Here is a 56,198-nt window from a genome sequence, read left to right as displayed (position 1 = left end):
GCCTGAGGGCTGAGTTGTTCGTTGGCATACAGCGTGTCGAGATGCTCCCGGCCGACCTCGCTGGCGGCAAGGTCGAAGTGAATTCGCCCGTCGCGCACCCCGATGACCCGCGGAAAATGTGCCAGCGCCAGTTCCACCGCATGCAGGCTGGCGACCAGCGTCACGTTGTGCTCGATGGCGTGCTGACACAGCAGCGCCAGGGTGTGATCGGCGAGGCGCGGGTCCATCGCCGAAACCGGCTCGTCGGCCAGCAGCAGTTCGGGTTGTTGATACAGGGCGCGGGCAATGCCGACACGTTGCAGCTGTCCGCCGGACAACTGCTGGCAACGCTCGAACAATTTGTCTGCCAGGTCCAGACGTGCCAATACCTCGCGGGTGCCGCTGATGTCGAGGGGATGCAGCAGGTTCAGCAGGCTTTTGCCCAGCCCCCACTGACCAAGCCTGCCCGCCGACACCGCAGTGACCACCCGTTGGCGCGCTGGCAACGGCGGTGCCTGATGAATCAGCGCAATGCGGCTGCGCAGGCGCTGGTGTCGTGTGCTGGAGAGCTGCCAGGGATCAGTCCCCAGCACCTGCAGTTGCCCGGCACTGGGCGACAGAGCGCTGGCCAGCAGGTTGAGCAGCGTGGTCTTGCCCGCACCTGATGGCCCGATGATCGCCACCCGCTCGCCGCGATCAATGCTCAGGTCCAGGCCGCGCAACGCCAGTGTGCCGTCGCTGTGGCGCAGCTCGATGCCGGACAGACGCAAGGTCATTTCAGCAGGTCGGCAGCGCGTGCGGCTTCTTCGATGCCTTTGTAGTTCTCGGGCTTGGTCTCGATGAAGCGGCTGGCGGCCTGAAGGTCGAGGATCGCCTTCTGCTCCGGGTTGGTCGGGTCGAGATCAAGGAAGGCCTGTTTGATTTTCGCTGCGAGTGCCGGGTCGAGGCTGCCGCGCACGGTCCAGTTGTAGTCGAAATAAGCCGGTGTGGTCTGGAAGACATGAACCTTGTTGGTGTCGACCTTGCCGCTGGCGACCAGTTTGTCCCAGACGCTGGCATTGAGCACGCCTGCATCGACCTTGCCCGCCTGAACCCACGCTGCGGTTGCGTCATGCGCACCGGAATAGGCGACGCGGCTGAAAAACGTTTCCGGTTTGATGTTTTCCTTGAGCATGAAATAACGCGGCATCAGGCTTCCGGATGTCGAGGACACCGAGCCGAAAGCAAACGTCTTGCCCTTGAGGTCCGCCAGGGTTTTCACGTCCGGATCGGAGGTGATGAATTTGCTGGTGAATTTGGCGTCCTGCTCACGCTGTACCAGTGGCACCGCATTACCGGTCTTGAGGTTGACCTGAACGAAGGTGAAGCCGCCCAGCCAGGCCATGTCGAGCCGGTCAGTGGCCAGCGCTTCGACCACTGCCGGGTAATCCGCGACTGGAACGAACTCGACTTTCATGCCCAGCCGTTGCTCCAGATAAGCACCCAGCGGCTTGAACTTGCGCAGCAGTTCGGTGGGCGCTTCGTCGGGAATGGCCGAGACGCGCAGGGTGTCGGCAGCCTGGCTGGTCAGGGCGGAGAAGGACAGGGCAAGGCCGGCGGCGAGCGCCAGGGTACGCTTGAGCATGGAGGTTCTCCGGTTCAATAGCGGAAAAAGGATAACGTGACGCCCGCCAGCACGAGCAGGCGGCGCTTCACAGGATTCGGTGGTGATGCGCGGGGATTATAAGAGGCATGGCGAGAAAGGCCAGTTCGGCAGATTCATCGCCCGAATGCACGATCGGCGCACGACGCGGTTTGCGCTGATAAGGGAACAGCCCCTAGACTCCACAGCCTGTTTCCCGGTAACCGAGAGTGTCGCAATGAATGAGCCAATCCGCCTGACCCAGTACAGTCATGGAGCAGGGTGTGGCTGCAAGATTTCCCCCAAGGTGCTGGACGTGATCCTCGCTGGCAGCGGCGCTCAGAACCTCGACCCCAGACTCTGGGTTGGCAATGCCTCGCGTGATGACGCAGCGGTCTATGCGCTGGATGACGAGCGCGGCGTGGTCTCGACCACGGACTTCTTTATGCCCATCGTCGATGACCCGTTCGACTTCGGCCGTATCGCCGCGACCAATGCCATTAGTGATATCTATGCGATGGGCGGCGATCCGCTGATGGCCATCGCCATCCTCGGCTGGCCGGTCAATATCCTCCCGCCAGAAGTGGCGCGTGAAGTCATTCGCGGTGGTCGTGCCGTCTGCGACGCTGCCGGTATTCCGCTGGCGGGCGGGCACTCCATCGACGCGCCGGAGCCGATCTTCGGTCTGGCGGTGACCGGCGTGGTGCAGAAAAAGCACATGAAACGCAACGACACTGCCCTGGCGGGGAGCACCTTGTACCTGACCAAGCCCCTGGGCATCGGCATCCTCACTACCGCCGAGAAGAAATCCAGGTTGCGCGATGAAGACATCGGTCTGGCGCGTGACTGGATGTGTACTCTGAACAAGCCGGGCAGCCGTTTCGGCAAACTCGAAGGGGTGCAGGCCATGACCGATGTCACCGGCTTCGGCCTGCTCGGGCATCTGGTTGAAATGGCGGACGGCGCAGGTCTGACCGCGCGTCTGGACTACGCTGCTGTACCGCGTCTGCCCGGCGTCGAGCATTACATTGCCGAGGGCTGTGTGCCGGGCGGCACATTGCGCAATTTTGAAAGTTACGGCGACAGGGTCGGCACACTGACCGACGCCCAGCGTGACCTGTTGTGTGACCCGCAGACCAGCGGCGGTCTGCTGGTCGCGGTCAGCCCTGAAGGTGAAGCCGAGTTTCTGATCGTGGCCGCCGAACTGGGTCTGCTGCTCAACCCTATCGGCACCCTGCACGAGCGACAGACCCACGCCGTCGAGGTGTTCTGATGGCCGACAACAGCAGCGACTACCGCGCGTTGTTTCTCAACGACGTGCCGATGATGGACGCTCGTGCTCCGGTGGAGTTTTCCAAGGGGGCTTTTCCTGGTGTGATCAACCTGCCGCTGATGAATGACATCGAGCGGCAGAAGGTCGGCACCTGCTACAAGCAACACGGCCAGGACGCCGCTATCCAGCTTGGGCATCAATTGGTCTGTGGTCAGGTCAAGGATGAACGCGTCAATGCGTGGGTCGAGTTCGCCAAGGCCAACCCGGATGGCTACCTGTATTGCTTTCGCGGCGGGCTGCGCTCGCAGACGGTACAGCGCTGGCTGAAGGATGCCGGGGTCGACTACCCACGGGTTCTTGGCGGCTACAAGGCGATGCGCACGTTCCTGCTGGATACCCTGCACGAGGCGGTGAGCGAATGCGAGATCGTCGTGCTCGGCGGAATGACCGGCACGGGCAAGACCGAAGTGTTGACGCAACTGCGCAACAGCCTGGACCTGGAAGGCATCGCCAACCACCGCGGCTCCAGCTTCGGCAAGCGTGCCACCGGGCAACCGGCGCAGATCGACTTCGAGAACCGGCTGGCCATCGACCTGCTCAAGAAGCGCGCAGCCGGTATCGAACAATTCGTTGTGGAAGATGAAAGCCGTCTGGTCGGTAGTTGCAACGTGCCGCTGGAGCTGCACCAGGCGATGCAGGGCTGCGCGATGGTCTGGCTGGAAGACAGCTTCGAGAATCGCGTCGAGCGGATTCTCGATGATTACGTGATCAACCTCTGCGCAGAGTTCATCACCGTCAAGGGCGAAGAGCAAGGCTTTGGCCTGTTCGCCGAGCGTCTGTTGCAAAGCCTGAACAACATTCACAAACGCCTCGGCGGCGAGCGTCACCAGCGACTGTCGGGCCTTATGCAGGCGGCGCTGGAAGAACAGCAGCGCAGCGGGGCGGTTGATCTGCACCGTGGCTGGATCGAAGGGCTGCTCGGCGAGTACTACGACCCGATGTACGCTTACCAGCGCGAACACAAGGCGGCGCGTATCGAGTTCGCAGGTGATCAAGCGCAAGTGCTGGCCTACCTGCGCGAGCGCTCAGTAAAAGGTTAAGCCTCGACCTCTATCCATCTGGCAAGGGACGCCATGCACTCGATTCTCGATTTCTATCAAACGCTGGGCTGGGGCCTTTCGGCTCTGGTGATCGGCACCTTTCTGCTGGCCGGAACGGTCAAGGGTGTCATCGGCCTGGGCTTGCCCACGGTGGCAATGGGGTTGCTGGGACTGGCCATGCTGCCGGCGCAGGCTGCGGCGTTACTGATCATCCCGTCGACGTTCACCAATGTCTGGCAACTGGCGACGGGTGGCAATCTGCGGCCTTTGCTGAAGCGGCTATGGCCGATGCTGAGCATGATTTTCATCGGCACCCTGGCCGGGGCGTTCTGGCTGGGCATGAGTGGCGGTCATTCAATGACCCGCGCGTTGGGTGGCGCGTTGTTTCTCTACGCACTGAGCGGGCTGTTTTTGCCGACCTTCAGGGTTGCTGCCGCTGCCGAGCGCTGGCTGGGCCCGCTGTGCGGTTTGATCACCGGGGTTATCGCTTCGGCCACCGGGGTATTCGTGATTCCCGTGGTGCCTTATCTGCAGGCGCTGGGGCTTGAGCGCGACCAGTTGGTCCAGGCGCTGGGGTTGTCCTTCACCGTCTCGACGCTGGCGCTGGCGGCGGGTCTGTCGTGGAACGGCACGCTGGGCGGCGCGGAACTGGGCGCATCCACGCTGGCGCTGATTCCGGCCCTGTTGGGCATGCTGCTGGGGCAGTGGCTGCGTCAGCGAATCAGCGCGGTACTGTTCAAGCGTGTGTTCTTCATCGGTATGGGGCTGTTGGGGCTGCATCTGCTGATAAAGGGTTGAGCCTGATGGGGTAAACCCTTTAGCTGTTCACGCATTTCGGTCAATAGTCTTCCTGTCATTCGTGACTGTGAAGCAAGAGTATTTTGCCCTTTGCTGTCTTACTCATGGACGCACATCTCTTTACTCTCGGCTCATCCATTAATCACCTCCACCTCAGCCTCAAGACGGGCGGGGTCGGGTTGCGAGAGATCAGCCATGAAAAAAGTATTGTTCCTCAACGGCGGTAAACAGTTTGCGCACTCGGAAGGCCGCTATAACGCGACCCTGCACGAGGCGGGCGTAGCGTTCATGGACCGTGCCGGTTTCGATGTGAAGCAAACCTTCATTGACGGCGGCTACGACGTGGCCGAGGAAGTGCAGAAGTTTCTCTGGGCCGATGTCATCGTCTGGCAGATGCCTGGCTGGTGGATGGGGGCGCCCTGGACCGTCAAGAAATACATCGATGAAGTGTTCACCGAGGGCCACGGCAGCCTGTATGCCAATGACGGCCGTACGCGTTCGGATGCATCGCAGACATACGGCAGCGGCGGCTTGCTGCATGGCAAACAGTACATGATTTCGGCAACCTGGAATGCGCCACAGAAAGCCTTCGACGACCCGTCCGACTTCTTCGAAGCCAAAGGTGTCGATGCGGTCTACTTCCCGTTTCACAAGGCCAACGAGTTTTTGGGCATGACCGGCCTGCCGACGTTTCTGGCAGTGGACGTAATGAAAATGCCCAATGTCGAAGCAGACGTGCAGCGTTACCAGGCTCATCTGGCCAAGGTGTTTGCTGCGCAGTGAGCGCAACCTTTGCACTGAACAGCGTTAATATCCCCTGAGTGTTGAGCAGGGGACAACAATGAAAGCCCGATCCGATGAGTTACAGGTGTTTGTCTCGGTTATCGAAAGCGGGTCGATCTCCGCCGCAGCCGAGAAAATGGGCCAGACGCCCTCAGGCGTCAGCCGCACCCTGTCGCGTCTGGAAGCCAAGCTGGAAACCACGCTGATCAACCGCACTACGCGGCGCATGGACCTGACCGAGGAGGGCAAGTTCTTTCTGGAGCGTGCGCGTCACATCCTTGAGCAGATGGAAAGCCTCGAAGAACGGCTCTCCTCCTCCAGGCAGACGCCCGCCGGGCGCTTGCGTATCAACGCCGCGTCACCGTTCATGCTGCATTCCATCGTGCCGCACGTGGCAGAGTTTCGTCAGCGTTATCCGCATATCGAGCTGGAGCTCAACAGCGATGACTGGTTCATCGACCTGCTTGAGCAAAGCACGGATATCGCCATCCGCATCGGTGCGCTGTCCGACTCGACCCTGCATGCCCGCTCACTGGGCAGTTGCCCGCTGAATATCGTGGCCAGCCCGGCTTACCTGCAGCGCCACGGCAGTCCCAAAACTGCAGAAGAGCTGGCGCAGCACGTGCTGTTGGGGTTCACCCATGTAGAGGTCCTCAATCAGTGGCCGTTGCGCCATGCCGGGGGCGATCGCCTGCCGATCAAGCCCTCCATCTCGGCATCCAGCGGTGACACCTTGCGACATTTGGTGCTGGAGGGCGTGGGCATCGCCTGTCTTTCCGACTTTATGACCCGTGATGATTTGCGCGAGGGGCGGATGGTCTGTCTGTTGAAGGAGGCCAACAGCGGCTATCGTCAGCCGATCCATGCGGTGTATTACCGCAACTCTCGACTGGCACTGAGGATTCAGTGCTTTCTGGATTTCATGCAGGAGAAGCTTGAGGACTACGCGCGCTGAGGTCTTGAGTGCGTGTCCGGCGATTAATTGGCTTTCACCCGGGCAACAAAAAGCCCGTCACGCTGGACGGGCTTTTTACCGGGCGACTGTCAGTGCGTGCGGGCGACTGCAAACTCGCTCAGTTCGACCAGTGCGTCGCGGTACTCGCTGGGCGGCAGTGCGTCCAGGCAGGCAATGGCACGGGCCGCGTAGTCTCGGGCGAGCTGTGCGGTGTAATCGAGGGCGCCGGCGCTTTCCACTGCGTTGCGGATGCTTTCCAGATCTTCCAGACCACCTTTCTGGATCGCCTGACGAACCAGTGCGGCCTGTTCCGGGCTGCCTTCACGCATGGTGTAGATCAGCGGCAGGGTCGGCTTGCCTTCGGCGAGGTCGTCACCGACGTTCTTGCCCAGTGTCTCGGCATCGCCACGGTAGTCCAGCAGGTCATCCACCAACTGGAAGGCCACACCCAGATGATCGCCGAACGTGCGCAGTGCTTCGCTCTGTTCCTGGGGGGCGTTGCACAGGGCCGCGGCGCTGTGGGTCGAGGCTTCGAACAGCATGGCCGTCTTGCCGCGAATCACTTCCATGTAGGTTTCTTCGGTGGTGCTGGCGTCACGAATCTTCGAGAGCTGCAACACTTCGCCTTCGGCGATGATGCGGGTTGCCTTGGACAGAATCTTCATGACCTCCATCGAGCCCAGTTCGACCATCATTTCGAACGAGCGCGAATAAAGGAAGTCGCCCACCAATACGCTGGGCGCATTGCCCCAGAGCGCGTTGGCGGTGGAACGACCGCGACGCATGCCGGACATGTCGACAACGTCGTCATGCAGCAGGGTAGCGGTGTGCAGGAATTCGATGGTGGCGGCGAGCAGGCGAACGTCATCGCCTTCGCGACCCAGTGCCTTGCCACACAGCAGCACCAGCAACGGGCGCAGGCGCTTGCCACCTGCCGACGTGATGTAATCACCGATTTTCGAGACCAGCGGTACGCGCGACGTCAGTTGCTTTTTGATGATAAGGTCAACGGCACTAAAGTCGTCCGCCACCGCGCGGTAGAAGGCTTGGGGTTGCATCAGCGACACGTGCTCCGGATAGGTTGCGCCGCATGCTAGGTCGCGGGGTAGAGCGTGTCAAGGTATGACGAGGCGCCTCTTGCAACACGCGAATGCCTTGCGTACAATCGCGCACCCTAACTTTCCTGGGCAGCACCTGCCTTACGCAATGCAAACGGGCCGTTCCAGCCCCATGCAGCCATGCCAGCCGATACTCTTCTTATAAAGAGCTGGGTGAGCAGGATTTTCGGAGAAATACCATGTACGCAGTAATTGTTACCGGTGGCAAGCAGTACAAAGTCGCCCCAGGTGAATACCTGAAAATTGAAAAACTGGAAATCGCTACTGGCGAATCCGTCACGTTTGACCGCGTTCTGCTGGTTGGCAATGGCGACGACGTCAATATCGGTGCTCCAGTTGTTGCTGGCGCTACCGTTGTGGCTGAAGTGGTTTCGCAAGGTCGTCACGATAAGGTTCGTATCATCAAGTTCCGTCGTCGTAAGCACCACATGAAGCGTATGGGCCACCGCCAGTGGTACACCGAGATCAAAATTACAGGTATTCAGGCTTAATTCAGCCTAATCCTCAACTGGAGAATTGACTCATGGCTCACAAAAAAGCTGGTGGTAGTACCCGTAACGGGCGCGACTCAGAAGCCAAACGCCTTGGCGTGAAGAAGTATGGCGGCCAGGCTATCATCCCTGGCAACATCATCGTGCGTCAGCGCGGCACCCAATTCCACGCTGGCTACGGCGTTGGCATGGGTAAAGATCACACCCTGTTCGCGAAAGTGGAAGGCGTGATCAAGTTTCAAGTCAAGGGCGCCTTCGGTCGCCGCTACGTGAGCATCGTTCCGAAGACTGAAGTCTCCGCAGCGTAATCACGCAGTAGCTTAAGAGCCCTGTCTTGCGACGGGGCTTTTTTGTTTGTAGAGGTAGAGAGGCAGGTGAGTCTCTTGCAAAACTGTTTGTGCGGGCTGTTGTGATGTTGACCCGTGGGGTCGCTGGTTTCTGATCGGTATCGCAACGCTCATTTTTGCAAGAGTCTTATGTAATTTATGTGGTTCTGCTCGTCCCTGTGGCGGGAGGCGTGCGTTATGAAATTTGTAGATGAAGTTTCCATTCGAGTAAAAGCCGGTGACGGCGGCAACGGTTGCATGAGCTTCCGTCGCGAAAAATTCATTGAGAACGGTGGTCCCAACGGTGGTGATGGTGGTGATGGCGGCTCGATCTTCATGGTCGCCGACGTCAACCTGAACACGCTGGTCGACTACCGTTACACCCGTCACTTCGACGCCGAGCGCGGCTCCAACGGTGGCAGCGCCGACTGCACCGGTCGCAAGGGTGAAGAGCTGGTGCTGCGTGTGCCGGTCGGGACCACCATCATCGACGCTACTACTCAGGAAATCATCGGTGACCTGACCAAGGATGGTCAGCGCCTGATGGTTGCCCAGGGCGGCTGGCACGGTCTGGGTAATACCCGATTCAAGTCCAGTACCAACCGCGCTCCGCGCCAGACCACACCGGGCAAGCCGGGTGATCAGCGTGATCTCAAGCTCGAGCTGAAAGTGCTGGCCGACGTCGGTCTGCTGGGCCTGCCCAATGCGGGCAAGAGCACCTTCATCCGTTCGGTGTCTGCGGCCAAGCCAAAGGTTGCCGACTATCCGTTCACCACGCTGGTGCCGAACCTCGGCGTGGTCAGTGTCGATCGCTGGAAAAGCTTTGTGGTTGCTGACATTCCAGGTCTGATCGAGGGTGCATCCGACGGCGCAGGCCTTGGGATTCGCTTCCTCAAGCACCTGGCGCGTACTCGTCTGTTGCTGCACCTCGTCGATATGGCGCCGCTGGATGAAAGCAGTGCTCCGGATGCTGCAGAAGTGATCGTCAACGAACTGGAGAAATTCAGCCCGTCGCTGGCCGAGCGTGATCGCTGGCTGGTGCTGAACAAGTGCGATCAGATTCTTGAAGAAGAGCAGGAGGCGCGCAAGCAGGAAATCGTCGATCGTCTGGAGTGGACCGGCCCTGTTTACGTGATCTCGGCAATTGCCAAAGAAGGCACCGAGCAGCTGACTCGCGACATCATGCGTTACCTCGAAGAGCGCAGCCAGCGTATCGCCGAAGAGCCTGGTTACGCTGAAGAGCTGGCCGAGCTCGATCAGCGCATCGAAGATGAAGCCCGTGCCCAGTTGCAGGCACTGGACGATCAGCGTGCCCTGCGTCGCAGTGGCGTGAAGAGCGTTCATGACATCGGTGACGATGACTGGGATGAGGAAGACGTGGACGATGAAGACGGTCCGGAAATCATTTACGTCCGTGACTGATCGCTTGAAGTAAACTTGAACGCCGCTACGATTGTTAGCGGCGTTTTTGTATCCCGAATTTGAAAATCTCTGGCTAGGGTTGGAAGAAGATGCGCAGCAAAGTGACGGGCGCCCAGCGCTGGGTTGTGAAGATTGGCAGTGCCTTGCTGACGGCTGATGGCAAGGGCCTGGATCGCAACGCCATGGGTGTTTGGGTGGAGCAGATGGTGGCGCTGCACGAGGCGGGTGTCGAGCTGGTACTGGTGTCTTCCGGGGCGGTGGCTGCCGGCATGAGCCGTCTTGGCTGGACGGCCCGACCCAGTGCCATGCATGAGCTTCAGGCTGCTGCGGCCATCGGTCAGATGGGCTTGGTGCAGGCGTGGGAATCGAGCTTTGCCGAGCATGGCCGGCATACCGCGCAGATCCTTCTGACTCACGATGACCTGTCGGATCGCAAGCGCTACCTGAATGCCCGCAGCACCCTGCGCACGCTGGTCGAGCTTGGGGTTGTGCCGGTCATCAACGAAAACGACACGGTGGTTACCGACGAAATCCGTTTTGGCGATAACGACACGCTGGCTGCGCTGGTTGCCAATCTGGTCGAGGCTGATCTGTTGGTCATCCTGACCGACCGTGATGGCATGTTCGACGCCGATCCGCGCAACAACCCGGAGGCGCAGCTGATCTACGAAGCGCGTGCCGATGATCCGGCGCTGGATGCAGTGGCGGGTGGTACGGGCGGTGCGCTAGGTCGCGGCGGCATGCAGACCAAGCTGCGTGCAGCGCGTCTGGCGGCGCGTTCCGGTGCGCATACTGTCATCGTCGGTGGGCGCATCGAGCGTGTTCTGGCGCGACTCAAGGGTGGCGAGCGGTTGGGTACGCTGCTGTCCCCTGAGCGTGGCATGCTCGCAGCGCGCAAGCAGTGGCTGGCAGGGCATCTGCAGACCCGCGGTACGCTGGTGCTGGATGATGGCGCGGTTGCGGCGCTGGCCAAGGATCAGAAAAGCCTGCTGCCGGTGGGCGTCAAACTGGTCCAGGGCAGCTTCCGGCGTGGCGAGATGGTGGTATGCGTTGCCCCGGACGGTCGCGAGATCGCTCGCGGCCTGAGTAATTACAGTGCCATCGAAGCCCAGAAAATCATTGGTCACTCTTCCGAATCCATCGTGCGCGAGCTGGGCTATATGGCCGAGCCCGAGCTGATTCATCGGGATAACCTGATCCTCGTCTGACTCAAGGCTGCAAAAAGGACTATTTGATGCGTTTCATTAAAGGTTTATTAGCGGCCGCGTTGCTGATGCCGGTGCTGGTTTCGGCCGAAGAGATCGGTCAGGTGTCGACCGTGTTCAAGATGGTCGGGCCCAACGATCGAATTGTGGTCGAGGCGTTTGATGATCCCAAGGTGGACGGGGTGACGTGCTACCTGTCACGCGCCAAGACGGGTGGCGTGAGGGGCGGTCTGGGGTTGGCCGAGGACCGTGCCGAGGCGTCTATCGCCTGTCGTCAGGTCGGGCCGATCCGTTTCAAGGAAACCCTCAAGGACGGCGACGAGGTGTTCAAGGAGCGTACCTCGCTGGTCTTCAAGACCATGCAGGTGGTGCGTTTCTTCGACAAGAAGCGCAATGCGCTGGTGTACCTGGTCTATAGCGACCGTGTCATCGAAGGCAGCCCGCAGAATGCCGTGACCGCCATTCCTATCCTGCCATGGACAACCGCGCCCGCGCCTTGATGTGGCTCAGGGGTGGGCGCAGAGCGTCCAGAACGGCATGCCGATGCGGAGCGTCGCACGATAGTTGAATTATCGTTCCTCACGCTCCAGTGTGGGAATGCCTGTCGTGACGCTCTGCATCACAAGTTTCCGTTGCACCGGCTACTTTCCAGCAGGCAATAAAAAACCGACCCTGAGGTCGGTTTTTTAACAAGCGGGTCGCTTAGGCTGCAGCAGCAAGGCTCAGAGCCTTGATGTGACCGTTCAGACGACCTTTATGGCGAGCAGCCTTGTTCTTGTGGATGATGCCTTTATCGGCCATACGGTCGATAACAGGAACAGCCAGAACATAAGCGGCTTGCGCTTTTTCTGCGTCTTTTGCGTCGATGGCTTTAACTACATTCTTGATGTAGGTACGAACCATGGAACGCAGGCTGGCGTTGTGGCTGCGACGCTTCTCAGCCTGTTTTGCACGTTTTTTGGCGGAAGGTGTGTTGGCCACCGTCGAGCTCCTCGAAAGACTTTGTGAAATAGCAAACAAAATAGGCCGCGAATCATGCCGATGAGTTGAAGTCTTGTCAAGGGCAGTTAAGGTGTTCCGCTGAGTGGTTGCTACATTTGACTGGAGGATTTATTTCCGGCCTGTGACCTGTAAACTCGCGGCCTTTGCTTCGGGCATTTTTGCGGCGCGAAGTATTGCATAAATGGCTGGCTTTATCGCCCATCCTTTGCCGAGGCGCACAACTCTTTCAATGAATCTACTCAAGTCACTCGCCGCCGTCAGCTCTATCACCATGGTTTCCAGGGTTCTGGGCTTTGTTCGCGACACCATTATCGCGCGCACTTTCGGGGCCGGAATGGCCACGGATGCGTTCTTCATCGCCTTCAAACTGCCCAATCTGCTGCGCCGTATTTTCGCCGAGGGTGCCTTTTCCCAGGCATTCGTGCCGATCCTGGCCGAATACAAGAGCCAGCAGGGGGAGGAGGCGACGCGTACCTTCATTTCTTATGTCACCGGACTGCTGACCCTGGCGCTGGCCCTGGTGACGCTGCTCGGGGTGATCTTTGCACCCTGGGTGATCTGGGCCACCGCGCCCGGCTTTGTCGACACCCCGGAGAAATTCGCGCTCACCTCGGACCTGCTGCGCGTGACCTTTCCTTATATATTGCTGATCTCCCTGTCCTCGATGGCCGGCGCGATCCTCAATACCTGGAACCGCTTCTCGGTGCCGGCGTTCGTGCCTACGCTGCTCAACGTCAGCATGATTTTCTTCGCGCTGTTCCTGACGCCGTATTTCGATCCGCCGGTCATGGCGCTGGGCTGGGCGGTTCTGGTCGGTGGCCTGCTGCAACTGCTTTACCAACTGCCGCACCTGAAAAAGATCGGCATGCTGGTGCTGCCGCGTCTGAATCTGCGCGACACCGGAGTATGGCGGGTAATGAAACAGATGCTGCCTGCCATCCTTGGCGTTTCTGTCAGTCAGATTTCTCTGATCATCAACACGATCTTTGCCTCGTTCCTCGTCGCCGGCTCGGTGTCATGGATGTACTACGCCGACCGCCTGATGGAGCTGCCTTCCGGCGTGCTGGGTGTGGCGCTGGGGACGATTTTGCTGCCGATACTGTCCAAAACCTACGCGCAGCGGGATCGCCAGGAATACTCGCGGATTCTCGACTGGGGCCTGCGACTGTGTTTCGTGCTGGTTCTGCCTTGCACGCTGGCGCTGGGGCTGCTTGCCGAACCGTTGACCGTTTCGCTGTTTCAGTATGGTAAATTCGACTCGCTCGACGCGGCCATGACTCAGCGTGCGCTGGTCGCCTACTCGGTCGGGTTGCTGGGGATCATCCTGATCAAGGTGCTGGCCCCCGGTTTTTATGCTCAACAAAATATCCGCACCCCGGTGAAAATCGCGATCTTCACCCTCATAGTGACTCAATTGCTCAACCTGGCCTTCATCGTGCCCTTGCAGCATGCCGGTCTGGCGCTGGCGATCAGTGTGGGGGCGTGCATCAATGCCGGGTTGCTGTTCTGGCAGTTGCGCAAGCAGGATCTGTTTCAGCCGCAGCCTGGCTGGACGAAGTTCCTGTTCAAGCTGGTAATTGCCGTCGCGATGATGTCGGCGGTGCTGTTGGGGCTCATGCATGTCATGCCTGCATGGGACGAAGGTCATATGCTGGAGCGTTTTCTGCGTCTGGGTGCGCTGGTTGCAGCCGGCGTCGTGACCTATTTCGCCATGCTTCTTTTATTAGGCTTCCGCCTCAGGGATTTCGCCCGCAAAGCCATTATGTAGGGCGCGTCGCAGCGGTTGACCTTCGGTTTTTGTCGCCACACGCCGAGAACCTTCATCCGGTCTTGGTGTGTTGCCTGTCGTCCACGGCCGTGTGTGGTTATAATCGGCCACTTTATGAGCAAGAAGTGCGTTATGCAGCTGGTTAGAGGCCTTCACAACCTGCGCCCCGAACATCGGGGCTGCGTCGCCACGATTGGCAATTTCGACGGCGTTCATCGCGGCCACCAGGCTATCCTGGCGCGTCTGCGCGAGCGTGCAGTCGAACTGGGTGTGCCCAGTTGTGTAGTGATCTTCGAGCCGCAGCCGCGTGAGTTCTTTGCGCCCGAAACGGCGCCGGCCCGTCTGGCCCGTCTGCGTGACAAGCTCGAGCTGCTCAGTGCCGAAGGCGTTGACCGGGTACTTTGCCTGTCCTTCAATCAGCGTCTGTGCAAGCTCAGCGCGGCCAGTTTCGTCGAAACCGTACTGATCGACGGTCTGGGTGTTCAACACCTTGAAGTGGGCGACGATTTTCGTTTTGGCTTCGACCGGGTCGGTGACTTCGACTTCCTGCAACAGGCCGGCACGACGTATGGTTTTACCGTAGAAGCGGCGCAGACCGTTGAAATAGATGGCATCCGTGTCAGCAGTACCAAGGTGCGCAAGGCTTTGGCTGCGTCGGACTTTGCCCTGGCCGAGCGCATGCTCGGTCGTCCGTTCCAGATAGCCGGGCGGGTATTGCACGGCCAGAAGCTGGCACGTCAGCTGGGTACGCCCACCGCCAACGTGCAACTCAAGCGTCGTCGTGTACCGCTGAGCGGAGTCTATCTGGTCAGCACCGAGATCGATGGCAAAGCCTGGCCGGGGGTCGCCAACATCGGCGTACGCCCGACGGTAACGGGTGATGGCAGTGCCCACCTTGAAGTGCATCTTCTGGATTTTGCCGGCGATCTTTATGACCGGCGTTTGACGGTGGCTTTCCACCACAAGCTGCGTGATGAGCAGCGTTTCGCCTCACTGGAGGCGCTCAAGACGGCGATCAATGCGGACGTCGCCGCCGCCCGTGCCCATTGGCATGGCTAACCGCTAAACAAGAGCCTGAAATGACTGACTATAAAGCCACGCTAAACCTTCCGGACACCGCCTTCCCTATGAAGGCCGGCCTGCCCCAGCGCGAGCCGCAAACTCTGCAGCGCTGGGACAGCATTGGCCTGTACCAGAAGCTGCGCGAGATTGGCAAGGATCGTCCCAAGTTCGTTCTGCACGACGGTCCTCCGTACGCCAACGGCAATATTCACATCGGTCATGCGGTCAACAAGATTCTCAAGGACATGATCCTGCGTTCCAAGACCCTGGCGGGCTTCGATGCCCCGTATGTGCCGGGCTGGGACTGCCATGGTCTGCCGATCGAGCACAAGGTCGAAGTGACCCACGGCAAAAACCTCTCCGCCGACCGTACGCGTGAGCTGTGCCGTGCCTATGCGTCCGAGCAGATCGAAGGCCAGAAGTCCGAATTCATCCGTCTGGGCGTGCTGGGCGACTGGAGCAATCCGTACCTGACCATGAACTTCGCCAACGAAGCCGGAGAAATCCGTGCGCTGGCCGAGATGGTCAAGGGCGGTTTCGTCTTCAAGGGCCTCAAGCCGGTCAACTGGTGTTTCGATTGCGGCTCGGCACTGGCTGAAGCCGAAGTCGAGTATCAGGACAAGAAGTCCTCGACCATCGACGTGGCGTTCCCGATCGCCGACGAAGCAAAACTGGCAGCTGCATTCGGCGTGCCGTCGCTGGGCAAGCCTGCGTCCATCGTGATCTGGACCACCACACCGTGGACGATCCCGGCCAACCAGGCGCTGAACGTCCACCCTGAATTCGAATACGCGCTGGTCGATGTCGGCGACAAACTGCTGGTACTGGCCGCCGAACTGGTCGAGAGCTGTCTGGCCCGTTACAAGCTGGAAGGCACGGTCATTGCGACCACCACCGGTCAGGCGCTGGAACTGATCAATTTCCGCCATCCGTTCTACGACCGCCTGTCGCCAGTCTATCTGGCTGACTACGTCGAACTGGGTGCGGGCACGGGGATCGTTCACTGCTCGCCTGCCTATGGCGTAGACGACTTCACTATCTGCAAACAATATGGCCTGAGCAACGACGACATCATCAGCCCGGTGCAGAGCAACGGTGTGTATGTCGAGTCGCTGGAGTTCTTCGGTGGCCAATTCATCTTCAAGGCCAACCAGAACATCATCGACAAGCTGGTCGAAGTCGGCAGCCTGATGGACACCGAAACCATCAGCCACAGCTACATGCACTGCTGGCGCCACAAGTCGCCCTTGATCTATCGCGCCACTGCGCAGTGGTTCGTGGGCATGGACAAGCAGCCTGAAAGCGGCGAGACCCTGCGCAAGCGTGCGGTCAAGGCCATCGAAGACACCGAGTTCGTTCCGGCGTGGGGGCAGGCGCGCCTGCACTCGATGATTGCCAACCGTCCTGACTGGTGCATCTCGCGTCAGCGCAACTGGGGCGTGCCGATTCCGTTCTTCCTGCACAAGGAAAGCGGCGACCTGCACCCACGTACCGTCGAACTGATGGAAGAAGTGGCGCAGCGTGTCGAGAAAGAAGGCATCGAGGCCTGGTTCAAGCTCGACGCCAGCGAGTTGCTCGGTGACGAAGCCGGCAAGTACGACAAGATCTCCGACACCCTGGACGTCTGGTTCGACTCGGGCACCACGCACTGGCATGTGCTGCGCGGCTCGCACCCGATGGGCCATGAAAGCGGTCCGCGTGCCGACCTGTACCTGGAAGGCTCGGACCAGCATCGCGGCTGGTTCCACTCCTCACTGCTGACCGGCTGCATGCTGGACGATCACGCACCGTATCGCGAGCTGCTAACCCACGGGTTTGTGGTCGACGAGAACGGCCGCAAGATGTCCAAATCGCTGAACAACGTGGTAGCGCCACAGAAGGTCAACGACTCTCTGGGTGCCGACATCATGCGTCTGTGGGTATCGGCGACCGATTATTCCGGCGAGATGGCGGTTTCCGACCAGATCCTGCAGCGCAGCGCCGACGCCTATCGTCGTATCCGTAACACTGCACGCTTCCTGCTCTCCAACCTGACGGGCTTCAACCCGGCGACCGATATCCTGCCTGCCGAGGAAATGCTCGCGCTGGACCGTTGGGCCGTGGATCGCACCCTGCTGCTGCAACGCGAGCTGCAAGAGCATTACGGCGAATACCGCTTCTGGAACGTGTACTCGAAGATCCACAACTTCTGCGTGCAGGAGCTGGGTGGTTTCTACCTCGACATCATCAAGGATCGTCAGTACACCACGGCGGCCAACAGCACCGCGCGTCGTTCATGCCAGACGGCACTGTTCCACATCTCCGAAGCGCTGGTGCGCTGGATCGCGCCGATCCTGGCGTTCACCGCCGACGAGCTGTGGCAGTTCCTGCCCGGCGAGCGCAATGAATCGGTGATGCTCAACACCTGGTACGAAGGCCTGACCGAAATGCCTGCCGACTTTGACATGGACCGCGCCTACTGGGAGCGGATCATGGCGGTGAAGACCTCGGTCAACAAGGAAATGGAAAACCTGCGCGCTGCCAAGGCGATTGGCGGCAACCTGCAGGCTGAAGTGACCCTGTATGCCGAGGAGTCGCTGGTGGCTGACCTGTCGAAACTGAGCAACGAGCTGCGCTTCGTGCTGATCACCTCGACAGCCAGTGTGGCGCCGCTCGCGTCCGCGCCAGCCGATGCCGTGGTCACCGAAGTTGCCGGCCTGAAACTGAAAGTGCTCAAGTCCAGTCATGCCAAATGCGCCCGTTGCTGGCATCACCGCGAGGATGTAGGGGTAAACCCCGAGCATCCGGAAATCTGCGGTCGTTGCGTAGACAACATCAGCGGTGCAGGCGAGGTCCGTCACTATGCCTAACGCCTCGTTTGGCCGTCTGGCCTGGCTGTGGTTGAGCGTGCTGGTTCTGGTCATTGACCAGGCCAGCAAGTATTACTTCGAGAACGCATTGACCCTGTACCAGCAGATCATCGTGATTCCGGATCTGTTCAGCTGGACCCTGGCCTACAACACCGGTGCCGCCTTCAGTTTTCTGGCTGATGGTGCCGGCTGGCAGCGCTGGTTGTTCGCCCTGATCGCAGTGGTGGTCAGCGCTGTGCTGGTCGTCTGGCTCAAGCGTCTGGGGCGTGACGACACGTGGCTGGCCGTTGCACTGGCGCTGGTACTGGGCGGCGCACTGGGCAACCTCTACGACCGTATCGTGCTGGGCCACGTGATCGACTTCATTCTGGTCCACTGGCAGAACCGCTGGTACTTCCCGGCGTTCAACGTCGCGGACAGTGCCATCACCGTCGGGGCAATCATGCTGGCGCTGGACATGTTCAAGAGCAAGAAAACCGGAGAGACCGTCAATGACTGAGCAATCTTCGACTCAAGGCTCGTCCGACGAGCTGCGCATCGGTCAGAATACGCAGGTCACTCTGCACTTCGCCCTGCGTCTGGAAAACGGCGATACCGTCGACAGCACCTTCGAAAAGGCCCCGGCCACCTTCAAGGTCGGTGATGGCAACCTGCTGCCAGGCTTCGAAATGGCGATTTTCGGCTTCAAGGCGGGTGACCGAAAGACCGTCGAGATTCTGCCGGAAAACGCCTTTGGTCAGCCCAACCCACAAAACGTGCAGATCATGCCACGCTCGCAGTTCGTGGGCATGGAACTGTCCGAAGGGTTGCTGGTGATCTTCAATGACGCCGCCAATACCGAGTTGCCCGGCGTGGTGAAAGCATTCGATGATGATCAGGTCACCATTGACTTCAATCACCCGCTGGCAGGCAAGACTCTGAGCTTTGAAGTGGAAATCTTCGAAGTGAAGGCGATTCTGGCTTCCTGACCTTCGCCGTCAAGCCCGGCCCAGGCCGGGCTACCCCGTACCAACCATGAGGCACCGCATGCAAATCAAACTCGCCAACCCCCGCGGCTTTTGTGCCGGAGTGGACCGCGCGATCGAAATCGTCAATCGCGCTCTGGAAGTGTTTGGTCCGCCGATTTATGTGCGCCATGAAGTTGTTCACAACAAATTTGTCGTCGAAGACCTGCGCTCTCGCGGTGCGATCTTCGTCGAAGAGCTGGATCAGGTGCCGGACGACGTCATCGTTATCTTCAGCGCCCACGGTGTCTCCCAGGCTGTGCGTACCGAAGCTGCAGGCCGTGGTCTGAAAGTGTTCGATGCTACCTGTCCGCTGGTGACCAAGGTACATATCGAGGTCGCCCGTTACAGCCGCGACGGCCGCGAGTGCATCCTGATCGGCCACGCCGGTCACCCGGAAGTCGAAGGCACCATGGGTCAGTACGATGCTGCCAATGGCGGCGCGATCTATCTGGTCGAGGACGAAGAGGATGTTGCCAGCCTGCAGGTGCGCAACCCTGAAGCCCTGGCCTTCGTGACCCAGACCACCTTGTCCATGGATGACACCAGCCGGGTGATCGATGCCTTGCGCAAGCGCTTTCCGGCCATTGGCGGGCCGCGCAAGGACGACATCTGCTACGCCACGCAAAACCGTCAGGACGCGGTCAAGCAACTGGCCGATGAGTGCGATGTGGTGTTGGTGGTGGGCAGCCCGAACAGCTCCAACTCCAATCGCCTGCGCGAGCTGGCCGAGCGCATGGCGACTCCGGCCTACCTCATCGACGGCGCCGAAGACATGCAACAGGGCTGGTTCGACGGTGTAGAGCGTATTGGTATAACTGCGGGCGCTTCGGCCCCCGAAGTGCTGGTGCGCGGCGTGATCCAGCAATTGCAGGCCTGGGGCGCGACCGGTGCGGATGAGCTTGCCGGCCGCGAGGAGAACATCACCTTCTCCATGCCCAAGGAATTGCGCGTCAAGTCGCTGCTCTGAGGCTATTCAGCCACACAGCGCTGCATCGATTTTCGTGTCCTCGACCCTCACGCGGCCGGCCGGTGCGACTATCACTCGATAGTTGCTCACCGGCTGGTCTGCAGCGCAAACGTGCAACGTCCTGGCGGTTCTGCGCCGTAACGTCCCCAAACCGTTGAAACTGATTTCCTCTACACGCTTGCGGTTATCGACCACTCGCGTTGTGCCGCTATTGGCGCGTTCGATCAGCACCGGATCGTTTTCGTCGGGACCTTTGCCATCTGCGTCGAGTATGATCCGCCAGCCGTTGCTCCAGTCGTTCTCGATGGCATGAAGCGTAATGATCTGGTTGCGTGTGATTGCGGCCGCTCTCGCCGAACGAATGCCGCTGGCCAGCTCCCGGGCGGTCGCAAGGCCTCGGCTGGAATCGATGAGTTCCTTGAAAGAGGGGGTTGCGACGTTGGCCAGGATGGCCACCAGTGCAACGACGATCAATAATTCGATCAGTGTGAATCCTGCATGCTTCATATGCTTTCCTCCCTGGAAACCGCCGTTTCAACACACTGCGGGCGTTCGTCGTCGCAAAACAACCGTACGTCCCGCTATGGATTTTCCAGCGGCGTTGCTGCCTTATAGTCGTAATGTCTAGGAGACACTCAATGCGTCATATAGCCAAGGGATTCAGCCTCATCGAATTGTTAGTCACTGTGTCCCTGGTGGGCATCCTGGCGGCTATCGCTATCCCGAATTTCACCAGCTCCATCCAGAGCAACAAGGCCGATACCGAACTCAGCGATTTGCAGCGGGCGCTCAACTATGCGCGACTCGAGGCGATAAACAGGGGAGTGGCGGTGCGTATAGCGCCGACCAGCGGGACGGCGTGGACCAACGAATTGCAGGTGTATCTGGTTTCCGATACTCAGACGACGCCCACTGCGCTGCGAAAAATAGCGGCCATGAGCAGCGGCGCCACGCTGGTGGCCGATAACAATGCCACAGCAATTGATTTCAACAACCTGGGCGCGCTCATTGCCCCGGCTGCGGCGGTGACCATGACTTACACCCGAGGCACCATTAGCAAAACCATAAAGGTCTGTCTGACCGGTCGTATCACCTTGGGTGGAGGCTGCTAATGGCTGGTGAAACCCGATATCGCCAGACCGGTATGACCTTGATCGAGGTACTGGTCTCGGTATTGATTCTGGCCATCGGCCTGCTGGGCGCCGCGGCCATTCAGCTCAACGCGCTCAAGTACACCGACAGCGCGACCATGAGCAGTCAGGCGAGCTTCATTGCTTACGACATGATGGACCGCATCCGTGCCAATGTTGATGGTAATGCCAGTGCCAATGGGTCGACCAATGTACTGGCGACTTATGCCTTGGCGAATCTGGATGCGGCGCCAGCGGCCAATCCGAACGATGCCAGAGCGCAGGATCTCTCTGATTTCAGAGGCAACATCATCAACTTTGCAGGCTCGAGCGGTACCGGCAGCATTGATATCACCGGAGCTCCTGAAGTCACCATTAACATCGGCTGGAGCGACACAAGGGCTGCGGGATCAAGCAATCAGGCAACCGGGAACACGACCGGCAGCCCGACCAACCGGAGTTTTACACTGACCTCGCGGATCGGGGTCAACCCATGAGAAAGCTTTCCAGAGGCTTCGGTCTGGTCGAAATCATGGTGGCGCTGGTCCTGGGGCTGGTGGTCAGCCTGGGTATCGTGCAGATATTCACGGCTGCCAGAGGCACCTACCAGAGCCAGAATGCCGCAGCGCGGATGCAGGAGGATGCGCGTTTCCTGCTGAGCAAACTGATTCAGGAAATCAGGATGACCGGCATGTATGGCTGCCTGAGCTTCAAAAACAACACGCCTGTATCTCCTGCTATCCAGTGGCCGATCGCACTGGATACTCCAATTCTCTGGGATAATCCGAGCAAGACGCTGACGCTGGTGACTGCCGACGTGGGGACCACAGGCAGTACGCCCACCTGGACCATCGTTTCAGACTGTCAGTCCAAGACGCAGATTTACGCCAGTACTCGTGCGCCAGATGCGGGGCAGACGGCCTTTCCGTTGCGGCAGTTGGTCTACACGCTCAGCGGAACAGACTTGACCATAAAATATGGCACGGACGGCACTCCGCAGCCGCTGTTGCAGAACGTCGCGGACTTCAGTGTTTCTTTCGGCATGACGGGTAACCCGATGTCCTATACCACGGCTGTTACCAAGGCCAACGCCGACGCTGTGCGCAGTGTGCGTATCAGCCTGACGCTGCAGGATGGGCAGAACGGCATCGTCAAGCCTCAGCAGTACAACGTTGTCGCTTACTTGCGTAATCGCTTTTGAACGGGCTGGGCATGAACAGGATCGTGCGATTCAAATCGATACAGGCTTTCCCTGCACGGCAGGGCGGTATGGTGTTGCTGGTCAGTCTGGTGTTTCTGCTGCTGCTCACTCTGCTGGGTATCTCTTCCATGCAGAACGCCACGCTGCAGGAAAAGATGGCGGGAAGCGTCACCCTGCGCAATCAATCCTTCCAGAAGGCCGAAGCGGCATTAAGGCTGGGTGAGTCTTCGATCAAGGTGGCCGGATACACGCTGGCCAAGTGTACAAACTGCGCCCCACCCGCTGAATCAACCACGCTGACCGCCGCGGGAGTGGGGGCGTCCGGGGTGAGCTGGCTGGCAGCAGCAGGTGGTGGCTTTTACGGTATACAGAATCTGGGGACCACTGCGACACCTGTGAATCGGCCACCGATCTGTACCGGGACAGTAACGCTCTATCGCGTGACATCAGTCGCTATTCAAGGCACGTCGCGCACGGTGCTGGAGAGTATTTATGCCAATTGCTGAGAAACTCCGTCGCAGCCTGAAGTATCTCGGCGGTGCGCTTTTGGCTTTTTATGCCCTTACGCCCGTGTATGCGTTTACGCCAGCACAAGTACCGTTGCTCAGTGCGTCGGCCGTGCCGCCTAACCTGATGCTACTGGTGGATAACTCCGGGAGTATGTACAACATCATCTGGGCCGCCGGCTTTGATCCGACGGTGACCAATCGTCCCTCGATTATCTATGCGCAGCCTGGGTCATGCGGTCTTTTTAACTGCAGAGGCGTCTCCATTCAGGGCGACGACACGCTCTCGCTGGACTCTGCCGGGCCTTACACGTGCAGAAGCGATTACACCTACGTTGCGCGTGACAACGTGGGTTACTGCCTGAAGTTGCCCGATCCGGCCGGCAACGAGAGCACCACTCGCTACACTGCAGATTACCTCTCTTATCTGGTTGACCTGACGCGGGCCGCCAACACAACTACCAAAGACTTCACCGTCAATAACATCATTCCCAACGATTACCGTATCAATGTCGCGCGCAACGTTTCATTGAACCTCGTTGCCAACAACAAATCCCTGAGAATCGGTCTGGCCGGGTTCAACCCGCCGACCAACGCTGATCCCGGGCGTGGAGGGAAGATTTCCAGACCTGTTGCAGACCTGTCCCCTGTCGCCAGTAACCCTTACAACAACGGCGGTGTCAGCCAGGCTGATGCAAACGATAATGTCACTGCCCTCAATGCGGCCATCAGTGCACTGCGAGGCGACTCCAATACGCCGTTGGCCGAAACGTATTATGAGATAACCCGCTACTTTCGGGGCATGACCCCGTATTACGGTTATAGCGGGGCACCGACGACCTACACCAGCCCTATACAGTACCGGTGCCAGAAAAACTTTGGCGTGGTGATCACTGACGGCTTGCCGACATACGATCGGACGTTCCCGACCAACGATCCGGAGGATGTACTCAATACCTCACGCTCACTGCCTAATTGGGACTTGAATGCGGCCAATGACGGGGCCAATCTTAATGGTGATGGTGAGGGCGATACGCTTTATCTGGACGACCTCGCCAAGTTCGCCTATGACATCGACATGCGAAGAGCGAGCAGTACACCTGCCACTGACCTGACCAAGAAAAGTTGGGACACAGACGGCTTCTCTCAACAGAACATGACTACCTACACCATTGGTTTCACAGCCGCCAACCAGATGCTGATAGACGCTGCTGACAATAACCATGGGCACGGCAAGTATTTCCAGACCAATGACAGCGCCGGTTTGAACAACGCCTTGAACCTCGCATTGAGCGATATCTATGCCAAGGCCGGTTCGGGCGGCGGTGGCGTGGCAAACTCGTCCACCCTTCAGGCGGGCAGCCGCTTCTACCAGACGCTTTATGACCCGACGGACTGGCATGGCACGATCAAGGCTTACAATCTGGACGCTACGACAGGAGCGCTGAGCGCCCCTGTCTGGACCACCGATACCACGATCACCAGCAGCACCAAGGCGCCTGTGTTCGAGTCATGGAGCACAGCGGCGACACCGACGAAAATCACCCTGGATTTTCTGAATTTCACGCAGGCGCAACGCGATGCCTTTACCGCTACGCTGCCGAGCGGAGTGACCGGCGCGGAGGTTATTGCCTGGGCCAAAGGCACGGCCAATGCCAAGCTTCGTACTCGTGCCACGCTCTTGGGCGATATCGTCAATTCATCATTGGGTGCCGGGCTGCCGACAGAGAAGACGGCGTCTGATTTGCTCGGCGACACCACTTACACGACGTACCTTTCTGCCAAGTCCAGCAACATGAGTTCCAGCCTGCTGGCCAACGCCAACGATGGCTTCTTCAATGTGATCGACGCCAGCTCCGGTGCGCGTAAATACGCGTATATGCCGTCCACGTCTCTGAGTTCATTGGCGACCATTTCATCCTCTTCCTACGGTTCCGGCGTTCACCGTTTCACGGTGGATGGTCAGATTGCAGTCTTCGATACGCAGGCATCCGCAGGGAGTGTATGGCGCACGGTGGCGTATTCCGGGCTGGGCGCTGGCGGCAAGGCTTTTTTTGCGATCAAGCTTTTCGAAGGTTCGGCAGACAGCATCGGGGCATTGTGGGAGGTCAAGGCTCCCGACACTTCAGACACCAACAACAAGTTCAACAACCTTGGATACACCTACTCCAAGCCGGATGTAGCACGTATGGCCGATGGCACCGGGATCGTTGTTGTGGGCAACGGTTACGGCAGTTTTACCGGGAGGGCGTCCCTGTATGTACTCAACGCCAACACCGGACAGTTCATTGCCGAAATTCCGACTCCGGTCACTGGCAGCGAAACGGATAACGGGTTGTCTTCGGTGAAACTTCGGGTCAATTCGCAGAATGTCGTTCAAGCAGCCTATGCGGGCGATCTCAAGGGCCGCCTTTGGAAGTTCGACATGAGCGGGGCCGCAGCATCCAGCTGGAAAGTCGCTTTCAATGGCTCACCCCTGTTCACTGCACCTCAGGGAGCCAGTCAGTCGATTACCGTTCAGCCCTTGTTGCTGGACCATCCACTCAACGGCAAGATCGTGTATTTCGGTACCGGGAAATTCAGCGAAACTGCGGACAAGCAGACCAGCTCGTTGCAGGATTTCTATGCCATCTGGGATGGCGACAACGGTTCAGGCAACATCGTTGAGGCCAATCTGCAGCCCCAGGCCATTAACGGGACGGTAGTCGGAAGTGGCAATACGTATTACACCACGACTTCCAATGATGTGGATTGGGGCACCAAGAAAGGCTGGTACCTGCCGTTGGCAACCACGGCCCCCTATGTCGGCGAGCGGATTATCTATCCGGCACAAACCTCTCGCGGTCGTATCATCTTCACCACGGCAGCCGTCAACTCTACCGACCCCTGCGAAAGCACCGGGACCGGGCGCTTGTTCGAGCTGAACGCCGCGACTGGCAGCATGCTTAATTACCAGGTACTGGATACCAACAATGACGGCGATATCAACTCTTCGGATTTGATCATTGGCGGTCTCGGTATCGGTACCGGTATCCCGGTAGTGGCTTCTATCGTTGCCGGTACCAATGGGGCCAACGATAACAAGTACGTGATTGACTCCAGCGGCGGCACGCCCACCAAGATTACTGAGAAGGGCGGTAGCGCCAACGTCTTCCAGCGCATCATGTGGCGACAAATCCAATAGGGAAACTAGACATGCGAGCGACATCCAGGGGCTTTACGTTGATCGAACTCATGATCGTCGTGGCGATTGTCGGTATTCTGGCGGCCATCGCGTACCCCAGTTACACCGAGTACGTGAAGCGTACCCAGCGGTCGGCGATTGCCAGCCTGCTGTCCGAGCAAAGCCAGGCGCTGGAGCGGTATTATTCACGAGCGGCCACTTACGTAGGGGCCACCGTGAGCGGAGGTAATACGTACTACAGTATAACGCCGACCCTAACTGCCACCGACTTCACCCTGACAGCTGACCCTCGCGCAGGTACGCTGATGGCTGGCGACAAGTGCGGCAGTTTCGTGATCACTAACACCGGGGCGCGTACCAACACGGGCGCAACCAGCGGCGTCACTGCCAAAGATTGTTGGGGCCGCTAAACCGTTTCCTTGTCACGAGACCAAGATGTCCAAGCAGAAAGTAGTCATCGTAGGCGGTGGCGTCATAGGTCTGCTGACCGCCTTCAATCTCGCCTCCGAGCGGGTCAGCGTCGTGCTGCTGGATCGTTCGGGCGTTGGCCAGGAGTCTTCCTGGGCAGGCGGCGGGATTGTCTCGCCGCTTTACCCGTGGCGCTACAGCACTGCGGTCACCGCGCTGGCGCATTGGTCGCAGGACTTCTACCCGCACCTCGCCGAGCGTTTGCTCGCACAGACCGGCATTGACCCTGAAGTGCACAGGACTGGCCTGTACTGGCTCGATCTTGATGACGAGCAGTCTGCGCTTGAATGGGCTGCCCGCGAAAAACGTTCGTTGAACCGCGTGGATATCTCGGCGGTGAATGATGCCGTGCCGGTGCTGGGTGAGGGCTATTCGCGGGCGATCTACATGGCCGATGTGGCCAACGTACGTAATCCCCGTCTGGTCAAATCGCTCAAGGCCGCCCTGCTGGCATTGCCCAATGTCGAGATTCGCGAGCACTGTGAAGTCAGCGGCTTTACCCGTGAAGGCAGCAGGATTTCGGGTGTGCAGACGTCTGCAGGGGATATCACCGGTGATCGGGTGATTCTGGCGGCGGGTGCGTGGAGCGGCGAGTTGCTCAAGACCCTGAGTCTGGAACTGCCGGTCGAGCCGGTAAAAGGCCAGATGATTCTCTACAAGTGTGCATCGGACTTTCTGTCGAGCATGGTACTGGCGAAAGGGCGCTACGCGATCCCGCGTCGTGATGGGCATATCCTGATCGGCAGCACCCTGGAGCATGAAGGGTTCGACAAAACCACCACGCAGGCCGCATTGGAAAGTTTGAAGGCGTCGGCCGTCGAATTGCTTCCGCCATTGGCCCACGCCGAGCCCGTCGCCCAATGGGCAGGCCTGCGCCCTGGCTCGCCTGAGGGCATCCCGTTCATTGGCCCGCTGGAAGGTTTTGACGGCCTGTGGCTCAACTGCGGGCATTACCGCAACGGCCTGGTGCTGGCTCCGGCGTCTTGCCAGTTGATCACTGACCTGCTGCTGGACCGCGAGCCCATCATCGACCCCGCACCCTACGCGCCTGCGGGGCGCCTGGCAGGCTAGCCATCCTCTCGGTCATTCGGGGCGTGGGGCACGATGGTGTTCTCTCGCGCACCTATCGTTCCGCACGCTCCCGCGTGGGAACGCCTTTCGTGACGCTCTGCGTCACACGTTTTTCGCCGCGCAACGCATTCAATCCAGGCCCAGCTTCTTCAGGCGATAGCGCAGTGACCTGAACGACAAACTGAGCCTTTCTGCCGCCGCAGTGCGATTCCAGCGTGTTTCTTCCAGTGCCTGCAGGATGAGCTGGCGTTCGATGCTTTCCAGGTAGTCTTCAAGGTTGTCGATGTCGGCCAGGCTCGGGCCGTCGCTCTCCTGAGGGCTGGCGGACTCTGTCAGGCGCAGGTCGCTGGCGTGGATTTCATCGTTCTCGCACAGCGTGTAGGCGCGCTCCAGCATGTTTTCCAGTTCGCGCACGTTACCGGGGAAGCGGTAGCTCTTCAGCGTTTCCAGCGCCTGCGCGTTCAGGCGTGCGACGGGTTGTGCGCCGTTCCCGGCAAGGCGCTTGAGCACGCTGGCTGCCAGTTGGTCGATATCCTCACGGCGCTCGCGCAACGGGGGCACACGCACTTCGATCACGTTCAATCGGTAATAAAGATCCTGACGAAACCGACCGGCCGCGACCTCTGCATTCAGGTTCTTGTGGGTGGCACACAGAATACGTACGTCCACGATCTGCTCTTGCTGGCCGCCGACGCTGCGGATGGATTTTTCCTGAATGGCGCGCAGCAGTTTGACCTGCATGGCCAGCGGCAGGTCGGCGACCTCATCGAGAAACAGCGTGCCGGTGTGCGCCGCCTGAAACAGACCGGGCTTGTCTTCGTGGGCACCGCTGAAGCTGCCTTTGCGATGGCCGAAAAATTCGCTCTCCATCAGCTCGGAAGGAATGGCGCCGCAGTTCACCGGTATGAAAGGTTTGTCGATGCGCGGACCCTGCTCGTGGATCAGACGCGCTACAAGCTCCTTGCCGCTGCCCGACTCGCCGCTGATGTAGATCGGCGCCTGGCTGCGGGCCAGCTTGCCGATCTGATTGCGCAAGGTACGCATTGCCAGCGAGTCGCCCAGCAGGCGGTTGTCGATGCTTCGCGTGGGTGGTGCGCCGGGCAGGCTCAGCGCGCTATTGACCAGCTCGCGCAACCTGCCGAGGTCGACCGGCTTGGTCACAAAGTCGAAAGCCCCGGCCTTCAGTGCGTTGATCGCCGTGTCCAGATTGCCGTGGGCAGTGATCATCGCCACCGGCACGTGGGGGTAGCCGTGCTGTATGTGTTGCACCAGCTCAAGGCCATTACCGTCAGGCAAACGCATGTCGGTCAGGCACATGTCGAACGGTTCGCGGGCCAGCCAGTCGTGCGCTTCAGCGACGTTACGGGCACTGCGGGTGTCGAGTTTCATGCGCCCCAGCGTGATCTCAAGGAGTTCGCGAATATCCGGCTCATCATCGACTATCAGGATTTTTTGCCGTTGGGTCATGCTCAGCTCGTCTTGAACGGGTGGGCGAAGGTAATGCGCAGGCAACTGCCACCCGTGGGGCGGGGCGCATATTCCAGGTGCGCCTGATTGCTTTCGCACAGTTCACGTGACAGATATAGACCAAGGCCGGTGCCTTTGCTCTCTGTGGTGAAAAACGGTTCGAAGATCTTGCTCAGGTGTTGCTCGCTGACCCCCGGCCCGTCGTCCAGCACTTCCAGCGTAGGCAGCTCGCTTCTGGGGTCATTGTGCAGTTTCAGCCAGACCTGTGCTGATGGATGATTTTTGCCGCTGTAGCGCAGGCCGTTCTGCAACAGGTTGGTCATGATTTGCGTCAGTTGTCCAGAATCCATGCGGGTTGTCAGCGTGCCGGGGCTTATGTCGACATGAATCGACTGATTGGGCGCAGCGGAACTGCGAAATTCAGCGACAAAGTGTTCCAGCCAGGTTTTCAGATCGAGCAGTTCGGGTTGCGCTTCGCGTCTGCGCGACAATTGCAGGACATTTTCGATGACCCGATCAATGCGTCCCGACTGCTCATGAATGATCTGCCCCAGGCGTCGATCCGCTGCACTGAGCTCTTCCGATTCATTAAGCAACTGCGCCGCATGACTGACGGCACCCAGCGGGTTGCGTATTTCGTGGGCAATCCCGGCGGTCAGGCGTCCCAGTGCGGCAAGCTTGAGCTGCTGCGCCTGATGGGCAATCTGCGACAGGTCTTCGAGAAAAACCAGCGTCTGACGCTGATCGCCACGGTTGAGTGTGGCGAAGCTCGGTTGCAGTACCAGCCCCACGGGGGCGGTGGTGATGCTGCGCGGCACCATGATCGGATTGACGAGCCACTGGCGCAGGCGTTCGACCAGTTGTGGCGAGCAGGTGTCGATGAGCTGGCCGACCAGTTGTTCCTGGCCCAGCAGGTGCAAGGCCCCCTGATTGGCCAGCAGTACCTGGTGATTGGCATCCAGCACCAGAATGCCGGTACGCATGCGTTGCAGAATGAGTGCGTTGAGTGCCTCGAGGCTGTCGACATCCGCCGCGCGCTGCTCGGCCAGTACCTCGCTGACCTGCATGCGCGCTGTCAGCGCCTGCACCAGCAGGGCGGCGGCGAAGCACAAGGCGCCCAGCGAGCCAGCCTGCACGTAGTCGTTGGAAACCGAAGGTGTGCCGAAGCTGATGTAGAACGTCAGGTAGATGATGCCGATGGCCGAAACCGCAGCGATCAACAAGCCGATACGGCCGCGCAGCAACACATTGCTGATCGCTACCGAGGCAATCAACAGGTTGCCGATACCGCTGGAGGGCCCGCCGGCTGCATAGAACAGCGCGGAGAGCATGATCGCGTCGGTCATCGCCAGGCCGAAAAACTGTGCCTGACGGCTGGGGCGTTCCAGCAGCACGACGACCAGAATGTTGAACACCAGATACAACCAGCAGCCCGAGCGGAACAGGTTCGGGTTGGCCAGTTGCAGCAGCTCGGTTTCCAGGCTGCTGGAAATCAACAGGACCAGTACAACGCCGATGGTCAGTCGATAGAGGTGGTACAGCCGCAGAATCCGCTGCGCCTGCGGGCTGACAAGGGACGGTGAGTCAGCGGTCACGTGCCGCGGGGCCCTGCAGCCGGTGTGCCTCGCTGCAATACCATTGCTGTGCCTGGCTCAGCGCACGATCCTGCGGCAGATGAACGCCACACTGCGCGCATCGCACCATGGGTGTCGAGGCCAGTTCAGGCGGCTCGGCGCGGGATTTCGGCTTGGGGGGATTGATCAGACGCTTGACGAACCAGACCAACGCCGCGATCAACGCGACCCACATAAGTAAGCGAACCATGACTACCAGCTTAGTGATTGACGATGGCGCAGTGTAGCCAAGCCGCGAGCGGGCGCACAGGGGCAAAATTGATGCACAAAAAAAGAGGCCCGAAGGCCTCTTTTTTTTATGCACTCAGGATCAGTCGAACAGACCCAGGGTCATGTAGCTGAACCACGAACGGCTCTTGGTGCCTTTCGCTTCGGCGTCTTTTTCCGCCTGTTCGTCCAGCTCGGCCTGATTCTCCGGCAGCAGTTCTTTCGGAATGGAATCCTTGGCGTCCTGGTACTGCTTCTTCATGTCCTGATCGGCGCGGGTCTGGCCCGGTGGCAGTGGAGCGCTGCCGTCGATCAGGCCAAGGGTCGCTTTCGACAGCCATGAGCGGTTATCGGCCTCGGCTTCACGCGGGGTGAACTTGCCGTCAGCCAGTTGCGGGTGGTTCGGGTAGTTGGTCTTCAGCACTTCCAGGCTGGTGGCAGCCAGGTCGTCAAGGTGCAGACGCTGATAGGACTCGACCATCACCGCCAGACCGTCGCCGACCGAAGGCGTCTCCTGGAAGTTTTCCACTACATAGCGGCCACGGTTGGCGGCGGCGACATAGGCCTGACGGGTCAGGTAGTAGTCGGCTACGTGGATTTCGTAGGACGCCAGCAGGTTGCGCAGGTAAATCATGCGCTGCTTGGCGTCAGGCGCATAGCGACTGTTCGGAAAGCGGCTGGTCAACTGGGCGAATTCGTTGAACGAGTCACGTGCAGCACCCGGGTCACGCTTGGTCTGGTCCAGCGGCAGGAAGCGCGCCAGGAGGCCCACGTCCTGGTCGAAGGAGGTCAGGCCCTTCATGTAATACGCATAGTCGACGTTCGGGTGCTGCGGATGCAGGCGGATGAAACGCTCGGCAGCGGATTTGGCTGCTTCGGGTTCACCATTCTTGTAGTTCGAGTAGATCAACTCGAGCTGAGCCTGATCGGCGTAGCGACCGAACGGATAGCGAGATTCCAGCGCCTTGAGCTTCTCAGTGGCACTGTTATAGCTGTTATTTCCCAGGTCGGCCTGCGCCTGCTGGTACAGCTCGACTTCGCTGAGGTTTTCGTCGATGACTTCCTTCGACGAACAGGCCGCAGTCAATGCGAGGATGGCGATCAGCAGCAGGTGTTTCACTTGCATGGCGGCTTGCGTCCCTATAACGGCCTGCTGTCTTGGGCGGGGCCGTCCTGTTATGATGAGCGCCCCGCGATACCGGCGGGACAAAAGACGCCGTATTTAACCACAAGCGCGCTGCCGAAACCAAAGGCTAGCCGCCACCTAGTCTGGTCATGTCCGAAAATATAGAACTTCGCGCAGAGGTGCCGTCCGAATTGGGCGGTCAACGCCTCGATCAAGTCGCCGCACAATTATTCGCTGAGCACTCGCGCTCGCGCCTTTCCGCCTGGATCAAGGACGGCCGCCTGACTGTGGACGGAGGCGTTCTGCGCCCTCGCGACATCGTGCACGGTGGCGCTGTTCTCGAGCTGATTGCCGAGCAGGAGGCCCAGGGTGAATGGGTCGCTCAGGACATCGAGCTCGACATCATCTATGAAGACGACCAGATCCTCGTCATCAACAAGCCCGCCGGGCTGGTGGTGCATCCGGCTGCCGGTCATGCCGACGGCACGTTGCTCAACGCCCTGCTGCACCATGTACCGGACATCATCAATGTTCCGCGTGCCGGCATCGTGCACCGTCTGGACAAGGACACCACCGGCCTGATGGTGGTCGCCAAGACCATTCAGGCGCAGACACAGCTGGTTACCCAGTTGCAGAGTCGCAGTGTCAGCCGTATCTACGAGTGCATCGTGATCGGCGTGGTGACCGCAGGCGGCAAGATCGACGCGCCCATCGGCCGTCACGGTCAGCAGCGCCAGCGCATGGCGGTGATGGAGGGCGGCAAGCAGGCGGTCAGTCATTACCGCGTGCTGGAGCGCTTCCGTTCGCACACCCATGTACGGGTCAAGCTGGAAACCGGGCGTACCCACCAGATTCGCGTGCACATGGCGCATATCAACTATCCGTTGGTCGGCGACCCTGCCTACGGCGGTCGTTTCCGTATTCCGCCAGCGGCCAGCCTGACCATGGTCGATTCGCTCAAGACCTTCCCGCGGCAGGCGTTGCATGCCCGCTTCCTGGAGCTGGATCATCCGACCACCGGTAAGCGCATGAGCTGGGAATCGCCATTGCCGGACGATTTCGTCTGGTTGCTGTCCCTGCTCAAGCAGGATCGCGAGGCGTTCATCGGGTGAATGACTGGCTGATACCTGACTGGCCTGCGCCAGCACAGATCAAGTCCTGCGTTACCACTCGCTCGGGTGGGGTCAGCCTGGCCCCGTTCGACAGCTTCAATCTGGGCGATCACGTCGATGACAGCCCAAAGGCCGTGGCGAGCAATCGCCAGCGCCTGACCGCCAGTCTCAAGGCTCAGCCCGCCTGGTTGAAGCAGGTGCACGGCGTAGACGTCGTACCTGCCGATCCATCCCGCGTCGTCGAGGCCGATGCCAGCTGGACGAGCACGCCTGGCGTTGCCTGCACCATCATGACCGCCGACTGCCTGCCCGCGCTGTTCTGTCGTCGTGACGGTACGCGTGTGGCTGCTGCGCATGCCGGCTGGCGCGGGCTGGCGGCCGGGGTGCTGGAAGCGACGGCCAACAGCCTGCAGAGTGCTCCCGAAGACATCATGGTCTGGCTGGGACCGTCTATCGGTCAGCCGTCTTTCGAAGTCGGCCCCGAGGTGCGCGAGGCCTTTACCGCCAGTCACCCGCAGACAGCCGCTGCGTTTGTCGCCAGTTCGAATCCTGATCGTTTCATGGCCGACATCTACGCGCTCGCCCGGTTAAGACTGGCAGCCCAAGGTGTCTCTGCCGTGTATGGCGGCGGGCTGGATACCTTCACCGACCCGCGCTTCTTTTCCTACAGGCGTGCCGCGCGCACTGGCCGCTTCGCTTCGCTGATATGGATCGAACACGCCTGATTGCCGGGCTGTTTTGCACATTCCAGCTAGACTTGCCTGAACACTCGTCTGATCTGTATCAACCCCGGCCCGCTTGAAACGCGCAGAATCGTCCGCATCTAACTGGCTATTCAGCAGGTTTTCTTTATAGGTGTGTTCATTGCTCCGGCCTGCATTAAAGGAAGGTGACTAATGCGTATCGACAGATTGACCAGTAAATTACAGTTAGCGTTATCCGATTCCCAGTCGCTGGCCGTTGGCCTCGACCATCCCGCCATCGAACCTGCGCACTTGATGCAGGCGCTGCTTGAGCAGCAGGGCGGTTCCATCAAGCCTCTGCTGTTGCAGGTAGGCTTCGACATCAACAGCCTGCGTAAGGAACTGAGTGCAGAGCTGGATCGCCTGCCAAAAATCCAGAACCCGACCGGCGACGTCAACATGTCGCAGGATCTGGCGCGCCTGCTCAATCAGGCTGACCGTCTGGCGCAGCAGAAAGGCGACCAGTTCATTTCCAGCGAGCTGGTGCTGCTCGCGGCAATGGACGAGAACAGCAAGCTCGGCAAATTGTTGCTGGGGCAGGGCGTCAGCAAGAAAGCTCTGGAAAACGCCATCAACAACCTGCGCGGCGAAGGTGCCGTGAATGACCCGAACGTCGAAGAGTCGCGTCAGGCGCTGGACAAGTACACCGTTGACCTGACCAAGCGTGCCGAAGAGGGCAAGCTCGACCCGGTGATCGGTCGTGATGACGAGATTCGTCGCACCATTCAGGTCCTGCAGCGCCGCACCAAGAACAACCCGGTGCTGATCGGCGAACCAGGCGTGGGCAAGACCGCCATTGCCGAGGGCCTGGCGCAGCGCATCATCAATGGTGAAGTGCCCGATGGCCTGCGCGGCAAGCGCTTGCTGTCGCTGGACATGGGCGCGCTGATCGCCGGTGCCAAGTACCGTGGCGAGTTCGAGGAGCGCCTCAAATCGCTGCTCAACGAACTGTCCAAGCAGGAAGGCCAGATCATCCTGTTCATCGACGAGCTGCACACCATGGTCGGCGCCGGCAAGGGCGAAGGCTCGATGGACGCTGGCAACATGCTCAAACCTGCACTGGCGCGCGGCGAGCTGCATTGTGTCGGCGCCACCACGCTCAACGAGTACCGCCAATATATAGAGAAGGATGCGGCGCTTGAGCGTCGATTCCAGAAAGTCCTGGTCGACGAGCCAAGCGAAGAAGACACCATTGCGATCCTGCGTGGCCTGAAAGAGCGCTACGAAGTGCACCACAAGGTCGCTATCACTGACGGCGCGATCATCGCAGCGGCCAAGCTGAGCCACCGCTATATCACTGACCGCCAGTTGCCGGACAAGGCCATCGACCTGATCGACGAAGCGGCCAGCCGTATTCGCATGGAGATCGACTCCAAGCCTGAAGTACTCGACCGCCTTGAACGTCGCCTGATCCAGCTGAAAGTAGAAGCTCAGGCCCTCAAGAAGGAAAAGGACGAAGCGGCGATCAAGCGGCTGGAAAAACTTCAGGGTGAAATCCAGCGTCTTGAGCTTGAGTACGCGGACCTTGAAGAAATCTGGACCTCGGAAAAAGCCGAGGTCACCGGCTCGGCACAGATCCAGCAGAAAATCGAACAGTCTCGCCAGGAACTGGAAGCCGCGCGCCGCCGGGGCGATCTGAACCGCATGGCCGAGTTGCAGTACGGGATCATTCCCGACCTGGAACGCAGCCTGCAAATGGTCGACCAGCACGGCAAGCCGGAAAACCAGCTGCTGCGCAGCAAGGTGACCGAGGAAGAAATTGCCGAGGTCGTGTCGAAGTGGACCGGTATCCCGGTGTCGAAGATGCTCGAAGGCGAGCGCGAGAAGCTGTTGCGCATGGAAACCCTGCTGCACAACCGGGTGATCGGCCAGGAGGAAGCGGTGGTTGCGGTCTCCAATGCCGTGCGTCGTTCGCGTGCCGGGCTTTCCGACCCTAACCGTCCGAGCGGATCCTTCATGTTCCTCGGCCCGACCGGCGTGGGCAAGACCGAACTGTGCAAGGCGCTGGCCGAATTCCTGTTCGACACCGAAGAGGCGATGGTGCGTATCGACATGTCCGAGTTCATGGAGAAACATTCCGTGGCTCGCCTGATCGGTGCGCCGCCAGGCTATGTTGGTTACGAAGAGGGCGGCTACCTGACCGAAGCCGTGCGTCGCAAACCGTATTCGCTGATTCTGCTCGATGAGGTCGAGAAGGCGCATTCCGATGTGTTCAACATCCTCTTGCAGGTGCTTGAAGACGGACGCCTGACGGACAGCCACGGGCGCACGGTGGACTTCCGCAATACCGTGATCGTCATGACTTCCAACCTGGGCTCTGCGCAGATCCAGGAGCTGGTCGGTGACCGTGAGGCGCAACGTGCTGCAGTGATGGACGCAGTCGGTACGCACTTCCGTCCGGAGTTCGTTAACCGGATCGACGAAGTGGTGATCTTCGAACCGTTGGCGCGTGACCAGATCGCCGGTATCACCGACATCCAGCTGGGCCGCCTGCGCAAGCGTCTGGCCGAGCGCGAGCTGTCGATGACCCTGAGCCCCGAGGCGCTGGACAAGCTGATCGCCGTTGGTTACGACCCGGTCTATGGCGCACGGCCGCTGAAGCGGGCGATTCAGCGCTGGATCGAGAACCCGCTGGCGCAGATGATCCTCTCGGGCAGCTTCATGCCCGGTACGACCATCACCGGCAAGGTGGTCGACGACGAGATCACGTTTGTCTGACAGCGCTCGTTAACGCTCTATAGAAGGGCCCTCGAACCGAGGGCCTTTTTTTGAGGCGTGGTCAGCAGTAGAATCAGGCCCGAGAGGCGATCTGAAAAAAAATCGCAAATCATTGTCTTAAAAAGCAATTTATAGGGTTGACAGGTGTTTTTAAAATTGTAGAATAGCGCGCCTCAGAGACGTGAACGCAACGATACAAACGAAGCGGAAAGGTCGATGAGATTGAAATCAGCGAGTTAACAGCAAGCTGGTTTCAAGGCGACATGTTGTAAAGTTGAATCTGAAATCGATAGTTCCGCGATAGCTCAGTTGGTAGAGCAAGTGACTGTTAATCACTGGGTCCCTGGTTCGAGTCCAGGTCGTGGAGCCAGATTTCGCAAGGTTCAATGCAGTTTCAGTCGGGGTATAGCGCAGTCCGGTAGCGCGCCTGCTTTGGGAGCAGGATGTCAGGAGTTCGAATCCCCTTACCCCGACCATATTTGGGTCGTTAGCTCAGTTGGTAGAGCAGTTGGCTTTTAACCAATTGGTCGTAGGTTCGAATCCCACACGACCCACCATTTTTGGCTTCAAGGTTCACCTTGGAGCCGAATCTTAAAGATCTGATGCCACTCGTATCAGGTCGCAGGCAGCTGGTTGAGGTGCCTTGATTTACCGGGGTATAGCGCAGTCCGGTAGCGCGCCTGCTTTGGGAGCAGGATGTCAGGAGTTCGAATCCCCTTACCCCGACCAAACACTGTTGTGGCTGTATCTTTAAGACCTTGATGGGTGCTCTTGTCTCAATTGAAGGCAGGCTTTACCGTATGAGGGGTCTTATACCCAAACAAGCAGCCGTCTGTCGCGAAACATAGCGCCAGCAAGCTGTGATGTCAAATTGGAGCGCCCCGTACCGAGCGAAAGCTTGCGTACGGGGCGTTTTTTTTGGCAAAAAAAGCTGTGCTGCGCGTGTATCGGCCCATCTGGAGCAGTCATTAGGCCGTATAACTAAATAATCGGCAGCGCAGTGCATCTGCGGATAATGGCAGATCGAGTATTTTTACAAATCCCTAGCGCAGATGATCAGCCTGACCTGCCGATCCATCCGGCTATTTCCAGCATTTCAGGCCGTAGATGCCGAGCATCCTGGCTTGGAACAGGTCTGTCCTCGATCACTGGTTCAGCACCAGCTCCTCCGCCGGCAATGTTGTTCTGTACCCACCTGGTGAGTTCACCCAGGCTTCTCAACAAATCTTCCGGGCTGGAGCAGCCAAACGGTAGATTGCTGACTGCACGTTCGTCTCCACCCAATGGGTAGGGCATGTCGTTGTGACTCCCTACCGAGATATCTGGAGCAGCATGTATTGCCGTACCCAAATGCGAATTCAGTGGGGCACTTTGTTTTTTGCGCTTTAACGGCACCGTCTGGGCGGGCGATTTGCCCAAGACATTTTCCGATGCGCTGCCGGCAATTGTTGTCCTTTCGGGTATCGGCGATACAGGAGTCAAGTCCTTGACTGGAGCAGATATTGTTCGGTGTCTATCAGCACGCACCGTCGCATCCGTCTTTGCCATGTAGCTGATCTTGGCCGGCCGCTTCCCTCGCTCATTCATCACCGCACGCATCATGTCGTAGTCAGGCTCTATGTAATCCATGGTCGTAGCAATGTTCGAGTGGTTCAGCAGTTTCTTGGTCAAATAGATATTTCGCTCTGGCAGCGTCATCAGCTCGCTGGCGATCGTGTGACGAAACCGATGCGGTGTCATGCGTACCCCGGTCATCGTGGTGAGCTTTTTGTACATGGCCTCCACCTGATGAGAGTTCATCTCCTGACGATGGTAGTGGCCAGAAAATCTGTTTACGTTGAACAGTTGGTCTCCGGGCTGAAACCTCAACGCTCTCGCAGCGTCCATGAGTGTTTCCAACTGAGCCATGAGTCCATCGGGGATTGGAACCAGGAACTCACGGTGGGTTTTCTCTGTTTCACCTCGGACTCTGATCAGCCGGTCGCCCAGGTACACATCCGCATATCGTAGGCATATCAACGCGTTGAGTCTGAGCCCCGTGTAGTAGAACGTTTCAAACACGCTGAGCCAGAACCACGCAGGGGTGATTTCTGTCCGCTGTGCAGTGGCACGTTCTTCTGCTGCCAGCACCTTGAGCCAGTTAGACGTGAACCTGACCGCTGCGAGTGACCACATCACCGGCACGCTGCGCGATCACGGATGCTGCCTTGTAATCGTCGGCTTGATGGATAAAGCCACTGCGAGGGTAGACGCTTCCCCACATGCCCCCCGAGGTGAGACCACCCACCTCTCGCCGGCCGGGAATCAGCGCTTCTGGATACACAGATTCGGGAACGCCATAACGCCAGGCGACGGTATCCAAAGTGCTCAGCAGGTACGGCATGTAGGGCGTGGCCGCTCCCTGACAGGCATAGCCCGAAGCGCTGGCAAACTTACTGAATGTTGCTCCCCCGGGGTGGCCTATGACGTCAGCGTTTTTGAATTTAGCCAGGCTATCTTCGTTATTGTGATTGGTGGTCCCGTCGCCGCCAGCTTGGGAAAATGAAGTTGGCGAGCTCACCGAAGAGACCTCAATCCAGGGGTTGTCACCGGTATTTGAATAGCTTGATACCACTGCGTCTGGGACGAAGTGACGAACCTTGGTCGACGTCTTTACCTTGCATCCAAACGGGGTGCAGAGCAGCCAGTAGCAGATTCCGACCACCTTGTACTCCAGGCAGTCAGGCGACAGGGTTGAGGCGACCAGGGTGGCAGATGTCACCGTGCCCGCTGCTGCTGGCCAGGTTGAGATCGACAAGGCCAAGGCTGCCCACGCTGGAGGCTTTCGCAGGTTCATCGCGGGGCGTCTCCCTGGCCAGATGCATTCTGATGATTGGCGGCGGCGCGCCACTGGGCAATGCGATTTTCAGCCGCTGTAGCGTTGGTTTCCCCGTACACAACAAACTTGCGGTCGACCACCACTGCAGGCACCTTCGTTACCCCCATGCTCCAAGCGTCTACGAGGTCTTGTTGAGCTAAAGCCAGATCTCGTTGCAAGCGCTGCGCATCGCTGCTCTTGAGGCGTTGCTGCATGATCGCAATGGCTTGTTGCTGATTCGGCGGCAGTCCCTCCGAGAGCTTGGCCTCAAGCTGTTCTGATTCGTCCAGGAGAATCAGCTGAACATGTGCCTGAGCCTGAACTGGATGGTTACGGTCAGTAATCACCCATGTTTCCGCATGTGCGAAGGTGATCTGGGTGGCCGTGAGCAGGATCAGGAGGTCCAGGCGGTGTTTATATCTGAAGCGATAGGTTCTGGAGAGGAGCATGTGGCAGTACCTGAAGGAGGTGTCAGGTATAGAAGACGCGATTGAAGAAGTGTTGTCAGTAGTAAACCGTTGTCTGCGTGGTTTGGGTTTACGATCAAGCGTGCGGCCTTTAGTGGTCCAATAAACCGGACATCTATTTAGGTAGGCGAATTGAGCACTTACGCCTCGGAGCTTTGTGTACCCAGCTTCAGCGCCTAGTAATTCGCATTCATGTAAGTGAATGATCCCGCAAACAGAAATCGTGAGGAGACCTGCTCGGATCGGGAGTACAAAGCGGAAAGATATCTAGCCAAAAAGGATCCAATAATCGAATTTTTGTAACTGAATTGATACAATTTAGCTCCCGGCAAAGCCTTTTGGCCATTGACACCCAGTAAATACGCACGATAACGGTGCATTCAAAAAGTCAAATTGTATCGATCACGATACAATGATGGTGTTGAATGTATTCACAGCAGTGATTAAGGTTGCTGCCGACTGAGGGTCACCCACCACGGAGGTAACATGTACGCAAAGGAAAAATATCTCTCTCGCTTGCAAAAAAATCGTAGCGTATGGGTGAATGGTCGGAAGGTTGAATCATTAACATCAGAGCCCTGTTTTAAGGGGGCCATCGAAACAACCTTGAAATATTATGAGATGCTAGAGCTCGACGGATTCAACTTTTCGTATGAAGGGCAAAAGTCCGCAATCAGTCTCATGATCCCAACATCCAGCGTAGATTTGGCTTTTAAGCGCAACGCTTATAAGGCTGTCGCGGATTTGTCGTTCGGAATGCTGGGCCGTACACCGGATTTTATGAATGCTGCTCTATGTGCGATGAAATCGCATGCTGAATTTTTCGGCAAAAACGAGTACACCGACTTCAGCAGAAATGTTTCAGCTTTTTATGACAGGTGTGCTCGTGAGCACCTGTTTGTAGGTCATGGAGCTATTAATCCACAAATTGATAGATCACGTCCACTTAGCGCACAAGAAAACACCTACGCAGGCATAGCCTGTAAAACCTTCGATGACTCGGGTATTAGGGTGTCCGGCGCCAAAATGATTGTGACGCTGGCGCCAATCGCTGACCAACTGTTGATTTTCAATATGCCCGGACTAACCAACGATGACCAAGACTATGCTTTGGCATTTACAGTACCGACCGATGCCGTCGGTTTAAAAATTATCTGTCGTAAACCGCTGACACACGATTCATATTCGGAGTTTGATTACCCGATCTCAAGTAAGATAGACGAGATAGACGCATATCTGGTACTTGATGAGGTTTTTGTGCCGTGGAACGACGTTTTCATATTTAAGGATGTAGAAAAGTCCAATAAATTCTACGATGTTACAAAAACTCGTCACCACACAGGTCACCAAGGAGTTATAAGAGGCTTAGCCAAAGCAGAACTTTTAATAGGTACTGCAGATGCTATCGCAAAAAATTTAGGATTAAGTGGGTTTGTAAATATCCAAGAAAAGCTTGGTGAACTTACTACGGCGTATGAGCTAATCAGGGCAGCGGTGCTCGTAACCGAAACTGAATCTGAGATTGACTCCACCGGCACATGCAATCCTCGGATTAACTCAATACAAGCGATTCGATATCATTTTCCTAAATGGTATCAACTGATGCTTACTACCATTCAGTCTCTAGCGGCTGGCTCAATGCTCGCCGTACCTCATAGCAAAGACTTCGTTAATGAAAATGAAGCTTGTTTAACGCTTGCCCTTAAAAATCCTTTCCTGTCCGCTAGGGATCGAAGTCATTTACTGAACCTGGCATGGGATATTACAGGTGATGGCTTCGGGCAACGGCAGATGGTGTATGAAAACTACCATGCAGGCGATCCAATGCGAATCGCTGCCGGGCATTATGTGAACTACGATAAGACCCATATGGCTTCGGCGGTCGACAAAGCTTTGCATATAAAAGCTAGTTAGCTTCAGGTGTCACCATCTTTATGCTCCGATTTAAGCTCTGAGCAATAAGAAACTTAATATACTTCCGCTGCATCAGGTATAGATCAAATGATTTATAACGTAGATAGGCTCGTCCAAGAGATGGCAAAACACGATTTAGATCTGTTAGTCATATCTTCAATTGAAAATATAAATTACTTCTCCGGGATTCGCCCCGTCATAAAGACGTTGAACAGATACTATGGTGAATGTTACATAGTTATAGATATTAAAACTCCGAGTAAGGTAAACTTCGTACACTCCTGCGGTGAATGTGATCAATTAACAGAGTCTAAGGCGGCTCTAGGTTTAGTAGTTACATATGGTACGTTTTTTCGCGAAAAACCAAATGATTATAAGTTTGACGGCGACGAAGAGTCCATTAACGAATGGACAATGCGTTCTCCGCCGCATGCGAATGGTCGTGACGCTTTACTTTCGTTGATTTCGGCTATAGCACCTAGGTCGAACGCACGTATCGGTTATGACCAAGACGGTATGCCGAGCGGTACGATGAGTGCTATGAAGTCGGTAATAGGGGCAAATAATTGCGTCGAAAGCTCGGATATAATCCGAAACGTGCGAAAAATTAAAACACCATACGAAATCCAAGGATTGGAGCGAGCCGCGCGGATCAACGAGCAAGCAATTGTCGCAGTAACGCAGGAGTTACATATAGGTATTAGCGAAAGAGATTTGAAAGAGATTTTTGAACTTGAACTTATCAAGCAAGGTGGTCGGCCAGAGCTTACTATGTTGAAAATTGGGGCAAGTGCAGTTGGAGGCCAGCGCCAACAGCGAGATGATATCAAGCTTCGATCAGGTGATCTTGTGTGGTTTGATTCCAATACATCCTTCCAAGGGTTCTGGGCGGACCTTGCCAGGGTTGTTGCCTACCAAGATGTAGCTGAAGATACACTTACGAAATATAATTCTTTGCGGGATGGCATGATGCATGCTGCGGAAATTGCGAAACCAGGTGTAACTGGCTCTCGTGTCTTCACGAGTACAATGGAGTTTATAAGAGAACGAGGGTTCGAAAGCTACCGTCGACATCATATAGGGCATGGAATAGGTTTTGAAGCATATGAGCGGCCAATAATATCTCCGGCAGAAGATTGTGAAATCGAAGCCGGTATGGTGATATCGATAGAGACACCGTATTACGAGTTCGGTTTAGGGGCGCTCCATATTGAGGATCCTTTGCTTATTGGAAAAACTGATAATAACTTCCTAACAAATTCTCCGTGTCCTGAACTTTTGGTTATCAACTGAATATAAAAGATGAAGGTCGTGTATGAAAACTATCGTAGAGTCAATCGGCCGCACTCCAGTTTTAGATCTTTGTCATCCACTTGTTCCGGTAGGAAAAAAATTGCTACTAAAGCTTGAGCAATTCAATCCAAATTTTAGTATTAAGGACCGAACTGCTTTAGGTTTGATACAGTATGCATTGCAGTCAAAAAAGTTAGTTCTTGGTGGTCGTATCGTTGAATCTACATCAGGAAACTTAGGTAAATCTTTGGCGATGATTGGTGCTGCCATGGGCTTCCGTGTCACAGTTGTAGTTGACCCGAAAGTGAGCTCCAGCGCGCTGAATTGGTATAAAGCTTATGGTGCTGAAGTTGATATGGTAACTGTCGCCGATAGCTCGGGCGGATACCAGAAAACTAGAATTGCACGCGTAAAAGAATTGCTAAGAAACGACCCTTCTGCATACTGGCCGAACCAATACGATAATTCTGATAATCCGGATTATCATAGTGAGGTTACGTCAAAAGAGTTTATGGATTACAGCTGTGAAGTTGTGGCTGGCTGTGTTAGTACCGGAGGGCATCTGTCTGGCATCGCGAAGGGGCTGAAGCAGTTCAAGCCTAACTTGAAAATACTTGCTTGTGATGTAAAAGGCTCGGCTGTATTAGGTGGAAGCTTTGCACCGTATCTGTTGAACGGTGTTGGACTTGCATGGAGGTCTCGTAACACACACACGCAGTATTTTGATTATCAGATGATCATAGATGACGTACACGCTATGTCGTTGTGTAGGATATTGGCAAGGGAATGTGGGGTATTACTTGGTGGTTCTGCAGGGCTTGTTGCATATGGCGCACTACACCTTCTTCATAACAGCGACATTGAAAGCGTGATGGCCATCATGCCAGATTCTGGAGTGAATTATCTTGATACTATCTATGATGATGAATGGATTAAGGCGAAAGATCTCGAGCTCCTGGATACCGCTAATCTGAAGAGTCTATTGTCTAGCCCTAAAGAACAAATGCCATGGCTGAGCGTATCATAAGTGTTTAGAGAAGACGTAATGAATTTTAGTCTAGGAGCTACTAGATGTTACTAAAGCATGCTTTGGCTAAGTTTGTTGTTGATGAGCGGCTAATCAAATTTGGCTCATTTCAACTGAAATCGGGTAGGATAAGTCCCTATTTCTTTAATTTTGGAGGGGTTAGCGAAGGCGCTATATTGTTTAAGCTTGCACGCTACTATGCCGAGCACATTAAAAGTCTTGAGCCTAGCCGATATGAGGTCCTATTTGGGCCTGCTTATAAAGGTATACCATTGGTCGTTTCTACAGCAATCGCTCTTTCGGAAGATATAGCTGTACCTTATGCATTTAATCGAAAAGAGGCTAAGTCCTACGGAGACTCTGGATATATTATTGGTGCTGAATTGTCTGGTAAGAAAGTTCTCGCACTAGACGACGTGATCACATCTGGCAGAACAGTTAGGGAAACTAAGCTGATTGTTGAAGTTTCTGGTGGCGAGCTGGTGGAGTACTTGGTTGCGTTGGATCGATGTGAGAAAATTGATGGTTCAGAAAGATCTGCGGTTTCCAGTAGCTACATTGAACATGGGGTGGGATGCACGGCAGTTAGTGATATTTGGGCGGTTTTAAATTATATGAAAACTGTACCGGCGCACTCGGAAAATGTTGCAAGGATGGAGGAGTATCTTCAGCATTACGCAGCTTCTGAGTCCGATGTCGTGAGAGAGGAAGCCTGATGAAATCTTTGGCACTCTTTTGCGGGTCCAGGCTAGGGAACAACAGTTTGTACAAAAAATCAGTCGAACAGCTTATAAAGTCGATTCATTCGAAAGAGTATGGCCTAGTCTATGGCGGTGGACGGGTTGGATTAATGGGGGTGGTTGCTGATACAGCAACAGCTTTGAATTGTCAGATTACAGGAGTAATGCCTAAATTTTTAATAGATAAGGAATTGGCGTGTGAAGGTTTGTCTGAACTTGTTGTGGTCGACGACATGCATCAGCGTAAGAAAAAGATGATTGAATTATCTTCAGGATTTATATGCTTGCCTGGGGGGACTGGGACTGCTGAGGAATTCTTTGAAGCTTGGACCTGGGGACAGCTAGGTCTTCATAGGCACCCTTGTGCGATTTATAATGTGAATGGTTGCTACGATAATCTAATTCGTTATGTTGAGGATCTTGTCAAGAACGGATTTATGGATGTGCGTTATCTTGACACGCTGATAATTTCGGACTGTCCGGATACTATTTGCTCGCAGATTGAAGCATTCGAGGGAGTGGAGGCGAAATGGAAGTAAATCTAGCATTGAGTCTAACATCCGCCGAATCAGCAGAAGCTGATCCTTTTGTGATGGTCACAAAAAGTGATTTCCATAACGCCATGGCTAGTTTGGTGGCAGGTGTATGTGTGGTCACGTCAGGAGATTCAGATGGAATCGCGGGTTGTACTGTAACCGCCACATGTAGTGTAAGTGACTCACCACCTACTATGTTGGTTTGCATAAGTAGTCAATCTGAAACGTCCAAGGTCGCGTCGCGCAGTTCTGCATTGTGTATTAATATACTCTCTACAGAGCAGCAAAGTGTTGCTCACGCTTTTAGCCTGTCCGCGAACATTGAAAAGTTTTCTTCAGTAAAATGGGTGCGAGGTGTTACGGGTTCTCCTATGTTAGAGGGCACGTTAGCGTCTCTTGAATGTGAAGTAACTATGCTCCAACAAGCAAATACTCATACCATATTTTTCTGTAAGCCGATCACTATTTTGTCAGCGGGAGTGAACCAGCCGCTGTGTTATTTTGATCGAAAATACCAAAGGCTTCTATAAGCGATTATTAGAGTCATTAGATTCCACTAAAACCATAGATAGGGTGAGTTATATGTGCGGAATGGCTGGCTGGCTTTCGTTTACGAGAGACATGAAACTTCATCAAGAAACTGTTCAACGCATGACCGATACTATGGCACTCAGGGGGCCTGACGGCAGCGGAATTTGGATTGATGGCCCTATGGCTCTCGGTCATAGAAGACTTTCAGTAATTGATTTGGATGGTGGTGCGCAGCCTATGGCTGCTGATGGCATTGCTGTACTAAGCTACGTTGGTGAAGTCTACAATTTCCAAGAGCTAAGAGGTGAACTCCAGTCGAAAGGTCATACGTTCAAAACTGGAAGCGATACAGAAGTCGTGCTTCGATCCTATCTTGAGTGGGGCGATCAGTTTGCGGATCGACTAAACGGCATGTACGGTTTTGCGTTATGGGACATCAGAAAGCAGGAGCTGCTACTAGTTAGAGATCGGATGGGCGTAAAGCCGTTGTTTTACTTCCCTATGCCTGACGGTGTTATTTTTGGTTCTGAGCCAAAAGCAATTCTTGAAAACTCACTTGTACCTCGCCGTGTTCAGGCGGATGGTTTGCGAGAGCTATTAGAGCTAGTCAAAACTCCAGGGCAAGCGGTATTTGCTGGAATGTTTGAGGTGGTTCCCGGAGAGATCATAAAAGTTAACAAGAACGGCATTCAAAAACGCCGATACTGGCAGCTTGAGGCGCGTGAACATGAGCATTCACTCGCAAAGACTATTGAGCATACTCGTGAGCTCCTGGAAGACATAGTGGACCGGCAGATGGTCACTGATGTGCCTTTGTGTGTGCTTTTATCCGGCGGCTTGGACTCGTCCACAATTACAGCTCTTGCGTCCAAAAAGCTACTAGCGCAAGGTAAAGAGAATATTCGTACTTTTTCGCTTGACTTTAAGGATCATGGTGAGGAGTTCGTTAGTGACGGATTCCGACTGACACCAGATACCCCGTTTGTTTTTGACATGGTCAAATGGGTGGACTCCCAGCATGGTCAAATCATCATCGACAGTAGCGAATTGGCAGATCCTGCTTTACGTGCATCTGTAGTAAAGGCTCTAGATTTGCCACCGGCTTACTGGGGCGATTTATATCCATCGCTGCTGCGCCTGTTTCAGGAGGTTCGCAAGCACTCGACAGTTGCGCTATCAGGCGAAGCAGCTGATGAGGTTTTTGGAGGCTACAGGTGGTTTCATGACCCAGCGGCAATTCCTGCCGATACATTTCCTTGGATGACATCCGCAACCGTCAAATTGTTTGATGGCAAAAACCTTTTCAATAGAGACTTACTGACAAAGTTGGACATGCCAAACTTTGTTCGTGACAGTTACCAACAGGCCCTTTCAGCAGTTCCTGAATTGCCAGGAGAGGATAGTGTTAACCGGCGCATGCGGCAAATTACTCATATTCATCTAACACGTTATGTCCAGTCACTACTAGATCGTAAGGACCGGATGAGCATGGCGGTAGGATTAGAATTGAGAGTTCCTTTCTGTGACCACCGGTTAGTTGAGTACGCATTCAATATTCCTTGGGAAATGAAGACGTTTGATGGACGGGAGAAAAGTATCCTTCGCGCTGCGGCTAAAGACCTACTTCCTGATTCGATAATTCAGCGAATCAAGAACCCTTATCCTGCAACACAAGATCCAGCTTATGAGAAGGAGCTTAGATCGGCCATGTCTTCCATTGTGTCAAATTCCAATTCGCCAGTGCATCAGTTGCTAGATGTAGATCGCGCCAATGGCGTATTGAAAGGAAGTGCTGGAAAGGTTTCACCACTACATGAACGTATGGGCATGGAGCGTGTAGTGGGAATGAATAGCTGGCTCGCTCAATACGATGTGACAATTGATGTTTAATCACTTATCTCTATAATGCAGTTGAGGAACATCTGATTTGTGACGCAGAGCGTTAGGGCCGTCTAGGCCCTAACGCCATCTGCCAATTTTTATCCATGAGGCCTCTATGAATAGTACTTCATTTAGAGTTTGGTGCTCCGTAGCTGTTTTATGTATGGCCTCTTTTACGATGGTCGCGTCTGAATTTGCTCCTATCGGCCTCCTGACTCAGATATCAAGTGATTTGCATCAAGATCCTTCTCGCGTGGGACTTACGGTGAGTCTATATGCGTGGATCGGTGCCGCTACGGGGTTACTGAGCAGCGCAACAAGTAGATGGTTTGATAGAAAAACTCTCTTAGTTTTGTTAATGATTGTTTTAGGAGTGTCTAACGGATTGGTGGCTATCAGTAATAGTTTCACACTGCTGTTGTGTGCGAGGGCCCTTGGAGCAATCGCTCATGGCATCTTCTGGGCAATTGTCGCAGCCACCGCGTCCAGTATGGTTCCTTCCCACCGAACCGGGCTAGCCACTTCAATCGTTTTTGGAGGTATCACGATAGCCACTGTGTTGGGAGTTCCTCTCACAAATTTTGTCGGACATTATCATGGTTGGAATATGGTATTCATAGGTTTGGCTATTATGTCAGTCCTTAGTTCTGTTTTAATCAAAATAGTCCTGCCACCTCTGCCATTAACTACCTCCGCTGATGCCGGTGGTCTTCTCGAAGTATTATTAAGGCGTAGAGATTTGCAGGTAATATATCTGATTACCGCGTTTGTTGCCGCTGCCCATTTCAGTGCTTATGCATTTATAGAGCCTTATATTTTGCGAATCTCTGATGTCTCCGCAACCGATGTTGCTGCTTTGTTATTTTTATTTGGTGTTTCTGGTTTTCTGGGTAACTTGTTAAGTGCGTCGTTTTTGGATCGCGCGCTAAAATCGCTAGTGTTTGCAGCGCTGCTAATTATGGTTTGCTCATTAGCTGCCTTGGGATTGAGTTCTTCCACTACAAACATTTACTTTGTTTCAATATTGTTATCATTTTGGGGGGTTGCGATTTCAATACTGTTTACAGGATTACAAACGTGGGTATTAACTATTGCTGGGCCACAAACCACGCCTGCTGCCGGCATACACACTGCGGTGCTAAATGGGTCCATTGGCTTTGGTGTGCTGTTGAGTGGTCATGTTCTTGATATTTGGGGCGTCAGCGGTGCAATGCTTCTGGCGGCTTTATTGGTTACGCCTGCGCTTATATTTATGGTTGTGGCAGTTGGTGCTGATAATAACAACAGATCCGCGAGCCGAAATTTTTCGGAGTAGATTTTGGACGGCCAATATTTTTGCCTTAGGTTGTGATGGGAAGATGGGTATCCTAATTTTTAAACATTACCTTTAGGATATTTGCGGCTGATAGGCAGTGAATCTTAATTTTTACATGGAGTGCAAATAATGGTTGGCGTTGCGATGAGTTCTTTGTTTGCTTCAGAGATTGAAGGTTATGACATCTGTTTGATGCCGGTAGCTTTCTTTTGTCAATCAGAAAAAGTTGAGATGAGTGAGGTCCGCATACTCGCAGACGTTATCAGAAGTAGGGGTGTGTGGGTAGCTCCTGTCGTTGCTGAACGCGAAACTGGTATTATTATGGATGGTAATCATCGGTTAAATGTAGCGCGTATTCTTGATCTGAAACGAGTTCCTTGCATATTGGTTAACTATAACGATGAAAGAGTTGCCGTTAATCACTGGGATAGTGAACTGCCATTTGATATTTCGCACATCTACGAAACGATATCGCGAGGTGAATTGTTAGCTTATAAAAGCACGCGCCACCAATTTAACCCTGGCTTGCCTGTAATCGAAGTCTCACTCGATATGCTATATTAACTTTTCCCATGACTTTGTTGTTGACTAGGAGAGGGAGAGAGCGCTTATCGATTCTGGTTTTGAATTCGATTGTATTATTCTGCTTGGTTCTATTGTTAGGGCGTCGTAGGGTTAGCTATGTTTTGCTCAATTGCCCTGCTTTAAAGTGGTATCTGCAATGTTGTAATTCTCATCAGCTGCCTTTAAGGTGGATTTGGTGTGGAGTCCTGGGTCCTTACTTTGATTAGACTATTGGAGACGGTTGGATCAGTGTCCGACCCTCCCCAGGGTCTCGAAGAACACGCGTACTAATTAGGTAGTTGGCATGAGCTCACCAATATCTCGCACTTCAAGACCTCGGAGTTCACTTGTTACCACCGGCAATCTACCCCGCAACCAGCCAGTCGATTGCGGAAAGCAGCACGTCACCGTCAGGTGCTCCCTGCAGCGTGATCGAGCGGCCAGATTGTTTGTCCTTGATGACCAACGTAGGTGTGGCAGTGATGCCGTCCAGGCCCGCCTTGTGCGCCTGGCTAACAACAGTCTGTCGGACAGCCGGGTTACTCGAAGCGCAGTTATCAATATAGTGCTGTCGATCCTCAAGCCCCGGGAGCTGCGGATTGCCGGCAGCTCCAGCACCGTTTGACCGGGTACGCTGGTAAATGAGCTCGACTGCGAGCCAAAAGGCCTCATTGCCTCTCTCAATCCCCGCGCACTCAGCCCATCGAGCCTCATAGCTCGCTGCAGGCTCATGCATCGGTAGGGGCAGATGGTGCCATTGAAGATTGACGTCGGGATGCTGATCAACCCAGGCTTTGAGGTGTGGGAAGTAATCCTTGCAGTAAGGGCATTCCAGATCTGCATATTCGACGATGGTGAAACGGGCGTCACGGCTCCCGTAAACCCATCCGCCACTATGTCTCTTCTGATCGGCTGCCGGCGCCACGGGGTCACCTGTGACGCCAAGCTTATTCTGCATCACCTCGGTCAGCAGAAAAGGTGAGATAGCCAAGGCGACCGCACCGATGCAGTAGAGGATTTGCCGGCGCGTCGGTCGCTTCATGCGGAGGCCTCTTTGTCGAGAAGCTGTTTTGCCAGCAGCTCCTGATCCAGCAGCGTCAGAAGAGCTTTCTGGGCGCTTTTAGGCTGTGGGTGATGCTCAAGCCACTGGTCCAGCGCTTTGTGCAGTTGGGATTGGATCTCTCGACGATCAACCGCCACATGTTTCACGACTTGTAAGTGCTCGATCAGGACCGGCGCGCAGATCTTCAATGCCAGCAGGGAATCTTCCTGCGGGTCTTTGAGTATTTGAGTCAGACTGTCGATGAGATTTTGAGTCAAGGCATCCATGGCTCTCATGCCAGGTTCTCCAATGCATGGGGTGTTGGGAATGTAATTTTCAGAGGTTCAATACCTCGTTTTCGGTCGAGATCTGCAGCTACTTCCAGAGAAGCTCCCAACTCGTCGATACCCATGGATTGCATCAGGTCGTAACGTTGCTTTTTCTCCTCCGGCTCGGTCATGGCCAATGCCAGGTACATGCGAGGAAAGCAGCGGTGTGCATATGAGGACTGCAGACAGGCAGATCTGCATGCTTGAAAACGCTGGTTTGATCGCGGGGAGTTTGATTTTCACGTCGCGGGCCTTGGAAGCTGTAGGAATCTATGTCCACAGCATGACCAACGGCCCGGAAGGAATCAGTACGAAACCCTTTTTAGGTCTGAGGGGGTTCCAGTCTCGTGCCAGCATCTCGTCGCTCGACTGCGACTGGCTGTCCAGCAAGGCGCTCTGCTGCTCTCTACTGGTGGACTGTGCAGAGCTGTTTGTTGCAGCGTTGGCCATACCAGCCGCTGTGATCAGGATGACTCCCGTCAGTGTGAACATTCGCAGGTTGTAATCGGTCATGTGAACCTCTAAGGGCGCAGGGGCAGAATGCGGGTTGAGCCGTTGACGCTGAACAGGGCGCGCGAGTCATCCAGGCTGTTGAGCTGCCAGTTGCTCCCCGCGACCATGTCGCCCGGGCGTATCAGGTTCAGTTGACTCAGTTGAGTGCTGCCCGGCGGGGCAACTGACAAGAAACGTTCCCCTCCGCGATACTCCACACCCACGACCGAAAACGGTGGAGGTGCCTCTGGAGCTTTGGTTTGTGCTGTTGTTTTGCGGGAGGGGGGTGGAGTCTTTGGCTTGGCTGCCGTGATTTGAACAGATGCTGGTTTAGCCGCACGCAGGTCTTGGAGTTTCACCTGCAGCTCCTCGATCCGAGCGCCCATGACCACAACTTCTTGCATGGAGGCACCCTGTTGGGCAGCGTCCTTCGCCGCATCCTGCACCTGCTTCAGGAGGGCTTGAACGGCATCGATGCGGTTTGACAGAGCCTGCTGGCCGGCCCTGAAGTCATCGATGGTCACGGACTTCAGCTGGCTGGCAGCATCGAGCCGGTCATCAACGCCATTGATGCGTTGGGTGATGGCGTTGACGGTTTCCAGGTTCGCAGCTGATTCAAAACCTGTTTTCAGGTGGAGAATCTGCCACTGCTGGTAAACCAGCATGCCGATCAGGACGATCAGGGCCAGGATTTGCAGGACGGTGGCGCGGGAAAGAGAAGGGCGCAGTGGCAGCTTCATGGAGGACCTCACTCAAGATGTGAGGCACGTTCGCAAAAAGCTTGATCAGAAGCAGTAGGAAACCGTTTTTCAGTCGGAAAGGGTTTTGAGCGAGAGTGCGCGAGCGTGAAGCCGACATCACGGTTGTAGATTGGAGCTCTAAACGTTCTGGATCCAAAACGCCAAGTCGCGGAAGTGCTATACATGGCACAATGCGGCCACCAGATCCCATATCATCTTGGCTAGGAACGTGCCTTGTCTTTACTGACCACCCTCAAAAAGAACGTTTTGATCCCTCACCCCAGCGGATCGGAAAGCTTCGGAACGATTCCAAGCATGCCAAAATTTGGTCTACGGGGCGGCGAGATTTACCTGCGTGTCGGTATACATCTAGGTAATAATCAGGGGTTTGGGATTATGCATATCTGGGAAGCCCATAAGTCTGATTTGGCTAGGTATGGATGCGTTTCTGCTGACCAAATTCCACAACATATCGCGAATATGGTGGTGCACAAGGCACCCATTTATTGCGAGTTTCGTGAGGTGCGTGGGCACCATAGGCTCACGGTCATGAAAACACCGGCTGGATCTCTGGTGCTAGAGGGGCGTGATGATAGGCGAGGCTTTGGTTACTATGTTGTGACCTGGTACCCGCCGAACCAGCACAGGGGCGAGCGCTCGCGATCGACCGCCAGTGTCCCAGGCTGGCCGGTCGGCAGTTCCCGATGAGTTTTATCCAGCACGACAATACGGTAACCGGGCACCGCATAACCGGCCGAGCCCTCGCGTATCGGATGGCGCAGCGCGTGGTGATTGCACAGCACCATGCCGATTTCGGTCTGGCCATAGTGATCGTGAATGACCACCCCAAGCTCTTCGGCAAACCAGCGGATGACCTGTGGGTTGAGCGGCTCGCCGGCGCTGCTCACCACCCGCAGTTGGCCACGCACGGCGTCGGCGAACTCGGCCCCCGCCTCGATCAGCAGGCGATAGGCCGTCGGCGAGCCTGCCAGGTTGTTGATGGCGTACCTGGCAATGACGTGTTGGGTACTTTGCACCGTGAACGGGCCGTCATAGAACAACGTGGCGTGTCCAAGCGCCAGCGGGCCGGTCACGGCGTAATACAGGCCATAGGCCCAGCCGGGGTCGGCAAGGTTCCAGAATCGATCACCCTCACGCAGATCAATCGCATCACGCATGTAACCCTTGAAGGCGAGGATGGCGCTCAACGGTACCTCCAGCGGTTTGGCCGGTCCTGTGGTACCCGATGTGCACATCAGCAGGAAGGGTGCACTGGCGTCCAGCATTACGGGGGCGCAATCCTCAGGCTGGCGGCCAACAACGCCCCAGAAGTCGTGGTCACCCGCGTTGATCGAGACACCATCGGCCACGACGATGTTGGGGCAGTCAACAATGTCGTCCAGCTTGGCGCGGTTGTGCGTGTCGGTCACGACCCAGCGGGCGCCGGAGCAACCCAGCCGCTGTTCGATCGCCTTGGGGCCGAAGGCGGTAAACAGCGGCTGGTAAACAGCGCCGATGCGCCAGGTCCCTAACACAGCAATCAACAGTTCAACCGTGCGTGGCATCAGGCCGGCCACGCGGTCCCCGGGCTTGACCCCTTGCTCGCGCAGAAAGTTGCCGAAGCCTGCCGCGTGGGCTTGCAGCTCGCGAAACGTATAGCGCGCGGCACGGCCATCCTGTGCTTCGCAATACAGCGCCACTGCATCGCCCTCGGCGTGCCGGTCGCAGCATTCGATACAGGCATTCATGGCAGTGAGCCCACCCTGCAGCTCCCGAGCGGCGAGCTGCAGATAATCGAAAGAGGTAACGACGGATTCATAATCACGCATAACGACATCTGGTCTTTATTGTTGGAAGAGGGTCTGCAAACACATTGGCCTGGCAGGCGGTTTCAGCGGTTCAGCTCTCCATCATGTCGGCGGCTTGCTGGGTGGCCTGGCTGGTGCGGGTGGCCAGCTTGCGCACTTCATCGGCGACCACCGCAAACCCGCGCCCGGCGTCACCCGCCCGCGCCGCTTCGATGGCGGCGTTGAGCGCCAGCAGGTTGGTCTGGCTGGCAATGCCCTGGATGGTGGCAACAATGTGCGTCAGCTTGCTGAGGGTTTCCTGCATGACCCGGTGCTGTTGCTCCTGGGCCTCGCGCATCGCACTTTCTTCATGCCTGGCGTGGATGTCGGTGATGGCGCCCACCACCCGTTGCGGTGAACCATCCGCTGCGCGGCGCGTCTGGCCACGTCCGCGAAACCAGCGGTAGGTGCCGTTTTGGTGCTTGAGCCGATAGTCCACATCGAACGGGGTTTTGCCGCTGCGGTCCTCGACATGCGCCACAAATGCCGCGATGGCCCGTGCGCTATCCTCGGGATGCAGGCGCGAGGTCCAGCTTTCCAGGGTGTTGGGAAACTCCTCGACCGTGGAGCAGCCCAGCAGCCGGCGCATTTGCGAAGACCACCAAATGACATTGTTCGGGTTCGCCGGATCGCCGGCCACCACCTCGATATCCCACAGCCCGTCATGCAGCATTTCGCGGGAGATCTCGAAACGCGCAGCCGTCAGCTCGAGTTCCTCGTGCCGGGTGTACTGTTCGTGAATGTCCTGCAGGCTTCCGCCCACGGCGACCGCCGCGCCTTGTGCATCGCGGCGCGAATGACCGCGCAGCCTGCGCCAGCGATAGTCGTCTCCCGGCACGGGCGCCATGCGCACGTCCAAGGCAAAATCTGTACGCCCGCTGCGATCGGCCAGGTGCAGTTCCAGGGCTGCCGGAAAGCGTTGCCGGTCAGCCGGATGCAGCTGTTCAATCCACCGCGCCAATGAGTCAATCGATGGGTGCTCGGGCGAGCAGCATCCGCTCCAGCGCACCGTACAGGTCGGTGCAAGTGTGTTCCCGTCCAGCTCAAGCTCCCAAAACAAGGCATCAGCCCCTTGGGTAATCAGTGCCAGGCGGTTTTCCAGTTGCTGCAACAGCTTTTCGCGCGCGGCAAGGCCTGTGCTCAATTCGGCGACATCCAGCGTCAGCGTGCGCGCCTGCTCCTTCAGGGCGCGCCGTTCCCGCAGCAGGTGCTCGACGCCTTCCAGGATGCGTCGCAACAGCGGGTTGCTCGACGATAAAGGTGTGCTCGCCTGGTCCGGCTGGTCGAGTCTGTCGGCGAGCGGCGCCAATACCAAGCGGCTGGTCCGGTTGAAAAAAATCATACAGCACCTCCTTGAATGGGATCCACCGCCGGGGCGACTGCGGACATGGCAGCGGCATCAAATGCGGCCGCCCCCGGCAGTGCCTGCCAGACCGGTGGGCCGGCGGCGATTTCTTCGACGCTCAGCAGGCAGTTGTCGAGTTCGCGCTGCAACCTGTCCGTATCCATGCCCTGGCCAATGAAGACCAACTCCTGCCGGCAGTCGCCGACAATGCTGTCCCACTTGGTCATGAGGCTCTGCAGGCGGTATTCGTCTCGCGGCCATTGCGCCGGTTCGACGAAGTGCCACCAACGGCCGACATAGCCCCACTGGAACTGCCTGGCGCTTTGCACCAGCAGGCCGGTTTCCAGGTGACGGCTGGCCAGCCAGAAATAGCCCTTGCTGCGCAGCAAGCGACCGTTGCACCAAGGCCGCTGGAGAAAGTCGAGCAAGCGCTGCGGATGAAAAGGCGCGCGCTCGCGGTACACCCAGGACGTCACGCCATAGGTTTCCGCCTCGGAAGCCGCTGCGTCGACAGCGTCCATTTTCTTCATCCAGCCCGGCGATGCCGCCAGGCTGGGCAAATCGAACAGATGGGTGCCGAGGAGGGCGGCCAACGCCACCCGACCGTGGGCCATCGGCAGGATGCGTGCGGACGGGTTGAGGCTGGCGAGGATCGAACGCAATGCCAGGTAATCCTGCTCACCGATCAGGTCCAGTTTGTTGACGAGAATGACGTTGGCGTATTCCACCTGTTCGATCAGAAGGTCTGCCAGCGGGCGTGCAGGCGCGCCCTCGGTATTGTCTTGCGCAACGCTGTCGCACGATTCCAGCAGTGCCTGAAACTGGCTGCCGTCGACTACCGTTACCAGGGTATCGAGCCGCGCCAGTTCGCTCAGGCTGAAGCCTTCTGTGTCGAGGAAGGCGAAGGTCTCCGCGACCGGCATCGGCTCGGAAATCCCGGTGGACTCAATCAGCAAGTAATCGAAACGCTGCTGGCGTGCCAGGG

General features: G+C 56.6%; 55 protein-coding genes and 4 tRNA genes (2 of these 59 running past the window's edge). 39 read left to right on the top strand and 20 right to left on the bottom strand.

Annotation, left to right across the window (positions count from 1 at the left end; all coding sequences use genetic code 11):
* Positions 1-755 carry the 5' portion of a phosphonate ABC transporter ATP-binding protein gene (locus ACW55A_RS22110; protein WP_455809593.1) on the bottom strand. Its footprint begins 43 nt before the window's first position, so 755 of the gene's 798 nt are visible here — the first part of the coding sequence; it begins with the start codon at positions 753-755; the stop codon falls past the left edge of the window.
* On the bottom strand, positions 752-1,603 hold the full coding sequence (locus tag ACW55A_RS22105; RefSeq protein ID WP_455809592.1) for a putative selenate ABC transporter substrate-binding protein: 852 nt from the start codon (positions 1,601-1,603) through the stop codon (positions 752-754). The genes ACW55A_RS22110 and ACW55A_RS22105 overlap by 4 nt, the downstream gene beginning before the upstream one ends.
* Before the next feature lie 235 nt (positions 1,604-1,838).
* Between ACW55A_RS22105 and selD the strand changes: the two genes are divergently transcribed.
* The 5 genes from selD (at position 1,839) to ACW55A_RS22080 (ending at position 6,509) form a co-directional block, all read left to right on the top strand.
* The gene (gene selD, locus ACW55A_RS22100) at positions 1,839-2,873 is read left to right on the top strand and encodes a selenide, water dikinase SelD (RefSeq protein WP_498811633.1); all 1,035 of its coding nucleotides are present in this window, start codon (positions 1,839-1,841) and stop codon (positions 2,871-2,873) included.
* Positions 2,873-3,973 carry a tRNA 2-selenouridine(34) synthase MnmH gene (gene mnmH / locus ACW55A_RS22095; protein WP_003435603.1) on the top strand — a complete coding sequence of 367 codons (1,101 nt, stop codon included), beginning with the start codon at positions 2,873-2,875 and terminating at the stop codon, positions 3,971-3,973. Before selD ends, mnmH begins: the two co-directional genes overlap by 1 nt.
* A gap of 33 nt (positions 3,974-4,006) precedes the next feature.
* Positions 4,007-4,771, top strand: coding sequence for a sulfite exporter TauE/SafE family protein (locus ACW55A_RS22090; RefSeq protein ID WP_003371087.1), 765 nt, complete (start codon positions 4,007-4,009; stop codon positions 4,769-4,771).
* 195 nt (positions 4,772-4,966) lie between these two features.
* Positions 4,967-5,554: an NADPH:quinone oxidoreductase MdaB gene (gene mdaB / locus ACW55A_RS22085; RefSeq protein ID WP_003371089.1), complete on the top strand. Its 588-nt coding sequence runs from the start codon at positions 4,967-4,969 to the stop codon at positions 5,552-5,554.
* Positions 5,555-5,612: 58 nt separating this feature from the next.
* Positions 5,613-6,509 carry a LysR substrate-binding domain-containing protein gene (locus ACW55A_RS22080; RefSeq protein ID WP_455809589.1) on the top strand — a complete coding sequence of 299 codons (897 nt, stop codon included), beginning with the start codon at positions 5,613-5,615 and terminating at the stop codon, positions 6,507-6,509.
* Between the two features lie 89 nt (positions 6,510-6,598).
* Here the strand turns inward: ACW55A_RS22080 and ACW55A_RS22075 are convergent, their stop codons facing one another.
* A complete protein-coding gene (locus tag ACW55A_RS22075; protein WP_003344609.1) occupies positions 6,599-7,567 on the bottom strand; it encodes a polyprenyl synthetase family protein in 969 nt (322 codons plus the stop codon).
* A 239-nt stretch (positions 7,568-7,806) separates the two neighbouring features.
* On the opposite strand from ACW55A_RS22075, the gene rplU reads away from it, so the two are divergent.
* The 5 genes from rplU to ACW55A_RS22050 all read left to right on the top strand — a co-directional run bounded on the left by rplU (position 7,807) and on the right by ACW55A_RS22050 (position 11,571).
* Positions 7,807-8,118, top strand: coding sequence for a 50S ribosomal protein L21 (gene rplU / locus ACW55A_RS22070; protein WP_002551971.1), 312 nt, complete (start codon positions 7,807-7,809; stop codon positions 8,116-8,118).
* A 32-nt stretch (positions 8,119-8,150) separates the two neighbouring features.
* The gene (rpmA, locus tag ACW55A_RS22065) at positions 8,151-8,426 is read left to right on the top strand and encodes a 50S ribosomal protein L27 (RefSeq protein ID WP_498811632.1); all 276 of its coding nucleotides are present in this window, start codon (positions 8,151-8,153) and stop codon (positions 8,424-8,426) included.
* A gap of 216 nt (positions 8,427-8,642) precedes the next feature.
* Positions 8,643-9,866, top strand: a complete 1,224-nt coding sequence (gene cgtA, locus ACW55A_RS22060; RefSeq protein ID WP_002551973.1) for an Obg family GTPase CgtA — start codon at positions 8,643-8,645, stop codon at positions 9,864-9,866.
* 89 nt (positions 9,867-9,955) lie between these two features.
* Complete coding sequence (proB, locus tag ACW55A_RS22055; RefSeq protein WP_003318792.1) at positions 9,956-11,074, top strand: glutamate 5-kinase; 1,119 nt, start codon at positions 9,956-9,958, stop codon at positions 11,072-11,074.
* Positions 11,075-11,100: 26 nt separating this feature from the next.
* On the top strand, positions 11,101-11,571 hold the full coding sequence (locus ACW55A_RS22050; RefSeq protein ID WP_003435634.1) for a CreA family protein: 471 nt from the start codon (positions 11,101-11,103) through the stop codon (positions 11,569-11,571).
* A 202-nt stretch (positions 11,572-11,773) separates the two neighbouring features.
* On the opposite strand, the gene rpsT is transcribed toward ACW55A_RS22050, so the two are convergent.
* Positions 11,774-12,052 carry a 30S ribosomal protein S20 gene (gene rpsT, locus ACW55A_RS22045; protein ID WP_003344603.1) on the bottom strand — a complete coding sequence of 93 codons (279 nt, stop codon included), beginning with the start codon at positions 12,050-12,052 and terminating at the stop codon, positions 11,774-11,776.
* A gap of 250 nt (positions 12,053-12,302) precedes the next feature.
* Here rpsT and murJ point away from each other — a divergent pair, with 250 nt between their 5' ends.
* The 6 genes from murJ to ispH all read left to right on the top strand — a co-directional run bounded on the left by murJ (position 12,303) and on the right by ispH (position 19,726).
* Complete coding sequence (gene murJ, locus ACW55A_RS22040) at positions 12,303-13,841, top strand: murein biosynthesis integral membrane protein MurJ (RefSeq protein ID WP_003371103.1); 1,539 nt, start codon at positions 12,303-12,305, stop codon at positions 13,839-13,841.
* Positions 13,842-13,973: 132 nt separating this feature from the next.
* Entirely contained in the window at positions 13,974-14,900 is a 927-nt protein-coding gene (ribF, locus tag ACW55A_RS22035; protein WP_003371105.1) for a bifunctional riboflavin kinase/FAD synthetase, read from the top strand.
* A gap of 20 nt (positions 14,901-14,920) precedes the next feature.
* Complete coding sequence (gene ileS / locus ACW55A_RS22030) at positions 14,921-17,752, top strand: isoleucine--tRNA ligase (protein ID WP_003435638.1); 2,832 nt, start codon at positions 14,921-14,923, stop codon at positions 17,750-17,752.
* Positions 17,745-18,251: a signal peptidase II gene (lspA, locus tag ACW55A_RS22025; RefSeq protein ID WP_003371110.1), complete on the top strand. Its 507-nt coding sequence runs from the start codon at positions 17,745-17,747 to the stop codon at positions 18,249-18,251. Before ileS ends, lspA begins: the two co-directional genes overlap by 8 nt.
* Positions 18,244-18,720 (top strand): FKBP-type peptidyl-prolyl cis-trans isomerase, encoded by a 477-nt coding sequence (locus ACW55A_RS22020; protein ID WP_044310113.1) that lies wholly within the window; start codon positions 18,244-18,246, stop codon positions 18,718-18,720. The genes lspA and ACW55A_RS22020 overlap by 8 nt, the downstream gene beginning before the upstream one ends.
* 58 nt (positions 18,721-18,778) lie before the next feature.
* Positions 18,779-19,726: a 4-hydroxy-3-methylbut-2-enyl diphosphate reductase gene (gene ispH, locus ACW55A_RS22015; protein ID WP_003318785.1), complete on the top strand. Its 948-nt coding sequence runs from the start codon at positions 18,779-18,781 to the stop codon at positions 19,724-19,726.
* 6 nt (positions 19,727-19,732) lie between these two features.
* On the opposite strand, the gene ACW55A_RS22010 is transcribed toward ispH, so the two are convergent.
* Positions 19,733-20,233, bottom strand: a complete 501-nt coding sequence (locus tag ACW55A_RS22010) for a GspH/FimT family pseudopilin (protein WP_455809587.1) — start codon at positions 20,231-20,233, stop codon at positions 19,733-19,735.
* 131 nt (positions 20,234-20,364) lie between these two features.
* Between ACW55A_RS22010 and ACW55A_RS22005 the strand changes: the two genes are divergently transcribed.
* Genes ACW55A_RS22005 through thiO form a run of 7 tightly spaced genes read left to right on the top strand, consistent with a single transcriptional unit; the run spans position 20,365 to position 27,286 of the window.
* Entirely contained in the window at positions 20,365-20,838 is a 474-nt protein-coding gene (locus tag ACW55A_RS22005) for a GspH/FimT family pseudopilin (RefSeq protein ID WP_002551984.1), read from the top strand.
* Positions 20,838-21,353: a type IV pilus modification protein PilV gene (gene pilV / locus ACW55A_RS22000; RefSeq protein ID WP_054082202.1), complete on the top strand. Its 516-nt coding sequence runs from the start codon at positions 20,838-20,840 to the stop codon at positions 21,351-21,353. Before ACW55A_RS22005 ends, pilV begins: the two co-directional genes overlap by 1 nt.
* On the top strand, positions 21,350-22,057 hold the full coding sequence (locus ACW55A_RS21995) for a PilW family protein (protein WP_044310110.1): 708 nt from the start codon (positions 21,350-21,352) through the stop codon (positions 22,055-22,057). The genes pilV and ACW55A_RS21995 overlap by 4 nt, the downstream gene beginning before the upstream one ends.
* An 11-nt stretch (positions 22,058-22,068) precedes the next feature.
* Positions 22,069-22,563 (top strand): pilus assembly PilX family protein, encoded by a 495-nt coding sequence (locus ACW55A_RS21990; RefSeq protein ID WP_455809586.1) that lies wholly within the window; start codon positions 22,069-22,071, stop codon positions 22,561-22,563.
* Positions 22,550-25,747, top strand: coding sequence for a pilus assembly protein (locus ACW55A_RS21985; RefSeq protein WP_498811631.1), 3,198 nt, complete (start codon positions 22,550-22,552; stop codon positions 25,745-25,747). The genes ACW55A_RS21990 and ACW55A_RS21985 overlap by 14 nt, the downstream gene beginning before the upstream one ends.
* An 11-nt stretch (positions 25,748-25,758) precedes the next feature.
* Positions 25,759-26,157 carry a type IV pilin protein gene (locus tag ACW55A_RS21980; protein WP_455809584.1) on the top strand — a complete coding sequence of 133 codons (399 nt, stop codon included), beginning with the start codon at positions 25,759-25,761 and terminating at the stop codon, positions 26,155-26,157.
* A 25-nt stretch (positions 26,158-26,182) separates the two neighbouring features.
* Positions 26,183-27,286, top strand: a complete 1,104-nt coding sequence (gene thiO / locus ACW55A_RS21975) for a glycine oxidase ThiO (protein ID WP_463578505.1) — start codon at positions 26,183-26,185, stop codon at positions 27,284-27,286.
* Between the two features lie 129 nt (positions 27,287-27,415).
* Here the strand turns inward: thiO and ACW55A_RS21970 are convergent, their stop codons facing one another.
* The 4 genes from ACW55A_RS21970 to ACW55A_RS21955 form a co-directional block, all read right to left on the bottom strand.
* Positions 27,416-28,753 carry a sigma-54-dependent transcriptional regulator gene (locus ACW55A_RS21970; protein ID WP_044310107.1) on the bottom strand — a complete coding sequence of 446 codons (1,338 nt, stop codon included), beginning with the start codon at positions 28,751-28,753 and terminating at the stop codon, positions 27,416-27,418.
* A gap of 2 nt (positions 28,754-28,755) precedes the next feature.
* A complete protein-coding gene (locus tag ACW55A_RS21965) occupies positions 28,756-30,348 on the bottom strand; it encodes a sensor histidine kinase (RefSeq protein WP_003435661.1) in 1,593 nt (530 codons plus the stop codon).
* Entirely contained in the window at positions 30,338-30,577 is a 240-nt protein-coding gene (locus tag ACW55A_RS21960; RefSeq protein WP_032609810.1) for a PP0621 family protein, read from the bottom strand. Before ACW55A_RS21960 ends, ACW55A_RS21965 begins: the two co-directional genes overlap by 11 nt.
* A gap of 120 nt (positions 30,578-30,697) precedes the next feature.
* Positions 30,698-31,720 carry an outer membrane protein assembly factor BamD gene (locus tag ACW55A_RS21955; protein ID WP_003371138.1) on the bottom strand — a complete coding sequence of 341 codons (1,023 nt, stop codon included), beginning with the start codon at positions 31,718-31,720 and terminating at the stop codon, positions 30,698-30,700.
* Between the two features lie 149 nt (positions 31,721-31,869).
* On the opposite strand from ACW55A_RS21955, the gene rluD reads away from it, so the two are divergent.
* The 7 genes from rluD (at position 31,870) to ACW55A_RS21920 (ending at position 37,022) form a co-directional block, all read left to right on the top strand.
* Positions 31,870-32,832, top strand: a complete 963-nt coding sequence (rluD, locus tag ACW55A_RS21950; protein WP_002551999.1) for a 23S rRNA pseudouridine(1911/1915/1917) synthase RluD — start codon at positions 31,870-31,872, stop codon at positions 32,830-32,832.
* A complete protein-coding gene (gene pgeF / locus ACW55A_RS21945) occupies positions 32,829-33,557 on the top strand; it encodes a peptidoglycan editing factor PgeF (RefSeq protein ID WP_498811630.1) in 729 nt (242 codons plus the stop codon). The genes rluD and pgeF overlap by 4 nt, the downstream gene beginning before the upstream one ends.
* 171 nt (positions 33,558-33,728) lie before the next feature.
* Positions 33,729-36,293 carry an ATP-dependent chaperone ClpB gene (gene clpB, locus ACW55A_RS21940; RefSeq protein WP_044310104.1) on the top strand — a complete coding sequence of 855 codons (2,565 nt, stop codon included), beginning with the start codon at positions 33,729-33,731 and terminating at the stop codon, positions 36,291-36,293.
* A gap of 294 nt (positions 36,294-36,587) precedes the next feature.
* Positions 36,588-36,663: transfer RNA gene (locus ACW55A_RS21935), tRNA-Asn, on the top strand.
* Between the two features lie 29 nt (positions 36,664-36,692).
* Positions 36,693-36,769 (top strand) — tRNA-Pro (locus ACW55A_RS21930).
* Positions 36,770-36,774: 5 nt separating this feature from the next.
* Positions 36,775-36,850, top strand: a tRNA-Lys gene (locus tag ACW55A_RS21925).
* Positions 36,851-36,945: 95 nt separating this feature from the next.
* Positions 36,946-37,022: transfer RNA gene (locus ACW55A_RS21920), tRNA-Pro, on the top strand.
* 327 nt (positions 37,023-37,349) lie between these two features.
* Here the strand turns inward: ACW55A_RS21920 and ACW55A_RS21915 are convergent.
* The 3 genes from ACW55A_RS21915 to ACW55A_RS21905 are packed head-to-tail and all read right to left on the bottom strand — an operon-like array spanning position 37,350 to position 39,599.
* The gene (locus ACW55A_RS21915) at positions 37,350-38,468 is read right to left on the bottom strand and encodes a site-specific integrase (RefSeq protein ID WP_498811629.1); all 1,119 of its coding nucleotides are present in this window, start codon (positions 38,466-38,468) and stop codon (positions 37,350-37,352) included.
* Positions 38,434-39,129, bottom strand: coding sequence for a TIGR03756 family integrating conjugative element protein (locus tag ACW55A_RS21910; RefSeq protein ID WP_498811628.1), 696 nt, complete (start codon positions 39,127-39,129; stop codon positions 38,434-38,436). Before ACW55A_RS21910 ends, ACW55A_RS21915 begins: the two co-directional genes overlap by 35 nt.
* Entirely contained in the window at positions 39,126-39,599 is a 474-nt protein-coding gene (locus ACW55A_RS21905) for a TIGR03757 family integrating conjugative element protein (protein ID WP_498811627.1), read from the bottom strand. The genes ACW55A_RS21910 and ACW55A_RS21905 overlap by 4 nt, the downstream gene beginning before the upstream one ends.
* Positions 39,600-40,103: 504 nt before the next feature.
* Between ACW55A_RS21905 and ACW55A_RS21900 the strand changes: the two genes are divergently transcribed.
* From ACW55A_RS21900 to ACW55A_RS21860, 9 genes are all read left to right on the top strand, one after another.
* Positions 40,104-41,531, top strand: a complete 1,428-nt coding sequence (locus ACW55A_RS21900; protein WP_498811626.1) for a 4-hydroxyphenylacetate 3-hydroxylase N-terminal domain-containing protein — start codon at positions 40,104-40,106, stop codon at positions 41,529-41,531.
* 87 nt (positions 41,532-41,618) lie between these two features.
* Positions 41,619-42,824 carry a M24 family metallopeptidase gene (locus tag ACW55A_RS21895; RefSeq protein WP_498811625.1) on the top strand — a complete coding sequence of 402 codons (1,206 nt, stop codon included), beginning with the start codon at positions 41,619-41,621 and terminating at the stop codon, positions 42,822-42,824.
* A gap of 22 nt (positions 42,825-42,846) precedes the next feature.
* Positions 42,847-43,851 (top strand): pyridoxal-phosphate dependent enzyme, encoded by a 1,005-nt coding sequence (locus tag ACW55A_RS21890; RefSeq protein WP_498811624.1) that lies wholly within the window; start codon positions 42,847-42,849, stop codon positions 43,849-43,851.
* 44 nt (positions 43,852-43,895) lie between these two features.
* A complete protein-coding gene (gene pyrE / locus ACW55A_RS21885) occupies positions 43,896-44,567 on the top strand; it encodes an orotate phosphoribosyltransferase (protein WP_498811623.1) in 672 nt (223 codons plus the stop codon).
* On the top strand, positions 44,567-45,130 hold the full coding sequence (locus ACW55A_RS21880) for an LOG family protein (protein WP_498811622.1): 564 nt from the start codon (positions 44,567-44,569) through the stop codon (positions 45,128-45,130). The genes pyrE and ACW55A_RS21880 overlap by 1 nt, the downstream gene beginning before the upstream one ends.
* Positions 45,121-45,657: a flavin reductase family protein gene (locus ACW55A_RS21875; RefSeq protein WP_498811621.1), complete on the top strand. Its 537-nt coding sequence runs from the start codon at positions 45,121-45,123 to the stop codon at positions 45,655-45,657. The genes ACW55A_RS21880 and ACW55A_RS21875 overlap by 10 nt, the downstream gene beginning before the upstream one ends.
* A 52-nt stretch (positions 45,658-45,709) precedes the next feature.
* The gene (gene asnB, locus ACW55A_RS21870) at positions 45,710-47,548 is read left to right on the top strand and encodes an asparagine synthase (glutamine-hydrolyzing) (protein ID WP_498811641.1); all 1,839 of its coding nucleotides are present in this window, start codon (positions 45,710-45,712) and stop codon (positions 47,546-47,548) included.
* 106 nt (positions 47,549-47,654) lie between these two features.
* Positions 47,655-48,854: an MFS transporter gene (locus ACW55A_RS21865; RefSeq protein ID WP_498811620.1), complete on the top strand. Its 1,200-nt coding sequence runs from the start codon at positions 47,655-47,657 to the stop codon at positions 48,852-48,854.
* A 129-nt stretch (positions 48,855-48,983) separates the two neighbouring features.
* A complete protein-coding gene (locus ACW55A_RS21860; protein ID WP_498811619.1) occupies positions 48,984-49,418 on the top strand; it encodes a hypothetical protein in 435 nt (144 codons plus the stop codon).
* Between the two features lie 364 nt (positions 49,419-49,782).
* On the opposite strand, the gene ACW55A_RS21855 is transcribed toward ACW55A_RS21860, so the two are convergent.
* The 8 genes from ACW55A_RS21855 to ACW55A_RS21820 form a co-directional block, all read right to left on the bottom strand.
* A complete protein-coding gene (locus ACW55A_RS21855) occupies positions 49,783-50,460 on the bottom strand; it encodes a DsbA family protein (protein WP_498811618.1) in 678 nt (225 codons plus the stop codon).
* Positions 50,457-50,747 carry a hypothetical protein gene (locus tag ACW55A_RS21850; protein WP_499140638.1) on the bottom strand — a complete coding sequence of 97 codons (291 nt, stop codon included), beginning with the start codon at positions 50,745-50,747 and terminating at the stop codon, positions 50,457-50,459. The genes ACW55A_RS21855 and ACW55A_RS21850 overlap by 4 nt, the downstream gene beginning before the upstream one ends.
* A 5-nt stretch (positions 50,748-50,752) precedes the next feature.
* The gene (locus tag ACW55A_RS21845; protein WP_498811616.1) at positions 50,753-50,920 is read right to left on the bottom strand and encodes a hypothetical protein; all 168 of its coding nucleotides are present in this window, start codon (positions 50,918-50,920) and stop codon (positions 50,753-50,755) included.
* 139 nt (positions 50,921-51,059) lie between these two features.
* Positions 51,060-51,302 carry a hypothetical protein gene (locus tag ACW55A_RS21840; protein ID WP_498811615.1) on the bottom strand — a complete coding sequence of 81 codons (243 nt, stop codon included), beginning with the start codon at positions 51,300-51,302 and terminating at the stop codon, positions 51,060-51,062.
* Between the two features lie 8 nt (positions 51,303-51,310).
* On the bottom strand, positions 51,311-52,021 hold the full coding sequence (locus tag ACW55A_RS21835; protein WP_498811614.1) for a hypothetical protein: 711 nt from the start codon (positions 52,019-52,021) through the stop codon (positions 51,311-51,313).
* A gap of 611 nt (positions 52,022-52,632) precedes the next feature.
* On the bottom strand, positions 52,633-53,850 hold the full coding sequence (locus tag ACW55A_RS21830; RefSeq protein ID WP_498811613.1) for an AMP-binding protein: 1,218 nt from the start codon (positions 53,848-53,850) through the stop codon (positions 52,633-52,635).
* A 70-nt stretch (positions 53,851-53,920) separates the two neighbouring features.
* The gene (locus tag ACW55A_RS21825) at positions 53,921-55,210 is read right to left on the bottom strand and encodes a methyl-accepting chemotaxis protein (RefSeq protein WP_498811612.1); all 1,290 of its coding nucleotides are present in this window, start codon (positions 55,208-55,210) and stop codon (positions 53,921-53,923) included.
* Positions 55,207-56,198, bottom strand: the 3' portion of a protein-coding gene (locus ACW55A_RS21820) for a GTP-binding protein (protein WP_410935126.1). 271 nt of this gene lie beyond the right edge of the window; the window shows 992 of its 1,263 coding nt (coding positions 272-1,263); the start codon falls outside the window, past its right edge — the gene reads right to left on this strand; it ends in the stop codon at positions 55,207-55,209. Before ACW55A_RS21820 ends, ACW55A_RS21825 begins: the two co-directional genes overlap by 4 nt.

The sequence above is a fragment of the Plantibacter cousiniae (nom. nud.) genome (genome assembly GCF_977070315.1).
This window is presented reverse-complemented; position numbering and strand designations above follow the sequence as displayed.

Bases quoted from the DNA above. Each gene is read 5' to 3' on its own strand.
- ACW55A_RS21905 (WP_498811627.1), bottom strand. From the start codon at position 39,599: ATGCTCCTCTCCAGAACCTATCGCTTCAGATATAAACACCGCCTGGAC.
- cgtA (WP_002551973.1), top strand. From the start codon at position 8,643: ATGAAATTTGTAGATGAAGTTTCCATTCGAGTAAAAGCCGGTGACGGC.
- ACW55A_RS22020 (WP_044310113.1), top strand. From the start codon at position 18,244: ATGACTGAGCAATCTTCGACTCAAGGCTCGTCCGACGAGCTGCGCATC.
- thiO (WP_463578505.1), top strand. From the start codon at position 26,183: ATGTCCAAGCAGAAAGTAGTCATCGTAGGCGGTGGCGTCATAGGTCTG.
- ACW55A_RS21835 (WP_498811614.1), bottom strand. From the start codon at position 52,021: ATGAAGCTGCCACTGCGCCCTTCTCTTTCCCGCGCCACCGTCCTGCAA.
- selD (WP_498811633.1), top strand. From the start codon at position 1,839: ATGAATGAGCCAATCCGCCTGACCCAGTACAGTCATGGAGCAGGGTGT.
- ribF (WP_003371105.1), top strand. From the start codon at position 13,974: ATGCAGCTGGTTAGAGGCCTTCACAACCTGCGCCCCGAACATCGGGGC.
- ACW55A_RS22105 (WP_455809592.1), bottom strand. From the start codon at position 1,603: ATGCTCAAGCGTACCCTGGCGCTCGCCGCCGGCCTTGCCCTGTCCTTC.
- rluD (WP_002551999.1), top strand. From the start codon at position 31,870: ATGTCCGAAAATATAGAACTTCGCGCAGAGGTGCCGTCCGAATTGGGC.
- ACW55A_RS22075 (WP_003344609.1), bottom strand. From the start codon at position 7,567: ATGCAACCCCAAGCCTTCTACCGCGCGGTGGCGGACGACTTTAGTGCC.
- ACW55A_RS21970 (WP_044310107.1), bottom strand. From the start codon at position 28,753: ATGACCCAACGGCAAAAAATCCTGATAGTCGATGATGAGCCGGATATT.
- ACW55A_RS21915 (WP_498811629.1), bottom strand. From the start codon at position 38,468: ATGTGGTCACTCGCAGCGGTCAGGTTCACGTCTAACTGGCTCAAGGTG.
- ACW55A_RS21895 (WP_498811625.1), top strand. From the start codon at position 41,619: ATGATTTATAACGTAGATAGGCTCGTCCAAGAGATGGCAAAACACGAT.
- ACW55A_RS21875 (WP_498811621.1), top strand. From the start codon at position 45,121: ATGGAAGTAAATCTAGCATTGAGTCTAACATCCGCCGAATCAGCAGAA.
- ACW55A_RS21830 (WP_498811613.1), bottom strand. From the start codon at position 53,850: ATGCGTGATTATGAATCCGTCGTTACCTCTTTCGATTATCTGCAGCTC.
- mnmH (WP_003435603.1), top strand. From the start codon at position 2,873: ATGGCCGACAACAGCAGCGACTACCGCGCGTTGTTTCTCAACGACGTG.
- ACW55A_RS21985 (WP_498811631.1), top strand. From the start codon at position 22,550: ATGCCAATTGCTGAGAAACTCCGTCGCAGCCTGAAGTATCTCGGCGGT.
- ACW55A_RS22080 (WP_455809589.1), top strand. From the start codon at position 5,613: ATGAAAGCCCGATCCGATGAGTTACAGGTGTTTGTCTCGGTTATCGAA.
- ACW55A_RS22050 (WP_003435634.1), top strand. From the start codon at position 11,101: ATGCGTTTCATTAAAGGTTTATTAGCGGCCGCGTTGCTGATGCCGGTG.
- rpmA (WP_498811632.1), top strand. From the start codon at position 8,151: ATGGCTCACAAAAAAGCTGGTGGTAGTACCCGTAACGGGCGCGACTCA.
- ACW55A_RS21860 (WP_498811619.1), top strand. From the start codon at position 48,984: ATGGTTGGCGTTGCGATGAGTTCTTTGTTTGCTTCAGAGATTGAAGGT.
- ileS (WP_003435638.1), top strand. From the start codon at position 14,921: ATGACTGACTATAAAGCCACGCTAAACCTTCCGGACACCGCCTTCCCT.
- lspA (WP_003371110.1), top strand. From the start codon at position 17,745: ATGCCTAACGCCTCGTTTGGCCGTCTGGCCTGGCTGTGGTTGAGCGTG.
- asnB (WP_498811641.1), top strand. From the start codon at position 45,710: ATGTGCGGAATGGCTGGCTGGCTTTCGTTTACGAGAGACATGAAACTT.
- ispH (WP_003318785.1), top strand. From the start codon at position 18,779: ATGCAAATCAAACTCGCCAACCCCCGCGGCTTTTGTGCCGGAGTGGAC.
- ACW55A_RS21850 (WP_499140638.1), bottom strand. From the start codon at position 50,747: ATGGATGCCTTGACTCAAAATCTCATCGACAGTCTGACTCAAATACTC.
- ACW55A_RS21840 (WP_498811615.1), bottom strand. From the start codon at position 51,302: ATGACCGATTACAACCTGCGAATGTTCACACTGACGGGAGTCATCCTG.
- ACW55A_RS21845 (WP_498811616.1), bottom strand. From the start codon at position 50,920: ATGACCGAGCCGGAGGAGAAAAAGCAACGTTACGACCTGATGCAATCC.
- rplU (WP_002551971.1), top strand. From the start codon at position 7,807: ATGTACGCAGTAATTGTTACCGGTGGCAAGCAGTACAAAGTCGCCCCA.
- ACW55A_RS21880 (WP_498811622.1), top strand. From the start codon at position 44,567: ATGAAATCTTTGGCACTCTTTTGCGGGTCCAGGCTAGGGAACAACAGT.
- ACW55A_RS21855 (WP_498811618.1), bottom strand. From the start codon at position 50,460: ATGAAGCGACCGACGCGCCGGCAAATCCTCTACTGCATCGGTGCGGTC.
- proB (WP_003318792.1), top strand. From the start codon at position 9,956: ATGCGCAGCAAAGTGACGGGCGCCCAGCGCTGGGTTGTGAAGATTGGC.
- ACW55A_RS21980 (WP_455809584.1), top strand. From the start codon at position 25,759: ATGCGAGCGACATCCAGGGGCTTTACGTTGATCGAACTCATGATCGTC.
- ACW55A_RS21900 (WP_498811626.1), top strand. From the start codon at position 40,104: ATGTACGCAAAGGAAAAATATCTCTCTCGCTTGCAAAAAAATCGTAGC.
- murJ (WP_003371103.1), top strand. From the start codon at position 12,303: ATGAATCTACTCAAGTCACTCGCCGCCGTCAGCTCTATCACCATGGTT.
- ACW55A_RS21995 (WP_044310110.1), top strand. From the start codon at position 21,350: ATGAGAAAGCTTTCCAGAGGCTTCGGTCTGGTCGAAATCATGGTGGCG.
- pilV (WP_054082202.1), top strand. From the start codon at position 20,838: ATGGCTGGTGAAACCCGATATCGCCAGACCGGTATGACCTTGATCGAG.
- ACW55A_RS21825 (WP_498811612.1), bottom strand. From the start codon at position 55,210: ATGATTTTTTTCAACCGGACCAGCCGCTTGGTATTGGCGCCGCTCGCC.
- ACW55A_RS22090 (WP_003371087.1), top strand. From the start codon at position 4,007: ATGCACTCGATTCTCGATTTCTATCAAACGCTGGGCTGGGGCCTTTCG.
- pyrE (WP_498811623.1), top strand. From the start codon at position 43,896: ATGTTACTAAAGCATGCTTTGGCTAAGTTTGTTGTTGATGAGCGGCTA.
- ACW55A_RS21865 (WP_498811620.1), top strand. From the start codon at position 47,655: ATGAATAGTACTTCATTTAGAGTTTGGTGCTCCGTAGCTGTTTTATGT.
- ACW55A_RS22005 (WP_002551984.1), top strand. From the start codon at position 20,365: ATGCGTCATATAGCCAAGGGATTCAGCCTCATCGAATTGTTAGTCACT.
- ACW55A_RS21955 (WP_003371138.1), bottom strand. From the start codon at position 31,720: ATGCAAGTGAAACACCTGCTGCTGATCGCCATCCTCGCATTGACTGCG.
- ACW55A_RS21890 (WP_498811624.1), top strand. From the start codon at position 42,847: ATGAAAACTATCGTAGAGTCAATCGGCCGCACTCCAGTTTTAGATCTT.
- ACW55A_RS21910 (WP_498811628.1), bottom strand. From the start codon at position 39,129: ATGAACCTGCGAAAGCCTCCAGCGTGGGCAGCCTTGGCCTTGTCGATC.
- ACW55A_RS21990 (WP_455809586.1), top strand. From the start codon at position 22,069: ATGAACAGGATCGTGCGATTCAAATCGATACAGGCTTTCCCTGCACGG.
- ACW55A_RS21960 (WP_032609810.1), bottom strand. From the start codon at position 30,577: ATGGTTCGCTTACTTATGTGGGTCGCGTTGATCGCGGCGTTGGTCTGG.
- clpB (WP_044310104.1), top strand. From the start codon at position 33,729: ATGCGTATCGACAGATTGACCAGTAAATTACAGTTAGCGTTATCCGAT.
- mdaB (WP_003371089.1), top strand. From the start codon at position 4,967: ATGAAAAAAGTATTGTTCCTCAACGGCGGTAAACAGTTTGCGCACTCG.
- ACW55A_RS22010 (WP_455809587.1), bottom strand. From the start codon at position 20,233: ATGAAGCATGCAGGATTCACACTGATCGAATTATTGATCGTCGTTGCA.